Annotated in this window: 48 protein-coding genes and 2 pseudogenes; 35 read left to right on the top strand and 15 right to left on the bottom strand. The window is 70.9% G+C overall.

Features of this window, described 5'->3' with window-relative positions:
* Nucleotides 1–58: 58 nt before the first annotated feature.
* Both IE325_RS19655 and IE325_RS19660 read right to left on the bottom strand, forming a co-directional pair.
* Nucleotides 59–442, bottom strand: coding sequence for a hypothetical protein (locus tag IE325_RS19655; RefSeq protein WP_190071267.1), 384 nt, complete (start codon nt 440–442; stop codon nt 59–61).
* A 100-nt stretch (nt 443–542) separates the two neighbouring features.
* Complete coding sequence (locus tag IE325_RS19660) at nt 543–3,833, bottom strand: ALF repeat-containing protein (protein WP_190071268.1); 3,291 nt, start codon at nt 3,831–3,833, stop codon at nt 543–545.
* 361 nt (nt 3,834–4,194) lie between these two features.
* On the opposite strand from IE325_RS19660, the gene IE325_RS19665 reads away from it, so the two are divergent.
* The 4 genes from IE325_RS19665 to IE325_RS19680 all read left to right on the top strand — a co-directional run bounded on the left by IE325_RS19665 (nt 4,195) and on the right by IE325_RS19680 (nt 11,315).
* The gene (locus tag IE325_RS19665) at nt 4,195–4,686 is read left to right on the top strand and encodes a hypothetical protein (RefSeq protein ID WP_190071269.1); all 492 of its coding nucleotides are present in this window, start codon (nt 4,195–4,197) and stop codon (nt 4,684–4,686) included.
* Between the two features lie 83 nt (nt 4,687–4,769).
* The gene (locus tag IE325_RS19670; RefSeq protein WP_190071270.1) at nt 4,770–6,977 is read left to right on the top strand and encodes a trypsin-like serine protease; all 2,208 of its coding nucleotides are present in this window, start codon (nt 4,770–4,772) and stop codon (nt 6,975–6,977) included.
* A 154-nt stretch (nt 6,978–7,131) separates the two neighbouring features.
* The gene (locus tag IE325_RS19675; RefSeq protein WP_190071271.1) at nt 7,132–10,245 is read left to right on the top strand and encodes a sacsin N-terminal ATP-binding-like domain-containing protein; all 3,114 of its coding nucleotides are present in this window, start codon (nt 7,132–7,134) and stop codon (nt 10,243–10,245) included.
* Between the two features lie 176 nt (nt 10,246–10,421).
* Nucleotides 10,422–11,315 (top strand): hypothetical protein, encoded by an 894-nt coding sequence (locus tag IE325_RS19680; protein ID WP_190071272.1) that lies wholly within the window; start codon nt 10,422–10,424, stop codon nt 11,313–11,315.
* A gap of 8 nt (nt 11,316–11,323) precedes the next feature.
* Here IE325_RS19680 and IE325_RS19685 read toward each other — a convergent pair whose 3' ends face one another.
* Both IE325_RS19685 and IE325_RS19690 read right to left on the bottom strand, forming a co-directional pair.
* A complete protein-coding gene (locus tag IE325_RS19685) occupies nt 11,324–13,720 on the bottom strand; it encodes a cation-translocating P-type ATPase (RefSeq protein ID WP_190071273.1) in 2,397 nt (798 codons plus the stop codon).
* 98 nt (nt 13,721–13,818) lie between these two features.
* Nucleotides 13,819–14,112, bottom strand: a complete 294-nt coding sequence (locus IE325_RS19690; protein ID WP_190071274.1) for a DUF2530 domain-containing protein — start codon at nt 14,110–14,112, stop codon at nt 13,819–13,821.
* A gap of 138 nt (nt 14,113–14,250) precedes the next feature.
* Between IE325_RS19690 and IE325_RS19695 the strand changes: the two genes are divergently transcribed.
* The gene (locus IE325_RS19695; RefSeq protein WP_190071275.1) at nt 14,251–15,651 is read left to right on the top strand and encodes an NCS2 family permease; all 1,401 of its coding nucleotides are present in this window, start codon (nt 14,251–14,253) and stop codon (nt 15,649–15,651) included.
* On the opposite strand, the gene IE325_RS19700 is transcribed toward IE325_RS19695, so the two are convergent.
* A complete protein-coding gene (locus IE325_RS19700) occupies nt 15,644–15,826 on the bottom strand; it encodes a ribbon-helix-helix protein, CopG family (RefSeq protein ID WP_030048376.1) in 183 nt (60 codons plus the stop codon). The genes IE325_RS19695 and IE325_RS19700 overlap by 8 nt on opposite strands.
* A 129-nt stretch (nt 15,827–15,955) precedes the next feature.
* Here IE325_RS19700 and IE325_RS19705 point away from each other — a divergent pair, with 129 nt between their 5' ends.
* Complete coding sequence (locus IE325_RS19705; RefSeq protein WP_048581218.1) at nt 15,956–16,393, top strand: MarR family winged helix-turn-helix transcriptional regulator; 438 nt, start codon at nt 15,956–15,958, stop codon at nt 16,391–16,393.
* 103 nt (nt 16,394–16,496) lie between these two features.
* On the top strand, nt 16,497–17,774 hold the full coding sequence (locus IE325_RS19710; RefSeq protein WP_190071277.1) for an MFS transporter: 1,278 nt from the start codon (nt 16,497–16,499) through the stop codon (nt 17,772–17,774).
* On the opposite strand, the gene IE325_RS19715 is transcribed toward IE325_RS19710, so the two are convergent.
* A complete protein-coding gene (locus tag IE325_RS19715) occupies nt 17,775–18,365 on the bottom strand; it encodes a Uma2 family endonuclease (RefSeq protein WP_190071278.1) in 591 nt (196 codons plus the stop codon). It abuts the gene before it with no gap.
* A 109-nt stretch (nt 18,366–18,474) separates the two neighbouring features.
* Nucleotides 18,475–18,993: a GNAT family N-acetyltransferase gene (locus tag IE325_RS19720; RefSeq protein ID WP_190071279.1), complete on the bottom strand. Its 519-nt coding sequence runs from the start codon at nt 18,991–18,993 to the stop codon at nt 18,475–18,477.
* Nucleotides 18,994–19,018: 25 nt separating this feature from the next.
* Between IE325_RS19720 and thpR the strand changes: the two genes are divergently transcribed.
* Complete coding sequence (gene thpR, locus IE325_RS19725) at nt 19,019–19,591, top strand: RNA 2',3'-cyclic phosphodiesterase (RefSeq protein ID WP_190071280.1); 573 nt, start codon at nt 19,019–19,021, stop codon at nt 19,589–19,591.
* Nucleotides 19,592–19,779: 188 nt separating this feature from the next.
* Here thpR and IE325_RS19730 read toward each other — a convergent pair whose 3' ends face one another.
* Nucleotides 19,780–20,772, bottom strand: coding sequence for an aldo/keto reductase (locus IE325_RS19730; protein WP_190071281.1), 993 nt, complete (start codon nt 20,770–20,772; stop codon nt 19,780–19,782).
* 75 nt (nt 20,773–20,847) lie between these two features.
* Nucleotides 20,848–21,858, bottom strand: a complete 1,011-nt coding sequence (locus IE325_RS19735; RefSeq protein WP_190071282.1) for a GlxA family transcriptional regulator — start codon at nt 21,856–21,858, stop codon at nt 20,848–20,850.
* A 176-nt stretch (nt 21,859–22,034) separates the two neighbouring features.
* On the opposite strand from IE325_RS19735, the gene IE325_RS19740 reads away from it, so the two are divergent.
* The 4 genes and pseudogenes from IE325_RS19740 to IE325_RS19755 form a co-directional block, all read left to right on the top strand.
* The gene (locus IE325_RS19740) at nt 22,035–22,613 is read left to right on the top strand and encodes a cysteine hydrolase family protein (protein ID WP_190071283.1); all 579 of its coding nucleotides are present in this window, start codon (nt 22,035–22,037) and stop codon (nt 22,611–22,613) included.
* Nucleotides 22,614–22,683: 70 nt separating this feature from the next.
* Nucleotides 22,684–23,325, top strand: a complete 642-nt coding sequence (locus IE325_RS19745) for an isochorismatase family protein (RefSeq protein ID WP_229911910.1) — start codon at nt 22,684–22,686, stop codon at nt 23,323–23,325.
* 214 nt (nt 23,326–23,539) lie between these two features.
* Nucleotides 23,540–24,664, top strand: a complete 1,125-nt coding sequence (locus IE325_RS19750) for a hypothetical protein (RefSeq protein WP_190071284.1) — start codon at nt 23,540–23,542, stop codon at nt 24,662–24,664.
* Between the two features lie 37 nt (nt 24,665–24,701).
* Nucleotides 24,702–25,733: pseudogene (locus IE325_RS19755) on the top strand (MFS transporter); the annotation flags it as partial.
* A 142-nt stretch (nt 25,734–25,875) separates the two neighbouring features.
* Here IE325_RS19755 and IE325_RS19760 read toward each other — a convergent pair.
* Complete coding sequence (locus tag IE325_RS19760) at nt 25,876–26,562, bottom strand: SGNH/GDSL hydrolase family protein (RefSeq protein ID WP_190071285.1); 687 nt, start codon at nt 26,560–26,562, stop codon at nt 25,876–25,878.
* A 104-nt stretch (nt 26,563–26,666) separates the two neighbouring features.
* Here IE325_RS19760 and IE325_RS19765 point away from each other — a divergent pair, with 104 nt between their 5' ends.
* On the top strand, nt 26,667–27,650 hold the full coding sequence (locus IE325_RS19765) for a lactonase family protein (protein WP_190071286.1): 984 nt from the start codon (nt 26,667–26,669) through the stop codon (nt 27,648–27,650).
* Nucleotides 27,651–27,899: 249 nt separating this feature from the next.
* On the opposite strand, the gene IE325_RS19770 is transcribed toward IE325_RS19765, so the two are convergent.
* Nucleotides 27,900–28,682: a TetR/AcrR family transcriptional regulator gene (locus IE325_RS19770; RefSeq protein WP_190071287.1), complete on the bottom strand. Its 783-nt coding sequence runs from the start codon at nt 28,680–28,682 to the stop codon at nt 27,900–27,902.
* Between the two features lie 92 nt (nt 28,683–28,774).
* Here IE325_RS19770 and IE325_RS19775 point away from each other — a divergent pair, with 92 nt between their 5' ends.
* The 7 genes from IE325_RS19775 to IE325_RS19800 all read left to right on the top strand — a co-directional run bounded on the left by IE325_RS19775 (nt 28,775) and on the right by IE325_RS19800 (nt 34,576).
* On the top strand, nt 28,775–29,758 hold the full coding sequence (locus IE325_RS19775) for an ATP-binding cassette domain-containing protein (RefSeq protein WP_190071288.1): 984 nt from the start codon (nt 28,775–28,777) through the stop codon (nt 29,756–29,758).
* On the top strand, nt 29,755–30,582 hold the full coding sequence (locus IE325_RS19780; RefSeq protein WP_190071289.1) for an ABC transporter permease: 828 nt from the start codon (nt 29,755–29,757) through the stop codon (nt 30,580–30,582). The genes IE325_RS19775 and IE325_RS19780 overlap by 4 nt, the downstream gene beginning before the upstream one ends.
* 109 nt (nt 30,583–30,691) lie before the next feature.
* Nucleotides 30,692–32,200, top strand: coding sequence for a cellulase family glycosylhydrolase (locus IE325_RS19785; RefSeq protein ID WP_190071290.1), 1,509 nt, complete (start codon nt 30,692–30,694; stop codon nt 32,198–32,200).
* Between the two features lie 129 nt (nt 32,201–32,329).
* On the top strand, nt 32,330–32,764 hold the full coding sequence (locus IE325_RS46130) for an RpnC/YadD family protein (RefSeq protein ID WP_229911888.1): 435 nt from the start codon (nt 32,330–32,332) through the stop codon (nt 32,762–32,764).
* A gap of 87 nt (nt 32,765–32,851) precedes the next feature.
* Nucleotides 32,852–33,094 carry a hypothetical protein gene (locus tag IE325_RS46135; protein WP_229911889.1) on the top strand — a complete coding sequence of 81 codons (243 nt, stop codon included), beginning with the start codon at nt 32,852–32,854 and terminating at the stop codon, nt 33,092–33,094.
* Nucleotides 33,095–33,186: 92 nt separating this feature from the next.
* Nucleotides 33,187–34,155, top strand: a complete 969-nt coding sequence (locus IE325_RS19795; protein ID WP_229911890.1) for an alpha/beta fold hydrolase — start codon at nt 33,187–33,189, stop codon at nt 34,153–34,155.
* Nucleotides 34,156–34,159: 4 nt separating this feature from the next.
* Nucleotides 34,160–34,576 carry an ankyrin repeat domain-containing protein gene (locus tag IE325_RS19800; protein ID WP_190071291.1) on the top strand — a complete coding sequence of 139 codons (417 nt, stop codon included), beginning with the start codon at nt 34,160–34,162 and terminating at the stop codon, nt 34,574–34,576.
* 113 nt (nt 34,577–34,689) lie between these two features.
* Here IE325_RS19800 and serC read toward each other — a convergent pair whose 3' ends face one another.
* Entirely contained in the window at nt 34,690–35,808 is a 1,119-nt protein-coding gene (gene serC / locus IE325_RS19805; RefSeq protein ID WP_190071292.1) for a phosphoserine transaminase, read from the bottom strand.
* 253 nt (nt 35,809–36,061) lie between these two features.
* Between serC and IE325_RS47055 the strand changes: the two are divergent.
* The 4 genes and pseudogenes from IE325_RS47055 to IE325_RS19820 form a co-directional block, all read left to right on the top strand.
* Nucleotides 36,062–37,368, top strand: a pseudogene (locus tag IE325_RS47055) (FAD-binding oxidoreductase); the annotation flags it as partial.
* 231 nt (nt 37,369–37,599) lie between these two features.
* Complete coding sequence (locus IE325_RS47060) at nt 37,600–38,874, top strand: (Fe-S)-binding protein (protein ID WP_350895357.1); 1,275 nt, start codon at nt 37,600–37,602, stop codon at nt 38,872–38,874.
* A 125-nt stretch (nt 38,875–38,999) separates the two neighbouring features.
* A complete protein-coding gene (locus IE325_RS19815) occupies nt 39,000–40,133 on the top strand; it encodes a lipid II:glycine glycyltransferase FemX (RefSeq protein ID WP_308437669.1) in 1,134 nt (377 codons plus the stop codon).
* Nucleotides 40,134–40,283: 150 nt separating this feature from the next.
* A complete protein-coding gene (locus IE325_RS19820) occupies nt 40,284–41,210 on the top strand; it encodes an EamA family transporter (RefSeq protein WP_190071293.1) in 927 nt (308 codons plus the stop codon).
* Here the strand turns inward: IE325_RS19820 and IE325_RS19825 are convergent.
* Both IE325_RS19825 and IE325_RS19830 read right to left on the bottom strand, forming a co-directional pair.
* Entirely contained in the window at nt 41,200–41,799 is a 600-nt protein-coding gene (locus IE325_RS19825; protein ID WP_190071294.1) for a dihydrofolate reductase family protein, read from the bottom strand. The genes IE325_RS19820 and IE325_RS19825 overlap by 11 nt on opposite strands.
* Before the next feature lie 79 nt (nt 41,800–41,878).
* On the bottom strand, nt 41,879–42,853 hold the full coding sequence (locus IE325_RS19830; RefSeq protein ID WP_229911891.1) for a hypothetical protein: 975 nt from the start codon (nt 42,851–42,853) through the stop codon (nt 41,879–41,881).
* A gap of 261 nt (nt 42,854–43,114) precedes the next feature.
* On the opposite strand from IE325_RS19830, the gene IE325_RS19835 reads away from it, so the two are divergent.
* The 8 genes from IE325_RS19835 to IE325_RS19870 are packed head-to-tail and all read left to right on the top strand — an operon-like array spanning nt 43,115 to nt 53,283.
* A complete protein-coding gene (locus IE325_RS19835) occupies nt 43,115–43,909 on the top strand; it encodes a TIGR03084 family metal-binding protein (RefSeq protein WP_190071295.1) in 795 nt (264 codons plus the stop codon).
* Nucleotides 43,906–45,723, top strand: coding sequence for an acyclic terpene utilization AtuA family protein (locus IE325_RS19840; protein ID WP_190071296.1), 1,818 nt, complete (start codon nt 43,906–43,908; stop codon nt 45,721–45,723). The genes IE325_RS19835 and IE325_RS19840 overlap by 4 nt, the downstream gene beginning before the upstream one ends.
* Complete coding sequence (locus IE325_RS19845; protein ID WP_190071297.1) at nt 45,720–47,318, top strand: acyl-CoA carboxylase subunit beta; 1,599 nt, start codon at nt 45,720–45,722, stop codon at nt 47,316–47,318. The genes IE325_RS19840 and IE325_RS19845 overlap by 4 nt, the downstream gene beginning before the upstream one ends.
* Nucleotides 47,319–47,323: 5 nt before the next feature.
* Nucleotides 47,324–49,168 (top strand): acetyl/propionyl/methylcrotonyl-CoA carboxylase subunit alpha, encoded by a 1,845-nt coding sequence (locus IE325_RS19850; protein ID WP_190071298.1) that lies wholly within the window; start codon nt 47,324–47,326, stop codon nt 49,166–49,168.
* Nucleotides 49,169–49,224: 56 nt separating this feature from the next.
* Nucleotides 49,225–50,364 (top strand): acyl-CoA dehydrogenase family protein, encoded by a 1,140-nt coding sequence (locus IE325_RS19855; RefSeq protein WP_190071299.1) that lies wholly within the window; start codon nt 49,225–49,227, stop codon nt 50,362–50,364.
* Between the two features lie 17 nt (nt 50,365–50,381).
* Complete coding sequence (locus IE325_RS19860) at nt 50,382–51,950, top strand: 4-coumarate--CoA ligase family protein (RefSeq protein WP_190071300.1); 1,569 nt, start codon at nt 50,382–50,384, stop codon at nt 51,948–51,950.
* Entirely contained in the window at nt 51,947–52,681 is a 735-nt protein-coding gene (locus IE325_RS19865; RefSeq protein ID WP_190071301.1) for an enoyl-CoA hydratase family protein, read from the top strand. The genes IE325_RS19860 and IE325_RS19865 overlap by 4 nt, the downstream gene beginning before the upstream one ends.
* Entirely contained in the window at nt 52,669–53,283 is a 615-nt protein-coding gene (locus tag IE325_RS19870; protein WP_190071302.1) for a TetR/AcrR family transcriptional regulator, read from the top strand. Before IE325_RS19865 ends, IE325_RS19870 begins: the two co-directional genes overlap by 13 nt.
* Nucleotides 53,284–53,298: 15 nt before the next feature.
* Here IE325_RS19870 and pdxH read toward each other — a convergent pair whose 3' ends face one another.
* Nucleotides 53,299–53,988 carry a pyridoxamine 5'-phosphate oxidase gene (gene pdxH / locus IE325_RS19875; protein ID WP_190071303.1) on the bottom strand — a complete coding sequence of 230 codons (690 nt, stop codon included), beginning with the start codon at nt 53,986–53,988 and terminating at the stop codon, nt 53,299–53,301.
* Between the two features lie 323 nt (nt 53,989–54,311).
* On the opposite strand from pdxH, the gene IE325_RS19880 reads away from it, so the two are divergent.
* The 3 genes from IE325_RS19880 to IE325_RS19890 all read left to right on the top strand — a co-directional run bounded on the left by IE325_RS19880 (nt 54,312) and on the right by IE325_RS19890 (nt 57,655).
* Nucleotides 54,312–55,412: a citrate synthase 2 gene (locus tag IE325_RS19880; protein WP_190071304.1), complete on the top strand. Its 1,101-nt coding sequence runs from the start codon at nt 54,312–54,314 to the stop codon at nt 55,410–55,412.
* A gap of 183 nt (nt 55,413–55,595) precedes the next feature.
* Nucleotides 55,596–56,915 (top strand): serine/threonine-protein kinase, encoded by a 1,320-nt coding sequence (locus IE325_RS19885; protein WP_190071644.1) that lies wholly within the window; start codon nt 55,596–55,598, stop codon nt 56,913–56,915.
* A 329-nt stretch (nt 56,916–57,244) separates the two neighbouring features.
* Entirely contained in the window at nt 57,245–57,655 is a 411-nt protein-coding gene (locus tag IE325_RS19890) for a RidA family protein (protein ID WP_190071305.1), read from the top strand.
* Nucleotides 57,656–57,671 lie beyond the last annotated feature (16 nt).

The following is a 57,671-nucleotide window of genomic DNA, read 5'->3' on the forward strand; positions in this document are numbered from 1 at the left end:
CCAGAAGACCGCGATCACACGCCCTGACCTGCCCGAACACAGCCTTGTGCAACACCCTTTAGAGCACGTACAGGATCGCCGGGATCAGGCACACCGGCAGGGTGACGATGAACTGGAGAACCCAGGGGGTGTCCGGGCCTTCGTTGTCCGGCTTGCCGGGGTTCTCCGCGCGCCAGGTCATGAAGGTGCGCATGGCCTTCCAGTGGCCCACCACGCAGAGGGCGCAGGCGATGAGAACGGCGCTGTAGACGGGGAGCCACTCGGTGACCGACTTGTCGTAGACGCCGGCGAAGCCCAGAAGGACCAGGAACGTGAACGCGGGGCCACTGGAGACGAAGATCTTCTGGCGCCGGTTGACCATGCCAGGGACCATCGCGGCGATGAAGGCGGCCGCGCTGAGCGCTGCGAAGAGCCACCACAGTGGTGAGGTTTTGTCCGGCATCTTTGCCCTTTCTGTGGCTTTCTATCGTAGGTGTGGTGCCGGGTGGGGCCGGGCGGCGGGAGTCCTGGACCCCGCCGTCCGGCCCTGGGCACCGAGCGGCTCAGCCGAAGAAGTCGATGATCCCGGAGACACCGGCGTGGATGCCTCCGAGCGCCGCGGCGGCGTAATGGCTGGTGACCTGGGACGCGGCCAGGGCGCCGATGGAACCGAGGCCCATGCCGAGCACCGCGCCGGCGGCTTCCTGGACGAACTTGTCGCTGCCGAAGCCGTATGCCTTGCCCGTGTAGATGAGGCCGGCGGCCGTGAACACCAATGATGCTCCGGCGAGCGCCGCCGAAAGGGGCTGGAGGCCCGGGACGAACGCCGTAGCGGCGGCACTCAGACCGAGGGCCATGGAGATCGTGCCCAGCGCATCGGCCGTCTGCGCGGCGCTCTGGTCGTTCGCGGGCTCCTCGTAGGCGACGGTGACCATGTCGTTGCCGACGTTGTTGGCCGGATCGATGCCGTTGGCCTTGTTGTAGCGGGCCTCCGCCGCCGCCTTGGCGGCCTCGGCGGCGATCTCCTCCTGGCGCTTGCGCTCGACGACCTTCTTCGCGTCGTTCGCCGCCTGCTTCGCCTCCGCCGCGGACTTGCCCGCGGCGATCGCGTCGGCGTACGCCTGGTCGGAGGCGGCCTGTGCGCTCATGGCCGAGTCCACCGCGGACTTGGCCGAGGTGGCGGCCTGGTTCGCCTTGTAATTGGCCTGGCGGCTCGCGGTGCGGGCGGCCGAGGCCGCCTTCGCGGCGGTGGCGGCCGAGGCCTCGGCGTCGGCGGCGGACTTGTCGGCGGCCGTGGCGGAGGCTGTCGCCTTGTCGGACCAGTTCTGAGCGGTCGTCGCCGACGTCTGCGCCTCGTTCGACCACTTCACGGCGTCCTCGGCGTCCTGGCGGGCCTCGGCCGCGGCCTTGGCGGCCTCCGCCGCGTTCTTGTACGCGGTGGCAACGACACGGCCCGCCGCGGCGATCTGCGTGTCGATGGACGCCACATGGGTGGCCGTGTCCTGGTCGGCCTGCTGCGCCTCGTAACGGGCGTAGCTGACGAACTTGTGGAGCATCCACTCCGGGCCCTCCAGCGCGGCCTGGGCCGCGGCCTCGACGTTGGGGCCCGCGGTGGCGAGGGCGGCGACGGTGGTCTGCCGGTCGTCCTCGGTCTTCGCGGTGGAGTAGCCGGAGATCAGGTACTTGTGCAATGCCTCGACACTGCCGTCGTTCAGCGCCGCGTTGGCGGCGGCGGTGACGGCCTTGCCCGCGCCGCTCATCGTCTTGAATACGGCCATGCGGTAGTCGTCGGCCTGCACGTCCTTGGCGTCCTTGAGCAGGAAGTCGCTCACAGCCTTCGGGTCGGTGCTCTCCAGCACCTTCTGCGCCGCCTCCGAGACGACGACCCGGTTGAGGCGGGCCAGGGTGAGGACCTTCTCGCGGTCGTCGAGCCCGGCGGCCTCGGCGTACCCGGTCTCCACCCAGTCGACGACGTCCTGGTTGCCGCCGGTCAGCGCCTGCTGCGCGGCCTGTCGGGTCCAGATCGAGTGGTCGTCCATCAGGTTGACCGCGGCCTTGCGGCCGAGCGCGGCCGCCGCGGCGGTGTCGCTCTCGGCGGCCGCCTGCGCGAGCAGGTCCTTGGTCTCCTGGCTGGTCGCCGCCTGCACCGCCTGGGTCTTGCGCATGTCCGTCTGGGAGCGGTCCTCGACGGTCTCGGCGTACTGGGCCACCTCGATGGCCAGTGCCCGGTCCTCCGCCACCTGCGCGGCCTCGGTGTCGCGGGCGAGCTGGGCGACCGTCTGGGCCTGCGTGAGCGCGCTGTTCGCGTCCGTCGCGGCGGTGATGGCCGCGTTCGCGTTGGCGGTGGCCTTGTTGGCCCAGTCCACGGCCTCGCCCGCGGCGTCGGCGGCGGCGTTGGCGGCGTCGCCCGCGGCCTTCGCGTGGTCGGCGGCGCTGTTGGCTGCCGTGTGGGCCTCGTTCGCGGCCTGGGCGGCCTTGCCGGCCAGCGTGCCGGCCCGGTTGGCGGCGGCCGTCGCGGTGTCGGCGGCGGACCGGGCGAGGTTCGCCGCGTCGCGGGCCCGCTGGGCCTGCGCCTGGGAGACCCCCGAGGCCTCGGCGGCGTCGGCGGCGGCGTCGGCCGAGGCGGCCGCGTTCTGGCCGGCCCGCGCGGCGGCGGCGCTGGACTCCTGCGCCTTGCTGCTCGCGGTGGCGGCCGACTTGGCCGCGGTCGCGGCACTGCGGGCCTTCTCGGCCGTTTCCAGGGCGGCCTTCGCGGCGTCCCGGGCGGCGGTCGCCTGCCCGCTGTCCTTGGACGCGGCGGAAGCGGCGTTCCAGGCGCGCACGGAGGCCGAGGAGGCAGCTGCCGCGGCGGCCGCGGCGGCCTGGGCGGCGTCGGCGGCGGTCCGGGCGGCGGTGATCGCCGTGCGCGAGGCGGTGACCGCCGTACGGGCGGCGTCGGCGGCACCCTCGGCGGCGTCCGCCGCGCGACCGGCGGCACGCGAGGCCTTGACCGCGTCGGACTGCGCGGCCTTGGACTCCTCGGCCGCCTTCAGCGCGGCCTTCTTGGCCTCGGCCGAAGCCGCCTCGGCCCGGTCGGATGCCTCCTTCGCGGCGACGGTGGCGGTGGCGGCGCGCTTGCCCGCGTTCTCTGCCTGCCGCACGAGCTGGTCGATCGTCAGCGACTCCTGGTCGCGGGCCCGCGCCAGGTGCTGGCCCTTCTCCAGGAACACGGTCACATCGGCCGGGGTGCCGTCGAGCGCGCGGTTGATCGCCGTGGTGAGGTTCGGGCCCGCGCCGACGAGCATGGCGGTGGCCTCGGCGCGCTCGTCCTCCTGCCGGGCCGTGTACTGGCCGGAGTCGAGGAAGGTCTGCAGGGCCTCGGGGGTCCCGGTGTCGAGGGCCTTGTTCGCCTCCCGGACCACGGCCGTGCCGCCGGTGCCGAGGACGGTCAGCACCGCGGTCCTGCGGTCGTCGGCGAGGGGGCCCTTGTACCCCTCGGTGATGAACGCGTGGACGTCCGCGTCGGTGCCGGAGAGGGCCTCCTGGGCCTTGGCCCGCACACCGGGTCCCGCGTAGTTGAGGACGGTGAGGGCTGCGGCGCGTTCGTCCTCGGCGCGGGCACGGGCGAACCCCGTGTCGAGGAAGGACTGCAGGGCGTCGTCGGTGCCGGCCAGCGCGGTCTCCGCCTCGGCGCGCACCGCGCGACCGCCGAGCTGCCAGGCGTCGAGGACCTGGGTGCGGGCGTTGTCGGGCAGACCGATCTCGGCCGCCGCTGCGGACTCGCCCCAGGCCGTACCCACCACGGCCGCAGAAAGGGTCAGGGCCAGGGCGGATATGGATCTTCCGCGCCCTCGCCGCCGTTTGAGCATGTTCATTACTAAGAGGCTCCAGGGAATTCAAAGGGCCGTACGACCCTCAATCGCCGGAGCAGGATCACACACGTTGCGGACGTGAATTGGACGGGGGGTTGGGCGTTATCAATTCTAAACTTTTCGTAAACCGATCTTTAATAGAATCCCATACAACCTTCACAGACTATGGCGGACATCACCTCCTGAGCTGCACGTATGTCCCATTTCTTGGCATTCATCCGATGGACTGGGAGTGGAATCTAAGCTTCCATATGTCGGCCGCAGGTGACGCTTTCTGCGTTTCTCCGGCAAATTCTTCCGGGGGTATTTCGAGCCCCGGCTTTTCCTGTATCCCCCGGACAGGAATCTACGAACTAGGACAGTGATGAAGGTACGTAGCGCGCTCGTGCGCAATCTGGGGATCGCCACGGCCGTGGGCGCTCTGGCATGGCTCGCGTCGGCCCAGGGTGGCGCCAACAGCGAGGCCGTCGCCGGCGAGGCCCCGGGCTACACCGTCGAGGACTTCGACTACCCGCAGGCTGACAAGATCCTCGCCGAGCAGGGCATCACCCTCAAGCGCGGCGACGGCCACATCGTCCTCGCCGACTGCGCGAGCCAGACCGGCCTCCTGGAGGTCTGGGCCCGCAGCAAGGACAAGATCTGCTTCCGTGTGACCGGCGACAGCGGTTACCTGACGATGGAGATCCCCTCCGTCTACGGCGTCAAGGGCAACGACTACGCGACCCAGGTCGACATGACCGTCGGCGCCGAGGAGAAGAGCTTCGACGTCGCCGAGAACGCCTGGACCGCGGTCGGCGAGAGCGCGGACGAACAGGGCCGTGAATTCATGCTCGTGGAGATCAGGTCCGCCAAGTAGCGCCCGGCCGCCGCTCCTCACCCGCCGTGCTGCGCCCCGGCGACTCCCGGCCGTGCAGCTCCCTCACCACAGAAACCAAGGTCATGCGTCACACCAGACCCCTTCGCCTCGCCGCGCTCGCCGCGGCCCTGGTCGCGGGCCCGATCGCCCTGTGCGCCGCGCCCGCCACCGCCGTCACCGGGGGCGAGTCCACCGACACCACGTACGGCTACACCGCCCGCCTGGACATCGGCGACGGCACCCGTGGCTGCTCCGGCACCCTCGTGGACGCCGAGTGGCTGCTCACCGCGGCCGGATGCTTCGTCGACGACCCTGCCGTGAGCCTCGACGTGCCCGCCGGGGCACCGAAGCTGAAGACCACCGCCGTCATCGGCCGCGCCGACCTGACCGGCACGCAGGGCGTGGAACGCACGGTCGTGGAGCTGGTCCCGCGCACCGACCGCGACCTGGTCCTGGCCCGCCTCAACCGCCCGGTCACCACCGTCGCGCCCATCGCCCTCGCCACCTCCGCGCCCACCGCCGGCGAACAGCTGACCTTCGCCGGCTACGGCCGTACCAAGGACGAGTGGGCGCCCCTGAAGCTGCACACCGGCGCCTACACCGTGGACTCGGCCGCCGCGACCACGGCCACCGTCACCGGCAAGGACGGCGTCGCCGCGTGCATGGGCGACTCCGGCGGCCCCGTGGTCCGCGTGACCAACGGCACGGCCACCCTCGCCGCCATCAACAGCCGTTCCTTCCAAGGGGGTTGCTTCGGCGTCGACGCCGCCGAGACGCGCACCGGCGGAATCACCACCCGGGTCGACGACCTCGCCGCCTGGGTGAACTCCAAGACCGGCGCCACCGGCATCACCGACTTCAACGGCGACGGCGTCCAGGACATCGCGATCACCGACCCCGAGGCCACCGTGGGCGGCGACGCCAAGGCGGGCCTGGTCCGCATCGTGTACGGCGGGGGCAAGGGCACCGCCGAGATCAACCAGGACCTCGACTGGGTGCCCGGCGGCGCCGAGCCGAGCGACGGGTTCGGGTCGACCATCGACACCGTCGACTACAACGAGGACGGCTACACCGACCTCGTCGTCGGCACCCCCGGCGACGACGTCGGCACCGCCGCCGACGCGGGCATGGCCGACGTCCTCTACGGCGCCGCCGGCGGCCTCGGCACCGGGGTCCAGAAGGGCACCCACTTCGAGCAGGGCACCGGCTCGGGCGCCATCGGCGCGTCCGCCGCCGAGGCCGGCGACCGCATGGGCCACGCGGTCGCGGCAGGCCGCACCGCCGCGGGCGAGCCGTACCTGGTCATCGGCGTCCCCGGCGAGGCACTCGGCACCCTCACCAAGGCCGGCATGGCCTTCTATCTGCGCGGCAGCACCAACATCTCCGTCCACCAGGACAAGACCGACGTCCCCGGCACCGCCGAGGCCAACGACGGCTTCGGTACGTCCGTCGCCGCCAACGCCAACCACATCGCGATCGGCGCGCCCAACGAGGACATCGGCGGCGACGCGGCCTCCGGCAACCTCGCGGTGTTCTCGCACACCCTGCACGCCGACGGTCACCCCAAGCCGCTGTTCGGCCTCGACCAGGACCTCGACACCGTGTCCGGTGCCGCCGAGGCGGGCGACGAGTTCGGCAGGTCGCTGTCGCTCACCGAGTACCGCCCGTCGGGTGCCACCGCCGCCACCGACTCGATCCTCGCGATCGGCTCGCCCGGCGAGGACCTCACCATCGACGGCGCCGCCAAGGCCGACGCCGGCCGGGTCGTCCTCTTCCGTGTCACCGCCGCGGGCACCGGTTCCGAACTGCCCGAGCTCATCCAGGGCAACGGCACCGACGACGTCTCCGGCACCTCCGAGGCCGGCGACCGCATGGGCGAGACCGTCACCGCGGTCAACACCGCCCCGCGCGCGCTGAGCACCACGGCCACGATGAAGCTCGCGGTCGGCGTCCCCGGTGAGGCCATCGGTACGGCCACGAAGGCAGGCGCGGTCCACACCTTCTCCCTCCTCGGCACGCCCGGCGCGAACGACCGCTGGATCGAGGCGGGCGACGGCGACGGCATCCCCGGCACCCCGGCCGCGAACCAGCAGATCGGCAGCAGCGTCCACTTCACCGGCACCAACCTGTACGTGGGCCTGCCCGACGGCCCCTCCACGTACGGCACCCTGTACGCCCTGCCGCTGTCCAACGTGACGGCGGGCGGCACGGTCGCCCCGGTGACGACGTACCAGCCCGGCACCGGCGGCCTCCCGGCCGCGGGTACGGCCTTCGGGCGGGCGGCGCGGTAGTCCCGGGCGGTCCTGTGACCGGCCGCCGGTATCCGTAGTCCAGGCCCGGGCCGCCGGGCGGTGAGGTGAACACTCGCCGCCCGGCGGCCCTCGCCGAGTCACGGTTCCTCTCGCGCGCGGTACCTTCATCGTCACGCCGACGAGGAGAGTGATCGTGAGCAAGTTCGTGCGGCCCGCGGCCGAGGGCGCCGACCCGTTCGGTACGGCCCGTCTGCGTCGCGGCGTGCTGGACGCCTGGGCGACCAGTCCGGCCCGGTTCCGGGAGGACGCCAACGCCGAGGAGGACCTCGTCCTCGGCGGCTACCGGGACCGGCTCGTCGTCGAGCTCGCTCAGAACGCCGCCGACGCCGCCGCCCGGGCGGGGGTCGCCGGACGCCTTCGGCTCACCCTCCGTGAGGGTGTTCTCGTCGCCGCCAACACCGGGGCTCCCCTCGACGCCGCCGGTGTCGAGTCGCTGTCCACGCTGCGGGCCTCCGCCAAGCGGGACACGGCCTCCGTAGGGCGTTTCGGCGTCGGGTTCGCCGCCGTTCTCTCCGTCACCGACGAGCCCGCCGTCGTCGGACGGCACGGCGGGGTCCGCTGGGCGCTCGCCGAGGCCCGGGAGCTGGCCCAGGAGGTCGCGCGGCACAGCCCGGGGCTGGGCGACGAGATCCGGCGCCGGGACGGGCATGTGCCCCTGCTGCGGCTGCCGTTCGCCGCCGAGGGCTCCGCCCCCGACCCGTACGACACCGCCGTCATCCTCCCGCTCCGCGACACCGCCGCCGCCGATCTCGCCGAGCGCCTGCTGAACGCCGTCGACGACGCCCTGCTGCTGGCACTGCCCGGCCTGGAAGAAGTCGTCATCGAGGTCGGGGAGGGCGAGCCGCGCACCCTGCGGCGCCGCACCGACGGTCCCTTCACCATCGTCGAGGACTCCCGCGACGGCGTCACCCACTGGCGTACGTCCGTCGCCCACGGCCCCCTCACCCCCGAACTCCTCGCCGACCGCCCGGTCGAGGAGCGGCTGCGCCCCCACTGGTCGCTCACCTGGGCCGTGCCCGTCGACGCCGCCGACAGCACCCCCGCCCGCCCCCGCACCGCCCCCGTCGTCCACGCGCCCACGCCCAGCGACGAGGCCCTCGGCGTCCCCGCCCTGCTCATCGCCTCCTTCCCCCTCGACACCACCCGCCGCCACGCCGCCCCCGGCCCGCTCACCGACTTCCTGGTGCAGCGCGCGGCCGACGCCTACGCCGAACTCCTCGCCGACTGGCGCCCGGTGGGCGAGGGCATCATCGGGCTGGTACCCGGGCCGCTCGGCAAGGGCGAGCTGGACGGGGCCCTGCGGCAGGCCATCCTGGAGCGGCTGCCGCGCACCTCCTTCCTGCCGCCCGCCGCCGAGCACGACCCGGAGCTCCCCGAGGCCCTCAGACCCCGTGACGCCGAGGTCGTCGAGGGCGCCGGTGCCGACACCGTGCGCGTGCTCGCCGAGGTGCTGCCCACCCTCCTGCCCGCAGGGCTCGAACGGCGCGTGGAGCTGCGGACGTTGGGCGTCGCCCGGGTCCCGCTCACCGACGCCGTCGACCGCCTCGCCGGCCTTGAGAAGGAGCCAGGCTGGTGGCGGCGGCTCTACGACAGCCTCGCCGGGGTCGACCCGGACCGGCTGTCAGGGCTGCCCGTGCCGCTGGCCGACGGACGCACCACCATCGGCCCCCGCCAGATCCTGCTCCCCGCCCCCGACTCCGCCCGCATCGACCCGGAGATCCTGGCCCGCCTCGGCCTCAAGGTCGCCCACCCGGACGCCGCGCACCCCCTCCTGGAGAAGCTCGGCGCCCTCCCGGCCACACCCCGCGCGGTCCTCACCACGCCCCAGGTGCGCGCCGCCGTCGCCGCGTCGCTGGACGACGACGGCGGGGTGAACTGGGAGGAGGACACCCCGGATGCGGAGGAGCTGGCGGAGACGGTTCTCGCGCTCGTGCGGGACGCGGGCCTTGAGCCCGGTGACGAGCCGTGGCTCGGGGCCCTCGCGCTGCCCGACGAGGACGGGGAGCCCGCCCCCGCCGGTGAGCTGGTCCTCCCCGGCAGTCCCTTCGCACAGGTCATGCGGGACGACGAACTCGCCACCGTGGACGCCGAGTTGGCCGAGAGGTGGGGCGAGCAGCCCCTCGCCGCCTGTGGCGTCCTCGCCAACTTCGCCCTCGTCCGCGCCACGGACGTCGTCCTCGACCCGGACGAACTGGAGCCCCGCGAGGGCGACTTCGCCGAGCCCGACGACGCCGGTCTGCTGGACGCCGTCGACGTCTGGTGCGAGGACATCCTCGACCGCTTCCCGGACACGCCGGTACCGCCGGTCGCCACCGAGCTGATCGCCGTACGCGATCTGGACCTGGTCGACGACGACAAGTGGCCCCAGGCCCTCGCCCTGCTCGCCCAGCCGCCGCTGCGCGACGCCCTCACCCAGCAGGTACGGATCCTGCTGCCCGACGGCACCCATGAAGTCGTACGGCCGTACACGGCATGGTGGCTGCGGGGCAACCCGGTGCTGGACGGCCGCCGCCCGGCGGGCTTGCTCGCGGCCGGCGGCGACCCGCTCCTCCGCGGCCTGTACGACGAGGCCGACGCCACCGGCTTCGACGACGAACAGGTCCTGCGGGCGCTGGGCGTGCGCACCTCGGTCGCCGCGCTGCTCGACGAGCCGGGCGGCGCGGCGGAACTGCTCGACCGCCTCGCCGATCCGGAGCGGGACGTCACCGCCGCCCAACTCCACGCCCTCTACGGCGCGTTGGCCGACCTTGACCCCGAGCAGGTGACCCTGCCGGACGAGCTGCGGGCCGTCGTCGACGGGCGGGTGGAGGTCGTGGACGCTGGGGACGCGGTGGTCGTGGACTCGCCGGATCTGCTGCCGTTCACGGAGGGGGTGCCGCTCCTTCCCGTACGGCCGTCGCGGGCCGCCGAACTGGCCGAACTGTTCCAGGTGCGGCGGCTGAGCGAGTCCGTCACCGGGGAGGTGACGAGCGAGGGCACCGAGCACGACGTACCGGAGTCGGTACGGGTGCTGCTGGGGGCACAGACGCCCGGGTCGTACGTCGAGCACGAGGAACTCGTCGTCGACGGCATCGAGCTCGACTGGCGGCTGACCGACGACGGGGTGCTCCACGCGTCGACCCTGGAAGGCGTGGCCGCGGGCCTGGCCTGGGCGGCGGGGCAGTGGCCGCGCCGCTTCGAGGTCGCCGCGCTGCTGGAGGATCCGTCACGGACCGCGGAACTGGCACGCGACCGCTGGTTCGACTGAGCGGTCGCGGGCGGCGGCGGGCGGTGGCGTGACGAAGGTCACGCAATTTCCTCAGGGGTCACACAACCGGCAACGCCCGCCTCATATCTGATCACTTGAGCCATCAGGCTTCACGATCAGATAACCCGGGCCCCGACATGACCAACGGGGCCCCCTTTCCGTACCCAGGGGAACGCATGCGCATCAGAGCCACCGTGGCCGCCGTCTCCGGCGCCCTGGCCGTCTCCGCCGTCGCCGTCCCGGCCGCGCAGGCCGACGACTCCGCCGCCTCCTACCGCGCGGCCGTCGCCAAGGTCCGCGCGGCCGACTCCACCAGGGCCCCGGGCAAGCCGTACGACCTGAACGTCTCCTTCTCCGACGTCAAGATCGCCAAGACGGTGAAGGTCGGGACGACGCAGCATGTCGCCACGACGGTGACGTACAAGCTGACCCATGGCGCGGACGTCAATATCGCTGCCGCCGACTTCGTCACCGAGGTCTTCATCTACCGGGGTTCCTACCCGGGGTGGGACAACAAGCTCCAGGGCGACAAGCCCGCCAAGTGCACCGCGACCTCGCCGACCACCGCCAACTGCAAGGGCACGATCGACGTCTACCCGGGCGCGCACGAGCTCCGCAACACGGACGCCGGCACCTGGCGGGCCGCCGCCGAGGCCACCGCGTTCAACGGGCAGAACCCCGCGGGCGAGGTCTTCGACATCACCAAGGTCGGCTACGCCGCCAAGAGCGGCATCGGCACCACCCTGATGCAGCGCACCTCGAAGCTCACGGTCGACGCCACACCGGAACCGGTGAAGAAGGGCAAGCCGATCACCATCACTGGCAAGCTGTCCCGCGCCAACTGGGACCGCGGCACCTACAACGGCTATGTCCAGCAGCCCGTGAACCTGCAGTTCCGCAAGAACGGCAGCAACACCTACACCACGGTCAAGACCGTCAAGACGAACGAGACGGGCAACCTGAAGACGACGGTGACGGCAGCGCAGGACGGCTATTTCCGGTTCACGTTCGCGGGCACGACGACGACTCCGGCGGCGACGGCCGCGGGCGACTTCGTAGACGTCCGTTAAGGCGAGGCCTACGCCGGGAACCGGCGGTCGACCCACCTCCACGCGAACTCCAGGCCGACCGCCGCCCCCGCCGAGATGCCCACCGCGATCCAGGGCATCGTCACCCCGACCAGCCGCAGTGCGAAGAACTCCTGCAGCCACGGCACCACCAGCACCAGCAGGAAGCCGAAGCCCATGGCGGCGACCAGGGCCACGCGCCACCAGGTGTACGGCCGGGCGATGATCGCCAGGACCCACATCGAGATCAGGAACAGGGTCAGGGTGGCCACGCTCGTCTCGGCGTCCAGGGAGCCCTCGCCCGTGTAGTAGTGCCGGGCGATCAGATAGGTCCCGAAGGTCGCCACCGCGGCGATGAAACCGCCCGGGATCGCGTACCGCATGACCCGCCGCACGAAATGCGGCCGCGCACGTTCCTTGTTGGGCGCGAGGGCGAGGAAGAAGGCGGGGACGCCGATGGTGAGGGTGGAGAGCAACGTCAGGTGGCGCGGCAGGAACGGGTACTCCACCTGCCAGAACACCACCATCAGGGCGAGCAGTACCGAGTAGACCGTCTTGACCAGGAACAGCGTCGCCACGCGCGTGATGTTGCCGATGACGCGCCGCCCCTCGGCCACCACCGACGGCAGCGTCGCGAAGCTGTTGTTCAGCAGCACGATCTGCGCCACCGCCCGCGTCGCCTCCGACCCCGAGCCCATCGCCACTCCGATGTCGGCGTCCTTCAGCGCGAGGACGTCGTTCACCCCGTCCCCGGTCATCGCGACGGTGTGCCCGTGGGACTGGAGCGCGCCCACCATGTCCCGCTTCTGCTGCGGGGTGACCCGCCCGAACACCGTGCCGTCGTCGAGGGCGGTCGCCATCCCGTCCTTGTCGGCGGGCAGCCGGCGCGCGTCGACCGTCGTACCCGTCAGACCGAGCTTGGTCGCCACCGCGCCGACCGACACCGCGTTGTCCCCGGAGATCACCTTGGCCCGGACGTTCTGGTCCGCGAAGTAGCGCAGGGTGTCGGCGGCGTCGGGCCGCAGGCGTTGTTCGAGTACGACGAGGGCGGCGGGCCGGGCGTCCTCGGCCACGTCGGGATCGTCGAGGTCCTGGGAGGCGCGGGCGAGGAGCAGGACGCGCAGTCCCTGTTCGTTGAGACGATCGGTTTCGGCCAGGGCCGGGTCGTCGGCGCCCAGCAGCACATCGGGGGCGCCCAGCAGCCAGGTGCTCGCCTCGCCGTCGCCCTCGCTGAAGGTGGCGCCGCTGTATTTGCGGGCGGAGGAAAAGGGCAGCGACTCGGTGCAGCGCCAGTCCTCGGCGTCGGGGTAGGAATCGATGATGGCCTGAAGGGAGGCGTTCGGGCGGGGGTCGGACTCGCCGAGGGCGCCGAGGACCTTGCGTATGTACTCCTCGTCGCCGCCGTTCAGGGGCCGTAGCTCGGTGACGTCCATGCCGCCCTCGGTGAGGGTGCCGGTCTTGTCCAGGCAGACGGTGTCGACGCGGGCCAGGCCCTCGATCGCGGGGAGTTCCTGGACGAGGCACTGCTGGCGGCCGAGCCGGATGACGCCGATCGCGAAGGCGACGGAGGTGAGGAGGACCAGGCCCTCGGGGACCATCGGCACGATGCCGCCGACGGTCCGGGCGATGGAGTCGTCGAGGTCCTTGTTCTTCACGAACAGCTGGGTGACGATCAGGCCGATCGCGGCCGGGACCATCATCCACGTCACGTACTTGAGGATGGTGGAGATGCCGGAGCGCAGCTCGGAGTGGACGAGGGTGAAGCGGGACGCCTCCTCCGCGAGCTGGGCGGCGTAGGCCTCACGGCCGACCTTGGTGGCCTGGAAGGCGCCGCCGCCCGCGACCACGAAGCTGCCGGAGAGGACGGGATCGCCGGGGCGTTTGACGACCGGGTCGGCTTCGCCGGTGAGCAGCGACTCGTCGATCTCCAGCCCGTCGGCCTCGACGCACGCCCCGTCCACGACGACCTTGTCGCCCGGCCCGATCTCGATCAGGTCGTCCAGCACGATCTCGGACGTGCCGACCTCGCCGGCGACTCCATCCCGCCGTACCGTCGGCCGGGCCTCACCGATCACCGCGAGCGAGTCGAGGGTCTTCTTCGCCCGCCACTCCTGGACGATCCCGATCCCGGTGTTGGCGATGATCACGAAGCCGAACAGGCTGTCCTGGATCGGCGCGACGAACAGCATGATCAGCCAGAGCACGCCGATGATCGCGTTGAACCGGGTGAACACATTGGCCCGGACGATCTCGCCCATCGACCGGCTGCTGCGCACCGGAATGTCATTGACCTGCCCGAGCGCGACCCGCTCGGCCACCTCGGCGGCGGTCAGTCCGCCCTTCGCCACCGGGGGATGCAGGGTGTTGTTGTCGACCTCGGTTTCCGTGCCCGCGTCGGCATGCGTCATGCAATCGACGGTACGTGCGGATTTACGCCTTCACCCGCCGAGTGGGCGGAAGTTCCGACTTGGGGAGGAGGGGTGTCGTACCGGGGTCGTACGGCTGCCTATTCGGCGGTGGCTTCGGCAGCGGATTCGGCGGCGGCTTGGGCGGCGGCGCGCTTGATCGCCGCGTCGCGCTTACGGACGTACCAGATGCCGATCAGCCCGAGCCCGCCGCCGGCCAGACAGGTCCACACCCACCAGGTGTGCCCGTGGTCGTCGAACCAGCCGTAGAACGGCAGCTGGACGAGGAAGAGGACGAACCAGATGACCGTGCCGCCGACGATGGTCGGGACCACGGGCCCTTCCAGGGGCTCGGGCGCCTCGTGCTTGACGGGTCCCGTGAAGAATGCGGCCATGGGGGACAGCTTACGAGGAGACCGGATGTGTGAGGATCCGGCTCGGTCTACGCGCGGAGATGGCTGTTCGAGGCTCTATATGTTCATACTGAAACGGTTTATGTCTGACCACTTCTCTTCGTAGGAACAACCAAGCGCATGCCCGCATACGGCGCCCTCGACCGCTACTTCAAGATCTCCGAACGCGGCAGCACCCTGCCCCGTGAGATCCGTGGCGGTTTCGCCACCTTCTTCGCGATGGCGTACATCATCGTGCTGAACCCGATCATCCTCGGCAGCGCGAAGGACATGTACGGCCACCAGCTGGACAACGGCCAGCTGGTCACCGCGACGGCCCTGACGGCGGCGTTCACCACGCTGCTGATGGGCGTCATCGGCAATGTGCCGATCGCGCTCGCCGCCGGACTCGGCGTCAACTCGGTCGTCGCGCTCCAGCTCGCGCCCCGGATGTCCTGGCCGGACGCGATGGGCATGGTGGTCCTCGCCGGCTTCGTGGTCATGCTCCTGGTCGCCACCGGGCTACGTGAGCGCGTCATGAACGCCGTGCCGTACAGCCTGCGCAAGGCGATCTCCATCGGTATCGGCCTGTTCATCATGCTGATCGGACTCGTCGACTCCGGCTTCGTCTCCCGTATCCCGGATGTCGCCCAGACGACCGTGCCCCTTCAACTGGGCGGCGACGGTCACCTCAACGGCTGGCCGGTGCTCGTCTTCGTCCTGGGCACGCTGCTCACCCTCGCCCTGATCGTCCGCAAGGTCTCCGGCGCGATCCTGATCTCGATCGTCGCGATGACCGTGCTCGCGCTCGTCATCGAGGCGGTCACGAAGGTGCCGTCCTGGGGACTGACGACCCCGAAGTGGCCCGGCAACCCGGTCGCCAGCCCGGACTTCGGTCTGATCGGTGAGTTCAGCCTGTTCGGCGGCTTCGACAAGGTCGGCGCGCTGACCGGCACCCTCTTCGTCTTCACGGTCCTGCTCTCCTGCTTCTTCGACGCCATGGGCACGATCATGGGCGTCAGCGACGAGGCGAAGCTGACCGACGGTGAGGGGCAGATGCCGGGCATCAACAAGGTGCTGTTCGTGGACGGCCTCGCGGTCGCCACGGGCGGCGCCAGCTCCTCCTCGGCGACCACGGCGTTCGTGGAGTCCACGGCGGGCGTCGGCGAGGGCGCCCGTACGGGTTTCGCGAATGTCGTCACCGGCGGCCTCTTCGGCATCGCGCTGTTCCTCACCCCGGTCGCCACCATGGTCCCGTCGCAGGCGGCGACCCCGGCGCTGCTCGCGGTCGGCTTCCTGATCATGGCGAACTCCGTCAAGGAGATCGACTGGGCCGACTACACGGTCGCGATCCCGGCGTTCGTGACGATGCTGATGATGCCGTTCACCTACTCCATCACCAACGGCATCGGCATGGGCTTCATCACCTTCGCGGTGCTGCGCCTGGCCGCCGGGCGGGGGCGGGAGGTGCCGGTGGCGATGTACGTCGTGGCGGCGGTCTTCGGCTTCTACTACCTGATGCCGGCGCTGGGACTCACGTAAGGCCGTAGAACTTCTCGGTCTCCTCGACCGCGGACTGGAACCGCTCGTCGAAGTCATCGCGGATGAGCGTCCGGACGACATAGTCCTGGACGCTCATTCCTCTTTTCGCCGCATGCTCCTTGAGTCGTTCGAGCAGCTCGTGGTCTATCCGCAGGCTGAGCACGCTGGTCCCCATGCACATGAGGGTCGCGGCACATGCGGGTGCGGTGTGTCACGTTCCGCCACGAGATCACCCGGATGAGTGACATCGAAGGACGGTGAACCCGGTGGTCTTTAGTCAGGGTAATGAGTTACGCTAAAGAACATGTCGGACCTTACCCATGGCGACGACGCTGCCGCCGTGAACTCTCTGCGCTCCGCCGTGATGCGACTGTCGCGCCGGCTCAAGCACCAGCGGGTCGACGAGTCGCTGAGCCCCACCGAGATGTCGGTGCTGGGCACCCTCTCCCTCTGCGGGAAGGCCACTCCCGGTGAGCTCGCCCGCAAGGAGCATGTCCAGCCGCCGTCGATGACCCGCATCGTCGCCCTGCTGGAGGCCAAGGGACTGGTCCGCCTGGAGCCGCATCCGGAGGACCGGCGCCAGAAGGTCGTCACGAAGACCGAGCAGGCCGAGGCGATGCTCGAGGAGAGCCGCCGTAAGCGCAACGCCTTCCTGGCCACCCTGGTCGAGGGCCTCGACGAGGACGAGTGGGCGAAGATCCGCGCCGCCGCCCCCGTGCTGGAGAAGCTCGCACACCTGTAAGCCATTTTCGCGAGGAGGCGAACCCCCATTGAGTACGGGACCCGGAGCAACCTCCGCACCCGCACCGATAACCCCTTCTACTCCCGGACCCGGCAAGTCCTCGATGTTCAGCTCGCTGAAGGTCCGGAACTACCGTCTCTTCTTCCTCGGCCAGGTCGTCTCCAACACCGGCACCTGGATGCAGCGCATCGCCCAGGACTGGCTGGTGCTCAGCCTCACCGGCTCCGCCACCGCCGTCGGCATCACGACGGCCCTGCAGTTCCTGCCGATGCTGCTCTTCGGTCTCTACGGCGGTGTCCTCGTCGACCGCCTGCCCAAGCGCCGCACGCTGCTCGTCACCCAGACCGCGATGGCCCTCACGGGTCTCGCGCTGGCCTTCCTCACGCTCACCGGTGACGTCCAGGTCTGGCATGTCTACCTGGCCGCCTTCGCGGTCGGCCTCGCGACCGTCGTCGACAACCCGGCCCGGCAGTCCTTCGTCTCCGAGATGGTCGGCCCGGAGCAGTTGCAGAACGCGGTCAGCCTGAACTCCGCGAACTTCCAGTCGGCCCGGCTGATCGGGCCCGCCGTGGCCGGCCTGATGATCACCGGTGTCGGCACGGGGTGGGCGTTCCTCGCCAACGGGCTGTCCTTCGTCGCTCCGCTGGCCGGACTGCTGCTGATGCGTTCGCGTGAGCTGCATGTCGTGCAGCGGGCGCCGCGCGGGAAGGGGCAGATGCGGGAGGGGTTGCGGTATGTCGCCGGGCGCCCCGAACTGATCTGGACCATCGTCCTCGCCGGGTTCGTCAGCACCTTCGGCTTCAACTTCCCGGTGTATCTGTCGGCCTTCGCCGACGACGTCTTCCACGCGGGCGCCGGGTCCTACAGCCTCTTCAACACCCTGATGGCGGTCGGCTCGCTGGCGGGTGCGCTGCTCGCCGCTCGGCGCGGTACGGCCCGGATGCGGGCGCTGATCGGGGGAGCGCTGGCCTTCGGGGCGATGGAGATCGTGGCGGCGTTCGCGCCCTCGCTCTGGCTGTTCGCGCTGCTCATGGCGCCGATAGGCATGTTCGGGATGACGGTCAACGTCACCGCCAACAGCAGCATCCAGATGTCCACCGACCCGAGCATGCGGGGCCGGGTCATGGCCCTGTACATGATGGTCTTCATGGGCGGGGCCCCACTGGGTGCCCCGATCGCTGGCTGGGTCACGGACGCGTACGGCGTGCGGGCCGGGTTGGCGGTGGGCGGTGCGATCACTGCGACCGCGGCTGTCGTCATCGCCCTGGTGCTGGCCCGGGTGGGCGGACTGCGGCTGTCCGTGGGGTGGAACCAGGGGCGTCCGCGGGCTCGGTTCGTTCCTCGGGAGGGGCGGGAGGAGGAGCTGGCTGCGGCTGCGTAGTCAGTCGCGGGGGAACCTGTCGGTCTTGAGGGTGAGGCCGAGGAGGGTGTTAGTCATGTCGACGTCTGCGCCGTAAGTGATCGACGCGTCGCTCATGTAATCGCCGTCCTTGGGCTGGGTGAACAGGTGGCACTTGGCCGTGTACGGGTCGACGATGAGGTAGACGGGGACTTCGGCGAGGGCGTACGCGGCCTTCTTGGGGCCGTAGTCGTTCTTGGCCGTGTCTTTGGAGATGACCTCGGCGATGAACTCGACATCCTCGTTACGCCAGTGGCCCTCGGCGTCCATCTCGGCGCCGTCGCGTAGCTTCGCCACGTCTGGGGCGAGTCCGTTCTTGCGCCCGGGGAAGTCGATGCGGACGTCGGAGAGCACTTCCGCATCCCTGCCGAAGGTGTCCTCGATCGCCCACATGATCGCTTTAATGGTTTTCCAGTGGACGCTCCGCTGCGGCGACATGTAGACGGTCCCCTCGACGATCTCGACCTTGTATCCCTCGGGGACGGGCAGCTTCTCAAGCCGCTCGAACATCTCGTCGAGCCAGGACGTGTCGTCGCTCTGGGCCATCGCGATCCTGTCTTCAAGGACGGTCATCGTGGCGCTCCTCCCCGGCTGCCCCACGGACGAGTGCAACCGCGCAGTACAACGATACGCACGGTGACGCGTCACGTGTGGTCATGGTCACTCCGCAGCTGCGAGCCGGCTACACCCGCCGTGCCAACACCTGCCCCGGCCAGCCGTCCTTCCCCGCATACGTCTCGGTCCGGACGAAGCCGTTGCCCTCGTAGTAGCGGACCAGCTTGCCGTCGCCGCCTGCGTAACAGTCCACCCGCAGCAGCGAGACGCCGGCCCGCCGGGTCACGTCGGCGGCGTGGGTCAGGAGGGCGCTGCCCGTGCCGTGGCCCTTGAAGCGGCGGTCGGAGGCGAGCCAGTGGATGTAGCGCTCGGGTTCGCCGGGCGGGGGGAGGTGGGAGAGGTAGGCGCCGGGGGCGTCGGTGAGGGTGAGGGTGGCGGCCGGGGTGCCGTCGGCCTCGGCGATGAAGACCTCGCCCTCGTCCATACAGCGGGTGACCGACTCCACGGTCCTGGGGCTCTGCGACAGCGGCGCCGTCCCCCACTGCCCCGTCCGCCCCTGCCCGACCAGCCACTCCACGCAGCTGTCGAGCATGCCGAGTATCGCGGGGATGTCGTCGCGCCGGCCGTCCCTGATCGTGATCGTCATCGGCTCATGGTGTCACGCTGGACCCATGAGACTCTTCGCCGCCGTGCTGCCGCCCGAGGATGTGACGCGCGAACTGGCCACCGAGGTCGCCGAGTTGAGGAAGCTGCCCGGTGCGGAGGGGCTGCGCTGGACCGGCCGCCCGGGGTGGCACTTCACGCTCGCCTTCTACGGGGAGGTCGATGAGGACGTCGTAGGGGATCTGTCGGCGCGGTTGGAGCGAGCCGCGCGGCGTACCGCCCCCTTCCCGCTGGCGTTGCGCGGGGGCGGGCAGTTCGGGCACGGGCGGGCGTTGTGGGCGGGGGCCGAGGGGGATCTGGCGGCGCTGCGGTTGCTCGCCGACCGGAGTGAGGCGGCGGCGCGGAAGGCCGGGGTGGCGATGGGGGAGCACCGGCGGTACAAGGCCCATCTGACGGTGGCCAGGAGTCGGGTCGCGGTGGATGCGCGGCCGTATGTGGCGGTGCTCGATGAGTTCGGCAGCCGTACGTGGACGGTGGGGGAGCTGGTGCTGGTGCGCAGCCACCTGCCTGTGTCCGGGGTGGCGGGGGAGCAGCCCCGTTATGAGGCGGTCGGGCGGTGGGCGCTCGGGGGCGCCGGTTAGGCTCGGTTCCGTGGACCCGAAAACCCGGAACCGGATCATGGCCGGTGCGCTTGTGTTGATGTTTGTGCTGGTCGCGGTGGCGGCTGCGCTCGGTAGGTAGGCGGTTGCGCAGGGCGGGGAACTGCGGGCCGGTGGGGGCTTGTCGCGCCCACGCGGCGGAGCCGCATGTCGAGACAAGCCCCGCGCCCCTACCAGGCGAACGCCTCCGGCGACGGCCCAGGACCCGGGAAGATCTCGTCCAGCCCCGCCAGCAGCTCCTCGCTCAGCTCCAGCTCGGCCGCCCGCAGGGCCGACTCCAGTTGCCCCGTCGTGCGCGGGCCGACGATCGGGCCGGTCACGCCGGGGCGGGTGAGTAGCCAGGCCAGGGCTGTCTCGCCGGGCTCCAGGCCGTGCTTGTCGAGGAGGTCCTCGTAGGCCTGGATCTTGGTGCGTACGGCCGGGTCGGCCAGCGAGTCGGCGGCTCGGCCGGAGCTGCGGCGGCCGCCCTCGACCTCCTTCTTGATGACGCCGCCGAGGAGACCGCCGTGCAGCGGGGACCAGGGGATGACGCCGAGGCCGTACTCCTGCGCGGCGGGGATGACCTCCATCTCGGCGCGGCGCTCGTAGAGGTTGTACAGGCACTGTTCGCTGACCAGGCCGATGGTGCCGGCGCGGCGGGCGGCGATCTCGTTGGCCTGGGCGATCTTGTAGCCGGGGAAGTTGGAGGACCCGACGTAGAGGATCTTGCCCTGCTGGACCAGCACGTCGATGGCCTGCCAGATCTCCTCGAAGGGAGTGGCGCGGTCGATGTGGTGGAACTGGTAGATGTCGATGTGGTCGGTCTGGAGGCGCTTGAGCGACGCGTCCACCGCCCGGCGGATGTTCACCGCCGAGAGCTTGTCGTGGTTGGGCCACGCCTCGCCGTCGGCGGCCATGTTGCCGTACACCTTGGTGGCGAGGACGACCTTCTCGCGCCGCTCGCCGCCCTTGGCGAACCAGTTGCCGATGATGCTCTCGGTACGGCCCTTGTTCTCGCCCCAGCCGTACACGTTCGCCGTGTCGAAGTAGTTGATGCCGGCGTCCAGCGCCGCGTCCATGATCGCGTGACTGTCCGCCTCGTCCGTCTGCGGACCGAAGTTCATGGTGCCGAGGACGAGTCGGCTGACCTTGAGTCCCGTGCGTCCGAGCTGCGTGTACTCCATGGAGTGCACGCTAGCCGGGTGGAGTGCGCTCCAAGCAAGGCATCTTGATGTTCATCTCAGCCCCGGCGTTGATGTTCACCTCAGCCCCCGCGCCCTCGCCCGGTACTCGCTCGGCGTCGTCCCCACGCGGCGGTGGAACGCCCTGATCAGGGTGTCGACCGTGCCGAAGCCGCACGCGGAGGCGATCCGTTCCAGGGTGTCGTCGGTGGTCTCCAGCAGATGGCCCGCCCGCTCCACCCGCGCCGACTCGATATAGGCGTGCGGTGTCGTGCCGAGCTCGGTCTTGAAGACGCGGGTGAGCTGCCGGTCGCTGACATGCGCGTACGCGGCGAGGTCCGCGACCGTGAGGCGCTCGTCGAGGTGGTTCAGGATGTACAGCCGGAGGTCGTCGCTGCGCCGCGTCGTGGACACCCGCTCCAGCGGCACGCTGAACTGGGACTGCCCGCCGGGCCGCTTGAGGTACATCACCAGCTGGCGGGCGACGCGCTGTGCGACCTGCTCCCCGAAGTCGTCCGCGACCAGGGCGAGGGAGAGGTCGAGGCATGCGCTGATCCCCGCGCCGGTCCACACCTCGCCGTCCTCGCGGATGAAGATCGGATCCGGGTCGACCCGCACCGCCGGATGGTCGTCGGCCAGTCGCCGCGCGGTGGACCAGTGCGTCGTGGCGCGCTTGCCGTCGAGGAGCCCCGCGGCGGCGAGGATGTGTGCGCCGACGCACACCGAGGCCACCCGCCGGGCGCGGGCGGCCAGCGACTTCACCCAGGTCACCGTGGCGGGGTCGGTGACGGGGTGGATACGGTCCTCGGCGTCCACCTCGACCGAGCCCGGCACCAGCAGCGTGTCGATCGCACGCTCGCGCACCTCCTCGAACGTGGCGTCGGGCAGGATCCGCACCCCGGCCGCCGTGGTCACCGGTGCCGTCGTCCCGGCGGCCAGGACGACCTCGTAGCCGACCCGCTCCGTCGTCTCGCGCGGGACGAGCGAGAACACCTCCGGCGGGCCGGTGACGTCGAGGAGGTCGACGCCCTCGAACAGCACGATCACGATGAGCCGGTTCACGTAACCCCCTGTTTCGCGCGCCGACATCGGTGTCGGTTTCTGCGCATAGCGCGTCATTGCCGACGCACCGGTTCCGGCCATAGCGTCGCATGTGTGTTCAACAAGCCGTTGAACGAGCCGTTGAAAAGGCCTTTGGGCAAGCTGCTGAACATGCCGTTGAACACATCTCGACCCATTCAACTCCCGGAACCTGGAGGAGATCTGTGACCAGCAAGACGCTGCGCGAACTCGGCGGTGCCGACACCACCCCCGCGGCCCTCGCGTCCTCGACGCTCGTCCTCGTCGACTACCAGAACACCTACACCCGCGGTGCGATGGAACTCGACGGCTGGCAGCCCGCCCTCGCGGCCGCGTCGGACCTGCTCTCCCGCGCCCGCGCGGCCGGAGCCGCGGTCATCCACGTCCAGCACGACGGCGGCGAGGGCTCGCCCTACGACATCCGTGCCGAGATCGGCGCGATCCACCCCTCCGTGGCGCCGGCCGAGGGCGAGCCCGTGGTCGTGAAGCAGGCCCCGGACTCCTTCCACGGCACCGACCTCGGCAAGCTCGTCGACGAGGCCGGGAACGAGACCGTGATCGTCGCCGGGTTCATGACCCACATGTGCATCGCCTATACGACGGCTTCCGCGGCCCTGCGCGGCAACAAGCCCACCGTCCCGGCGGACACCTGCGCCACCCGCTCGATCGTGGACGTCTCCGCCGACGAACTGCACCGCAGCGCGCTGGCCGCCATCGCCGACGCGTACGGCGTGGTCGTCGCCTCCGGCAGTGAGCTGGCCTGACGTGGCCCAACAGGGTTCCCGGCGCGGGTTCCTGAAGGCCGGTGGCGCGGCCGTCGTCGGCGGTGCCGCGGTGTTCGGGGCGACCCGCCTCGGTGACACCCCGGCGCGGGCGGCGGACGCGTCCGGCACGACCACCCTGCGGGGGCTCAACGGCCTGCCCGACGAACCGGCTTCACTCGGCTCGGCCACGCTGATCATGGTCGACTACCAGAACACGTACACCCGGGGGGTGATGGAACTCGACGGCTGGCGGCCCGCCCTGGAGGCGGCGGCCGAGCTGCTGGACGCGGCCCGTGAGGCGGGCGGAAACGTCATCCACATCGTCAACGACGGCGGGGCGGACACCCCGTACGACATCCGTCGGCCGATCGGCCGGATCCACGACCGGGTCAGGCCCGCCAAGGGCGAGCCGACCGTGGTGAAGAAGGCCCCCAACGCCTTCGTGAACACCGAGCTGGGCGGGCTCGTCGACCGGGCGGGGCGCAAGGACCTCGTCATCGCCGGGTTCATGACGCACATGTGCGTGACGTTCACGGCCGAGGGCGCGTTCCTGCGCGGGAACCGGCCCACCGTGGTCGCGGACGCCTGCGCCACCCGGCCGCTGCCGTCGGTCGGCGGCGGGCTGTCCGCCCGGCAGATCCACCACGGCGCGCTGGCGACGATCGCCGATCTGTACGGCGTGGTCGTCCCCACCCACACCGCGCTGAGCTAGCGCGCGTCCGCCCTCTCCCTCTCCGGCCTGCCTCCGGCCCCACGCCGCCGGAGAGGGAAACACGCGGAACCCGGGAAACACCTGCTCACCTTCCACATCTCGCATTGCTCCCCGCGTCCCGGCCCCTCGTGGCTCCCGGCGGGTCAGTTCCCCCCACGCCACCGCTCCCCACGGCGGGAACACCTGACGACCGATTCGTTACGGAGAGCAAGTCATGGCAACACGGCGGACCTTCATCGGCGGCGCGGGCATCGGCGCCGCGACCTTCCTCGGCTATGCGGTAGCCCCGGCCGACCCCCTGAACACGGCGCCCGCCGCGGAGGCGGTGAGTACCGAGAGCGCCGCCCGGGACTCCATCCGCGCGGTGAACGCGGCCATGCGCACCAACTACGCGGCGCTCAAAGCCGACCTGATCAACAACCTCGGGCCCGTCATCGTCGTGCAGAACGACGCGAAGGGCGGCACCTTCACCCTCGTCCACGACGGCAAGCGGTATGTCGAGCACCCGGTGGCCGAGGAGTTCGAGCTGGCGAAGTCCATCGCCCATGTGCCGCTGGGGATCTACTCCACGATCGCGGAGTACCTCTCGGACAAGGTCCCCAACGTCCCCAACGGCGACCGGATCGACGCCCATGACCTCGACATGGTGGCGATGAAGGGCCCCGGCACCGACGCCTGGACGACACCGTTGCAGGCCTTCGCCGACAAGCTCACCACCGCGAAGAACGACCTCCCCGCGGCGAAACTGCCGCAGGCCCTGCAGAACGCCTGCGCGAAGATCCTCGACGAGGCGCTGACCTTCATCGCCGACTCCATCCGCGCCCGTGCCTTCGACATCGCCTCGTTCCAGGACTTCGCGGCCCGCGTCTACCCGGCGATCCGGGTGAACATGACGTACGCCGCCGACGCGCAGATCTCCGGCGTGCAGCGCCTCTGCAAGAAGTGGCGGGCGCAGATCGGCGAGGCGGCCTGGGCCGACCTGTACACGGTGGTGCTTTCGATCTGGACGACGTCGGTGCTCAATCAGGCGGAGATCATCATCAGGCCGATGATGAACCAGAAGAAGGTCGACACCCATCTGATCGACATCCCCACCGCGCAGCTGCCGACCGATCCGATCGGGGTGGCCCTGGACAACCTGGCGCGGATCGTCCAGGACAACATCGCCGCCGAGCTGGTCTTCGTCTCCGACACCAAGGTCGCCGACGCCCTCAAGGGCAAGGAGGACCTGCTGTCCGACGAGATCCTCAAGCAACTCGGCACGCCCGTCGCGTCCGGGGTCGCGTTCCGTACCGCGGGCCGGGCCAAGTGCCCGGTCGACCACAGCGTGAGCGTCTGACCGCGTCACGCGCTGCGGGAACAACGGGGGAACACACGTGACCACCAGGCTGTGGTTCGTCGTCGGCCTGATTCTGCTCGCCATCAACCTGCGCGCGGCGATCACCGGGATGCCGCCGCTCATCGGGGACGTACAAGAGGCACTCGCGCTGAACGGCGCCCAGGTCGGCGTGCTCGCGACGTTACCCGTGCTGTGCCTGGGCGGCTTCGCCTGGCTCGCACCCCGTCTGGCCCGTCGGTTCGGCACCCAGGCCGCCGTATGCGTCGCCGTCGTGGCCGTGGCCCTCGGCACCGCCGTGCGCGCGGTGCCGTGGCCGGCGGCGCTCTTCGCCGGAACGGTGCTCGCCGGCGCCGGGATCGCGGTCGGGAACGTGCTGATGCCCGCCGTCATCAAGGACCACTTCGGCGGGCGGATCGGCCTGTTCACCGGCCTCGCCATGACCCTGATGGCCGTCTCGGGCGCGGTCGCCGCCGCGGTCGCGGTACCGCTGAGCACCGTCACCGGCCGCGAGTTCGCGCTCGCGGTGTGGGCGCTGCCCGCCGTGCTGGCCGCGGCGGTGTGGGGACTGCTGGCCGCACCGGGAGCGGACGGCAGGCACCGCGGGACGCCGCCCGCGGCGAAGGAGCCGGCGGGTGGCGGATCGCTGCTGCGCTGCCCGCTCGCCTGGTGGGTGTCGGCGTTCCTCGGACTGGTGTCGCTGATGTTCTACGTGCTGGTGGCGTGGCTGCCCGAGATCATGCGCGCGCACGGCCGCACCCCGGGCCAGGCCGGTCTGATGATGTCGGTGATGCTGACCATCGGCATCCCGCCCGCCTTCCTCGTCCCCTTGGCCGCCGCCCGGATGCGCGGCCAACGGCTCCTGGTGCTGGCCGTGATCGCGGCGAAGTCGCTCTCCCTGGCCGGGCTGCTGCTGGCTCCCGAGCTCGGCTGGGTGTGGGTGTGCCTGCTGGGCGCGGCGACGGGAAGCGCCTTCCCGTTGGCCATCACCCTCCTCGGACTGCGCACGGACGGCCCCCGGACCGCCGCCGACCTCTCGGGCATGGCCCAGACCACCGGCTATCTCCTGGCCGGCCTGGGCCCGCTGGCCATGGGAATGCTGCACGACGCCACCGACGGCTGGCGGATGCCCCTCACCGTCCTGCTCGCCCTGCTGGTGCCAGAGACCATCGCGGGGCTCGTGGCCGCCCGCCCCGGCCACGTCCGGGCGCGGGTCAGGCGTAGGCGCATTCGTCGTACGGCTCGCCCAGATCCCAAGCCTGATGCATCGCCTCCGCGAACGCCTCCGCGATCCTGTGCTCACCGCTCGCGTTCGGGTGGGTGCCGTCGTAGGTGTCGAGATGGATGTCGTACGACGGTGGCGGCGACGCCAGCAGCAGTGGCGAGCGGGGCTCGTCCAGGTCGGCGACCGTCTTCGCGAGCAGCTCGTTGAAGCGGGCGACCTCGGCGGCGAAGGGGGCGTCCGACTCGGCGCGCACGTTGGGGATGACGGGCAGGACGACCATCCGGACGCGCGGGTTCGCGGTCCGGGCCTCGGCGACGAACTCCCGTGCGTTGTCCGCCGTCTGCTCGGCGTCCGTGTAGAAGCCCAGGTCGATCAGGCCCAGCGACACCAGCAGCACATCCGCCCGGCACGACCGCACCGCCTCGCCGATCAGCGGCGCCATGTGCAGCCAGCCCTCGCCCCAGCCGGCCAGATGCGCACGGGGGAAGCCCGGGTCGGCGTACTCGTACGACGTGGCCGTGTCGGTGGCCTTGTCGTACAGCGCCTCGCGCGGGCCGACGAGGGCGAAGGGGCCGCCGTACGTCTCGCGCAGGTGCTGCCACAGGCGGTAGCGCCATGTGTGTTCGCCGGCGCTGCCGATGGTCTGGGAGTCGCCGACGGGCATGAACCTGAGCATCCGCTCATGATGGACGATCTCTACCGATCGGTAGGACCGGCCGGGGTGTGAAGCGCACCACGCCCGCCCGCCCGAACGGTCGGGGCGGATGGCAGGCTTGGGCCATGCGCCGACCGCTCGCTGTACTCGCCGGGATCCTGCTCATGGGCATGTCCGCCCTGCCCGCCTCCGCCGCCGACGACGGCGACGAGGGCTTCACGATCAAGGACCCGCGCATCACGGAGTCCAGCGGCCTCGCCGCCTCCCGCCAGCACCCCGGCATCTACTGGACGCACAACGACCAGGACGAGGCGGGCGCCAACCTCTACGCCGTGGACAGCAGGACCGGCGAGACGGTCGCGACGATCACCCTGACCGGCGTGGGCACGCCGCGCGACGTAGAGGCGATTTCGATGGGCCCGAACAACGAACTCTGGGTCGGCGACATCGGCGACAACGACGGAGTGCAGTGGCCGTACGTCTGGCTCTACCGCCTCCCCGAGCCCAAGACCCTCAAGGACCAGAAGATCCGGGCCACGCAGTACGTGGTCAAGTACTCCGACGGCACCCGCGACGCCGAGTCGATGATCGTCCACCCCAAGACCGGCCGGGTCTACATCATCGACAAGCAGGAGGAGGGCGGCCACCTGTACGAGGGCCCGGCCGAGCTCTCCTCCTCGTCTGCGAACGTCTTCAAGCCGACGGTCCCGGTCGACCTGTGGGCCACCGACGCGGCGTTCTCCCCCGACGGCAAGACCCTCGCCGTCCGCGGCTACCTGGGCGGCATCGCCTACGACTGGAACGGCGGCAAGCTCAAACGCCTGGAGCGCATCAGCGTCCCCCTCGGCACCCAGGGCGAGTCCGCCACCTACACCCCCGACGGCACCAAGCTCCTGCTCGGCAGCGAGGGCGCGAACAGCGCGGTGGTCGCCAAGGACGCCCCCGGCGGCGCCGCCTCCTCCTCCGACTCCTCGTCCGGCAACGGCAGTTCCTCCGCCTCGGACGACGGCTCCGGCCTTCCCGAGGGCGAGCTCAAGGTCGGTGCGGTCGCGGTGGTCGTGGTGTGTGTGTTGCTGTTCGGGGTGGGGCGGTTGCGGCGGCGGGGGTGACCACTAGGGTGAACGGCCTCGGACAGCACCGGCCGGCCGGAGGCTGATCGCGGGGGAGGCAGTGACGGAAACCATTCAGGTCGCCCCGTCATCGGCACTGCGCGTGAACCCGGTTCCACGACGCGGCCTTTGACGCAATCCGTGGCCTGAGGGCATCGACAGCGGTGTGTACGTCGCCAGGGACCTGGTGTCCGGCGCGGTCGGCTATGTGCCGAAGATCCGGACACCTCCGCGCTCTGACGAAGCGCGCTACGACTGCTCCTCCGCGCGTCGCGCGACGATGACCTCCAGGCCGTCCAGGATCCGTTGCAACCCGTACTCGAAGTGGTCGAATTCGGGGCCCCAGGTGTTCTCGTCGAGGGAGGCGAGAAGGGGGTAGCGGCCGGAAAGCATGATCTTCTCCAGCATCGGGGCCTGGGCCGTCCAGAACTCCAGGTCCGTCAGCCCGGTGCGGCGCTCCGCCTCCCGCTGGTAGAGCTGGGTGCGCGCGGCGCCCACCACATAGCCGTCGATCATGATGATCGCGGAGACCAGCTCTACATCGGGCAGCCCCATCGGGCGGATCCGCGACAGCACCTTCTCCATGCCGTCCAGGGCGCTCGGGCCGAGGATCGGGCGGGACTGGTTGACCTGGAGCAGCCAGGGGTGGCGGCGGTAGAGATCGAGGGTCGCGCGGCCCATCGCCTCCAGCGCCGAACGCCAGCCGTCGTCGCCGAGGTCGGCCGGGTTCTCGGAGGGGCGCTGGACGCGGTCCAGCATCAGGTCGAGCAGCTCGGCCTTGCCGGGGAGATAGCGGTACAGCGACATGGTGCCGGTGCCCAGTTCGGCGGCGACCCGGCGCATGGAGACCGACTCCAGCCCTTCGGCGTCCGCGACCCGGACGGCCGCTTCCACGATCTGGTCCAGGGTGAGCGTCGGCTTGGGCCCGCGGCTCGGGCGTCGGCCGGTGTCCCACAGCAGCTCCAACGTGCGGACGATATCGCCGCTGCCGCTGGTCTCCGTACCGCTGGTGCCGCCCTTGCCGCTCGTCATGCGTTTCAGCTTAAGTCCTCGCGAAAAAACTGGGTACGCCGTACTCGAAATCGGGTACGCTGTACTCAGTTCACGAGAGGGGGACCCAACCCATGGGTGAAGACGGATACGCGGTGCGGGCCGAGGGACTGGAGAAGCGCTACGGCGAGAAGCGCGCGCTCGACGGTTTCGACCTGGCCGTCCGCGAGGGCACGGTGCACGGCCTCCTGGGGCCGAACGGCGCGGGCAAGACCACCGCCGTACGCATCCTGTCCACGCTGATCAGGCTGGACGGCGGCCGGGCGACGGTGGCGGGCCTGGACGTGGCCCGGCAGGGGCGCGAGGTGCGCGCCCGGATCGGACTCACCGGGCAGTACGCCGCGGTGGACGAGGTGCTCACCGGCCGGCAGAACCTGGAGATGTTCGGCCGGCTCTTCCACCTCGGCGGCAGGCGGGCGAAGTTGCGCGCCATCGAGCTGCTGGAGCAGTTCGACCTGGCCGACGCCGCCGACAAGGGCGTGGGCAAGTACAGCGGTGGTATGCGGCGCCGCCTCGACCTGGCCGCGTCGATGATCCTCGCCCCGGCCGTCCTCTTCCTCGACGAGCCGACGACGGGACTCGACCCGCGCAGCCGCGGCGAAGTCTGGGAATCGGTGAGGGAGTTGGTCGCGGGCGGCACGACCGTACTGCTGACCACGCAGTATCTGGAGGAGGCCGACAAGCTGGCCTCGCACATCACCGTCATCGACCAGGGCCGGTCCATCGCCGACGACACCCCGGACGGACTGAAGAACCTCGTCGGCGGCGACCGTATCGAGGTCGTGGTCGCCGAGCGGTCCGACCTCCCGCAGGTGGCGAAGGTCGTGGCCCGGGTCTCGGACGGCGAACCCGAGACGGACGAGGGCGAGTCCCGGGTGCACGCGCCCGTCATCGACCGGGTGTCCGCCCTGACGGAGGTGGCCCGCACGCTCCAGGACGAGGGCGTCCAGGTCGAGGACATCGGGCTGCGCAGGCCCAGCCTCGACGACGTCTTCCTCCGGCTGACCGGACACCGCACCGAGAAGACCGAGTCCGCCGAGAAGGAGGCCGTCGCATGACCGCCGTAGACCTGACCGTCCCGGCCGAGCGCGGCCGCCTGTACTGGGCCCTGGCCGACGTCTGGAACGTCGTCCGCCGAGGCCTGACCCACTACCAGCGCCAACCGGTCAACATCGCCTGGCAGCTGGGCTTCCCGATCCTCTCCGTCCTGCTCTACGGCTATGTCTTCGGCAGCGCCATGAAGGTCCCCGGCGGCGGGGACTACAAGGACTTCCTGATGCCGGGCATGTTCGTGATGACGATGGCGTTCGGCTTCATCAACACCGCGACGCTCGTCGTCTACGACTCGACGAAGGGCGTCATCGACCGCTTCCGCTCGATGCCGATGGCGTCGTCCGCGGTCGTGGCCGGGCGTGGGATAACCGATCTGCTCGCCGCCTGCGCCGAGTTGGCGATCATGATGCTGACGGCGTTCGCGATGGGCTGGCGCCCCGACGGCGGGCTCGGCTTCCTCGGCGCCTTCGGACTCCTGCTGTGGCTGCGGTTCGCGCTGATCTGGATCGGGGTGTGGCTCGGCCTCCTTGTGCCCAACCCGGAGGCGGCGGGCGGTCTGTTCGCGGTCGCCTTCCCGCTCACGATGATCTCCAGCATCTTCGTCGCGCCCCAGCTGATGCCGGACTGGCTGGGCTGGGTGGCCGCCTGGAACCCGATCTCCTCCACGGCCGCGGCGGCCCGCGAGCTGTTCGGGGTGCCCGCCGGGGCCGTGGCCGGGGACTCCTGGGTGGAGCAGCACGCGATGCTGATGGCGCTCGTATGGCCGGTGATCCTGACGGTGATCTTCCTGCCGCTGGCGGTGCGGAGGTTCCAGAAGCTGAGCCGGTGACGCCGGATGGCTTGACGTGTCCAAGTGACCTGACTTCCATGGGAGGTGAGGGCGGTGGGAGCGCTCCCACTCGGTTCCGGGCCCGCGCCTCCCGAGGAGGAAGCAGGACATGTTCCGCAGCTTGCGAAGAGGGTTGTGTGCGGTGGTGGCGGCGCTGCTGTTACCGCTGGGGGCCTCCGCCGCACAAGCGGCCGAAGCCGAAGCCGGCGCCGGGTACTGGCACACCAGTGGCCGGCAGATCCTGGACGAGGCCGGACAGCCGGTCCGTATCGCCGGGATCAACTGGTTCGGCTTCGAGACCGGCAACCATGTCGTCCACGGCCTGTGGACCCGCGACTACAAGAGCATGCTCGACCAGATGCGTTCGCTGGGCTACAACACCCTCCGCCTCCCCTTCAGCGACGACATCCTCAAACCCGGCACCATGCCCGACAGCATCAACTTCGCCGACGGCAAGAACTCCGATCTGCAAGGGCTGACGTCCTTGCAGGTGCTGGACCGGATCGTGGCGTACGCGGGCCAGGCCGGGCTGAAGATCGTCCTCGACCGGCACCGGCCGGACGCGGGCGGCCAGTCGGCGCTCTGGTACACGGCGTCGGTACCGGAGTCCACCTGGATCGCCAACCTCAAGTCGCTGGCGGCACGCTACGCGGGCGACCCGACCGTCATCGGCATCGACCTGCACAACGAGCCGCACGACCCCGCCTGTTGGGGCTGCGGCGACACGACCCGCGACTGGCGCCTGGCCGCCCAGCGGGCCGGGAACGCGGTTCTGTCCGTCAACCCCCAGCTGCTGATCATGGTCGAGGGCGTCCAGTCGTACGGCGGTGTGAGCGGCTGGTGGGGCGGCAATCTCATGGGCGTCGCCCAGTACCCGGTCCAGTTGGACGTCCCGGGCCGCCTGGTCTACTCGGCCCACGACTACGCGACCAGCGTCGCCCAGCAGCCCTGGTTCACCGACCCGTCCTTCCCCGACAACATGCCCGGCGTCTGGGACCGCTACTGGGGCTACATCTTCAAGCAGAACATCGCCCCCGTCTGGATCGGCGAGTTCGGTACGACGCTCCAGTCGACGGTGGACCAGAAGTGGCTGTCGGCGCTGGTGACGTATCTGCGCTCGACGTCTGCGTACGGCGCGGACTCGTTCCACTGGACGTTCTGGTCCTGGAACCCCAACTCCGGTGACACCGGCGGCATCCTCAAGGACGACTGGACGACGGTGGACACGGTGAAGGACGGCTACCTGTCCAGCATCAAGGCCCCGGGCTTCCCGGGCGGAGGCGGCGGCGACCCGGACCCCGACCCCGGCGAAGACCCGACGACCTGCACCGCCACCTACACCGTCACCAGCGACTGGGGCGGCGGCTTCAACGCCGAGGTGAAGGTGACCAACACCGGCACCACCCCCCTCAACTCCTGGAAGACGACCTGGACCTGGCCCGGCCCCCAGCAGATCACCTCCATGTGGAACGCGTCCCACACCCAGACCGGCACGACAGTGACCGCGTCCAACGCCACGCACAACGGGGCGGTCGGGGCGGGAGGTTCGGTGAGCTTTGGGTTCGGGGGTGCGCCTGGGGGTGGGGGTGTGCCTGCGGTGGCCTGTGCGGCGATGTGAAGGGGAGCGCCCGGTGGGTTCATCGGGCGCTTTCTCATGGCATAGGCCAGCGGAATGTTCACTCGTACGGCTGAGCCTGCCTCGAACGCCTGCGCGTAATGTGTTCGCCACCCGATTACGTTGCGCCACATGGTCAGTTCACCCCATGAAGCGCTGCATCGGATCTTCCGTGCGGACCCCGGACTTTTCGCCCGGCTTCTGCCGCGGGCGGGCATCGGCTTTCCCGAGCACACCGCGATCGAGCCCCTGGACACTGATCTCACCGAGATCAGACCACTCGAGCGCCGGGTGGACAGTCTGTTCCGGGTGCACGCGGCCGGCGAGGAAGGCGGCTTCCTGCTCGCCGTCGAGTCGCAGGGCAAGCCGGACCCGGACAAGCACAACAGCTGGACGTACTACTTGGCCCACATGTACGCCAAGTACCGGCTGCCGCCGTTCCTTAGGTGGTGTGCAAGGACAAGGCAACCGCGTCGTGGGCATCGGAACCGATCCGTATCGGCCGAGGCTTCCACACGAGCATGGTCGTCTTCCCGCTGGTCCTGGGACCTGGGGTCCTACCCGTGATCACCCAGCCGGAGGAAGCGGCCCAGGACCTGGGCGTCGCCGTCTTCTCCGCGCTGGCGCGCCGCCCGTGACTACTGGAGGCATCTGATGGCCACTTACTCCCCGAACTTTCCGGGCAGCAACACGATCGTCGAAGAGTCGTGGAACAAGGGGCGCGCCGAGAGCAAGGCCGAAGACATCCTGCGCATTCTCGGTGTACGCGGAATCGAGGTCTCCGACTCCGTCCGGGAGCGGGTCACGTCCTGCACGGACCTCGGCGTGTTGGGTACCTGGCTCGACCGGTCCCTGAGTGTGACGGACGCTGAGGGGTTGTTCGTCGGGGAGCAGTAGGGCGTGAAGGGTGCGCGGCGCTCGGATGTGTCCAGTGCTGAGAGCGTCGTGCGCCCGCGATCGTGTGTACCGTACAGGCGTATCCTCGCCCCATGGTCGAGCACCGCATGATCGATGTGAACGGGATCCGGCTGCATATAGCGGAAGAGGGCGAGGGTCCGCTCGTCGTGCTGTTGCACGGCTTCCCGGAGTCCTGGCACTCCTGGCGTCATCAGTTCGGCCCGTTGGCGGAGGCCGGGTTCCGGGTGGTTGCGCCGGATCAGCGGGGGTACGGCCGTAGTGATCATCCGGAGAGCGTGGACGCGTACAGCATCCTTCGTCTCGTCGGGGACGTGATCGGGCTCATTCACGCCCTGGGCGAGACGCAGGCGTTCGTCGTCGGGCATGACTGGGGCGCGCCCGTGGCCTGGCACACCGCGCTGCTGCGGCCCGATGTGGTGCGCGGAGTGGTGGGGCTGAGCGTGCCGCCGCCGTTCCGTGGGGAGCGGCCGCCGCTCGTCGCCATGCAGGAGCGGTTCGGGGGGCGGTTCTACTGGAACTACTTCGACCGGCCCGGGGTCGCCGACGCCGAGTTCGCCCTGGACACCCGCACCGCCCTACGCAAGCTGTTCTACTCCGCCTCCGGTGACGCCCCGGACGCCGGACGCCCCGACCAGGCCCTGGTGGCCGACCCGGAGCGGGGCTGGCTCGCGGACATGACCGACCCGGACGTGCTGCCGGACTGGCTCACCGAGGAGGACCTCGACGAGCTCACCGGGAGCTACGCCAAGGGCTTCACCGGAGCCCTGAACTGGTACCGCAACCTCGACCGCAACTGGGAGTTGACCGCCCCCTGGCACGGCGCGGTCGTCAGCCCGCCCGCCCTGTACATGTACGGCGACCGCGACCTGGTCCCGGCCTTCCCCGGCACACCCGAACTCATCGCCCAGCTCCCCCAGTTGATGCCCGACCTCCGCCGCGAGCCGATCCTCCTGCCCGGCTGCGGCCACTGGACCCAGCAGGAGCGGCCCGCCGAAGTGAACTCCGCGCTGGTCGACTTCCTCACCGAGCTGCGACGCTGACGGCGTGAACCGACGACGGCAGAAGAAACTCACCCAGCGGCTGGTGCTCGCCGCGAGCCTTGGTGAAGTCGCCGAGGTACGAGGCTTGTTGCGCTCCGGTGCGCAGGTCACTCCAGCCAACAGGGAAGGCACTACGCCGCTTTACGCCGCGTCCGTGCACGGTGCGGCCGATGTCGTGGGTCTCCTGCTGGAGGCCGGCGCGGGTCCCGACATCGAGAGCGGATACGGCACCGAGGGCACCCCGCTGTGCGCGGCGGCCTGCTGGGGGCACACCGAGACGGTGCGGGTGCTGCTGGAGCACGGCGCCGATCCGGCCCTGCGGGAGGACGACGGAACCGGGAACTCGCCCATGGACTGGGCGCTCGCCGGTCCTCACCCCGATGTGGCCGGGCTGCTGCGGGACGCGGGTGCGGGCGGCTGAGTGGTCTGACGGCACATGGCTGACGGCACACGTCGCACGAAAAGGGGCGCCCCGTACGGCAACGTACAACTGCCGTACGAGGCGCCCCTTCAGCCCTCTGCTGACCTACCGCGTCAGAGCTTCTCGATCACATAGTCGACGCACTTCGTCAGCGCCTCGATGTCCGCCGGGTCGATCGCCGGGAACATCGCCACGCGCAGCTGGTTGCGGCCGAGCTTGCGGTAGGGCTCGGTGTCGACGATGCCGTTGGCGCGCAGGACCTTGGCGACGGCGGCCGCGTCGACCTCGTCCGTGAAGTCGATCGTGCCGATGACCGCCGAGCGCTTCGCGGGGTCGGTGACGAAGGGGTTGGCGTACTTGATGTCCTCGGCCCAGCCGTAGAGCGTGCGCGCGGAGGTGGCCGTGCGGCGGACCGCCCAGTCCAGGCCGCCCTGGCCGTTGATCCACTCCAGCTGCTGGTTCAGGAGGAAGAGGGTGGACAGGGCCGGGGTGTTGTACGTCTGGTTCTTGCGGGAGTTGTCGATCGCCGTGGGGAGGCTGAAGAACTCCGGGATGTGGCGGCCGGACGCGTGGATGCGCTCGGCGCGCTCGATCGCCGCCGGGGAGAAGACGCCGATCCACAGGCCGCCGTCGGAGGCGAAGGACTTCTGCGGGGCGAAGTAGTAGACGTCGGTCTCGGAGACGTCGACCGGGAGGCCGCCGGCGCCCGACGTCGCGTCGACCAGGACCAGCGATCCGGAGTCGGCGCCCGGCACGCGCTTGATCGGCATGGCCACGCCGGTCGAGGTCTCGTTGTGGGTGAAGGCGTACACGTCGACGCCGGCCTCGGCGACCGGCTCCGGGTGCGTGCCCGGGTCGGTGGAGATGACGTCCGGGTCGGCCAGCCAGGGGGCCAGCTTCGCGGCCTTCGCGAACTTCGAGCTGAACTCGCCGAAGGTGAGGTGCTGCGACCTGTTCTCGATCAGGCCGTGCGTCGCGATGTCCCAGAACGCCGTCGAGCCGCCGTTGCCGAGGACGACCTCATAGCCCTCGGGGAGCTGGAACAGCTCGCTGATGCCCTCGCGCACCTGGCCGACCAGGTTCTTGACCGGGGCCTGGCGGTGGGAGGTGCCGAGGAGGGAGGTTCCGGTGGCGGCCAGCGCGTCCAGCGCTTCCGTCCGCACCTTGGAGGGGCCCGCGCCGAAACGTCCGTCGGCGGGCTTGATGTCAGCGGGAATCTGGATCTCAGCCACGACAGGGAGGTTAGCCGGTGGAGGAAACCTGGGTGAAACCTCGTCCGTCGGATGAGACGGCGTTTTGCCTTTCGAGTCGCCCTTCGAGTCGCCCTTCGAGTCGCCCTTCGAGTTGTCCTTGGAGTTGTCCTTCGAGAAGAGGCAGCCCCGGGCGGGCTGATTGAGTGGACGCATGTCGGAACTTGAGACGGAGCTGCGCAAGGCCGTCCGGGGCGAGGTCGCTTTCGACGTCACCTCTCGGGCGCTGACGACGATGGACGCGTCCAACTATCGACGCGTCCCCCTGGGTGTGGTCGCACCACATGGTGCCGACGACATCGCCGCAGTGCTGGAGGTGTGTCGGGACCATATGGTGCCGGTGGTGGCACGGGGCGGCGGCACATCGATCGCCGGGCAGGCCACCGGTACCGGCATCGTCCTGGACTTCACCCGCCATATGAACCGGCTCGTCTCGCTGGACCCGGACACCCGCACCGCCGTCGTCCAGCCCGGCCTCGTCCTGGACCGCCTCCAGGACGCCGCCGCCCCGCACGGGCTCCGCTTCGGCCCCGACCCCTCCACCCACAGCCGCTGCACGCTCGGCGGAATGATCGGCAACAACTCCTGCGGCTCGCATTCGGTGGCGTGGGGGACCACCGCCGACAGCGTGCGGGAACTGGACGTCATCAGCGGACGCGGGGAGCGGCTGCGGCTCGGGCAGGGGTGGGCCGGTGCGCCGGAGGGGCTGCGGGAACTGGTCGACGGGGAGCTGGCGCGGCTGCGGACCGGATTCCCCGAGCTGCCGCGCCGTATCTCCGGGTACGCCCTCGACGCCCTGCTGCCGGAGAAGGGCGCCGACGTCGCCCGTTCCTTCTGCGGCAGCGAGGGCACCCTCGGCATCCTCACCGAGGCGGTCGTACGCCTCGTCGAGGCGCCACGCGCGCGTGCGCTCGCCGTGCTGGGGTACGGCGACGAGAGCGCGGCCGCGGAGGCGGCTGCCGGGCTGCTGCCGTACGGGCCGCTGACCGTGGAGGGCATGGCGGCCGACCTGGTGTCCTCGGCGGACGTGCTGCCCCGGGGCGGAGCCTGGCTGTTCGTGGAGACGGGCGGGGAGTCGGAGAGCGAGGCACGCGCGCGTGCGGAGGCGATCGTGCGGGGCGCCGCCGACGACGTCGTCGGGTCGATGGTCGTCACCGACCCGGGCGGGCAGCGGGCCCTGTGGCGCATCCGGGAGGACGCCAGCGGTACGGCGACCCGGATGCCGGACGGCAGCGAGGCCTGGCCCGGCTGGGAGGACTGCGCGGTGCCCCCGCAGCGGCTCGGGGCGTATCTGCGGGACTTCCGGGCGCTGCTGACCGCGCACGGGCTGCGCGGGACGCCGTACGGGCACTTCGGGGACGGCTGCATCCACGTCCGTATCGACTTCGACCTGCTGACGGAGCCGGGCGTCGCCCGTTTCCGGCGCTTCTCGGAGGAGCTCGCCGAGGTCGTCGTGGCGCACGGGGGGCGCTGTCCGGGGAGCACGGGGACGGGCAGGCGCGGACCGAGCTGCTGCCGAAGATGTACGGGGACGAGATGGTCGCTCTCTTCGAGCGGGCCAAGGGGGTGTGGGACCCGGACGACCTGCTCAACCCGGGGATGCTGGTACGCCCGGCCCCGCTCGACACCAACCTCCGCTTCTCGGTCCTGCCCCGGCAGCCCGTGGACGTCGCCTTCGGCTACCCGGCCGACGGCGGGGACTTCTCGGCCGCCGTACGGCGCTGTGTCGGGGTCGCCAAGTGCCGTACGACATCGACGACCGGCCCCGCCGTCATGTGCCCGTCGTTCCGGGCGACCGGCGAGGAGGAGCACTCCACGCGCGGGCGTGCCCGGCTGCTGCACGAGATGCTCGCCGGGGAACTGGTGACCGACGGATGGCGTTCGACCGAGGTGCGTGACGCGCTGGACCTGTGCCTCGCCTGCAAGGGCTGCCGGTCCGACTGTCCGGTCGAGGTCGACATGGCCACGTACAAGGCGGAGTTCCTGCACCACCACTACGAGGGACGGCGCCGCCCGGCCGCGCACCACAGCATGGGCCGGCTGCCCGAGTGGCTGCGGCTCGTGGCACGCACGCGTACCGCGTCGTCGGTCAACGCCCTTGCCGCTGTACGGCCCCTTGCGTGGGTCGCGAAACGGCTCGGCGGGATCGCCCCCGAGCGCGACATCCCACGGCTGGCTACGCGGACGTTCAGCCGGTGGTGGGAGCGCCGGGAGAGGGCGGTCGCCGGGGACGGTGAGCTGGTCATCCTGTGGCCGGACACCTTCACCGAGCACCTCTCGCCGTCCGTGGGGCGGGCGGCCGTACACGTGCTGGAGGCGGCCGGGCTGCGGGTGGCGCTGCCGCCGACGCTGCGTATGCGCCGGTCGGCGGGCGGCGAGGGAGTGGCTGTCGCCATGGATCCGAAGTCCGTCCTGCGCGGCCGGGAACGCGTCTGCTGCGGGCTGACATACGTCTCCACCGGCCAGCTCGACCGCGCCCGCGCGGTGCTACGGCGCACGCTCGACCTCATGGAGCCGGTGCTGGAGACGGCCGCGCCGGTCGTCGTGCTCGAACCGAGCTGCGCGGCGGCCCTGCGCTCCGACCTGCCGGAACTGCTGCATGACGACCCCCGGGCCCAGCGCCTCGCCGACCGCGTCCTGACCTTCGCCGAAGCACTGGAACGACACGCTCCGCACTGGACGCCGCCCCACGTGGACCGTCCGGTGGTCGGGCAGACGCACTGTCATCAGCACGCGGTACTGGGCGACACGGCCGACCGCCGACTGCGCGAGGCCGCGGGCCTGTCCGGCGACCTGAGCGGCGGCTGCTGCGGCCTCGCGGGCAACTTCGGCTTCGAGAAGGGGCACTTCGAGGTGTCGGTGGCCTGCGCGGAGGAGCAGTTGCTGCCGGCGGTGCGGGGAGCGGGGGAGGGGGCGGTGGTGCTGGCGGACGGTTTCTCCTGCCGGACGCAGCTGGAGCAGTTGGCGGGGGTGCGGGGGTGGCATTTGGCGGAGGTGTTGGCGGGTGGGCTTGGGGCGGAGGATGGGCTCGGGTCGGCGGACGAATGACCGGGGTCCTGGCCAGCCTCACGGCCACCGGGGTGAGGCTCCACCCCCGGTGCCTCCCGGTGCGCTTCGGCCGCGTGGCGGCTTCGTAGGCTGGCCGGACCTGCCACCCGCAAGGAGTCCCGCCCGTGACCCAGCCGCCCCTGCGTCTTCAGTCCCTCACCCGCGAGCAGCATCTCGCCTTCGTCGCGGCCCGGCCGTCCGCCAGCCATATGCAGCTCCCTTCCTGGGGTGAGGTGAAGCCGGACTGGACGGCGGAGAGCCTGGGCTGGTTCGACGGGGAGGGGCAGTTGGTGGGGGCGGCGCTCGTGCTCTACCGTCCGCTGCCGAGGCTGAAGCGGTACCTGGCGTATCTCCCGGAGGGGCCGGTCATCGACTGGCACGCCCCCGACCTCGCCGAACGCTGGCTCGCGCCGATGCTCGCGCACCTCAAGGCCAAGGGCGCCTTCTCCGTGAAGATGGGCCCGCCCGTGGTCACCCGCCGCTGGAGCCCGGACGCGGTGAAGGCGGCCATCGCCGACCCGGCCGCCCGGCGGCTGCGGGACGCGGAGCCCACGTCGTACGAACCCGGCGCCCAGGACATCGCCGAACGGCTGCGGCGCTCCGGCTGGCGGCAGACCGAGCCCGGCGGCGAGGACGGCTTCGCGGCCGGACAGCCGCGCTACGTCTGCCAGGTGCCGTTCGCCGGACGGACCCTGGACGACATCCAGCGCGGCCTCAACCAGCAGTGGCGGCGCAACATCAAGAAGGCCGAGAAGGCGGGCGTCAAGGTCGTGCAGGGCGGTTACGACGACCTGCCCGTCTTCTACGACCTCTACGCCGAGACCGCCGAGCGCGACCGCTTCATCCCGCGCCCGCTGCCGTACTTCCAGCGCATGTGGACCGCGCTCACCGCCGAGCACCCCGACCGGATGCGGCTCTATCTCGCCCACCACGACGGCGACACCCTGGCCGCCGCCACCATGCTGACCGTGGGCGAACATGTCTGGTACTCCTATGGCGCCTCCACCAGCCGTAAGCGCGAGGTGCAGCCCAACAACGCCATGCAGTGGCGGATGATGTGCGACGCGCACACACTGGGCGCCGCCGTCTACGACTTCCGCGGCATCACCGACACCCTCGAGGAGTCCAACCACCTGCTGGGCCTGCTGCGGTTCAAGGTGGGCGCCGGCGGTGAGGCCGTCGAGTACCTGGGGGAGTGGGACTTCCCGCTGAACCGGATGCTGCACAAGGCGCTGGATCTGTACATGGCGCGCCGATAGTCCTCCCTTAGGAACAGGTCCTAGGAATACGTCCCCGTCCACACTCTGGGACAGTGGCATAACGGGTTCACACACCTGACGTAGTCCACTACTCTGGACTCGAAAGTGCAGCACGCTGAACGAACCCCGCGCCGAACCCCAGGAACGCCCGTGACCACCACGTCCTCACAGACCCACGCCGTGCCCGATTCGACGGTCGGCGCCCCGGGCGGCCGGTGGGGCTCGCTCGGTCCCGTCGGCCTGGTGCTCGCCGGAGGCATCTCGGTGCAGTTCGGCGGCGCCCTCGCCGTGAGCCTGATGCCGCGGGCCGGTGCCCTCGGAGTGGTGGCGCTGCGGCTGCTGGTGGCCGCGGTCGTGCTGCTGGTGGTCTGCCGGCCCCGGCTGCGCGGCCACTCCCGCACCGACTGGGGCACGGTGATCGTCTTCGGTGTCACCATGGCCGCGATGAACGGCCTCTTCTACCAGTCGGTCGCCCGCATCCCGCTGGGCCCCGCGGTCACCCTGGAGGTCCTCGGCCCGCTCGCCCTCTCCGTCCTGTCGTCCCGGCGCGCGATCAATTTCGTCTGGGCCGGATTCGCGCTCGCGGGGGTCTTCCTCCTCGGCGCCGGAGGCTTCGACAGCCTCGACCCCATAGGTGTCGCCTTTGCCCTGGCGGCCGGCGCCATGTGGGCGGCCTACATAGTCTTCAGCGCCCGTACGGGCCGACGCTTCCCCCAGGCCGACGGGCTCGCGCTCGCCATGGCGGTGGGGGCCGTACTGTTCCTGCCCCTGGGCATCGTCGAGTCGGGTACGAAGCTCATCAACCCCGTGACCATTGCCCTGGGTGCGGCCGTGGCGATCCTCTCCTCGGTCCTCCCCTACACGCTTGAACTCCTCGCCCTGCGCCGCCTGCCCGCGGCGACCTTCGCCATCCTGATGAGCCTGGAACCGGCGGTCGCCGCTACAGCCGGTTTCCTCGTCCTGGACCAGGCGCTCTCCGCGCTGCAGGCCCTCGCCATCGCTCTGGTCATCGTGGCGAGCATGGGGGCGGTGCGGACCCAGGTGGGGCGGGGGCGGGCGAAGGCCGTCACCGGTTGAGGCGGGCAGCGCTCCGGGGCGCGGCCTGGCGCACCACGCGGTGGCGGAGGTACACGACCCGCGAGTTGAAGGTGCGGGTCTCGACGAGTTCGAGATCGACCCGGCGCTCATGCCGCGGGAAGTACGGGATGCCGCCGCCGACCAGCACCGGGTAGACCATCGTGCGGTACTCGTCGATCAGCCCCGCTGCGGCCGCCTCGGCGGCGAGAGTCGCACCGCCGATCGCGATCTCGCCCTCCCCGGGCTCGGCCCGCAGCCGCTCGATCTCCTCCGCCACGCCGCCGGAGGCCAGGCGGGCATTGCCCCGCACCTCCGACAGCGTGGTGGAGAACACCACCTTCGGGAGCGGCTTCCAGAGCGCGGTCCATTCGAGTTCGGCCTTGCCGAGCGCCGGATCCTGGTCGGCGGTCTCCCAGTACAGCATCGTCTCGTACAGCCGCCGTCCCATCAGATGGACGTCGACGTCCCGAATGTCGTCGATCCAGAAGCGGAACACATCCGCGTCGGGCACCGTCCAGCCGAAGTCGCCGTCCGGTCCGACGATATAGCCGTCGAGTGAGACGCTCATCGAGTACGTCACGCTGCGCATCAGGAGTCCTCCTCGGTGCGGGGGGTCGACTGTAAGACCGTCGGACGCCGGAGAACTCATCGCGACTCGCGGGACCGGTTCAGCGCATCAGCAGATCCCGGACGACCAGCCCGTGCCTGGTGCGCAGACGGCGCAGTTCCCACAGGCCCACCGCGGTCACGGAGGCCGGGGCGCCGAGCACGAGCAGGAGCCGGACCGGTACCGGCACGCCCGCGTAGGCGTCCGTGAACAGGTCGACCAGGGCCATCTCCCACACCAGCGTCATGGCGAGCAGCGGCGGCATCGTCTCGTGGATGTCGGCGGTGCGGAAGACATGCGTGAGCGCCAGGCCGATGCCCCAGGCGATGAACGGCAGCAGCCATACGAAGATGATCACGAAGACGAGGGCCGTGACGACGGTCATCGCCGGGTTGGTCGCGAAACGGCCCTCGGCGAAGCCGGTGAGCACGATCAGCGGGAACACGGCCACCGAGGCGATCAGCGCCACGATCGCGCCGAAACACTTGGCCGCCCGGCGCAGCAGCTCCCGCCGGGCCGTGTCCGGCACCAGGGCGAGCAGGACGCCCACGGCGACCGGGAACGTCACGGACAGCATCAGGACACTGATCCAGGACTGGTCGGCGCGTGCCTGGGCGGCGTCACCGATCGAGTTCGCGATCTTGTATGTGGTCGACATCCACACCGCCGCGGCCACACCCACCCAGGTGCGGATCTTCTGCGTGCGGGCCACCACGGGGTCCTCGACGATGCCCGGCCTCGACGGCTTGAACACCCTGCGCGCGACGTGGATGGGGCTGATGCGGCGCAACAGCCGCGCGAGGGGCCCGGGATCCGGCTGCGGCATCGGGTACGGCGGCTGGGGGTGGGGCGGATACGGCTGCGGCGGGTAGGGCTGCGGCGGGTACGGCTGGGGTGTGTATGGGTGCGGGACCTGGGGCGGGTGGCCAGCGCCCGGCGGTGCGGGCTGGGGCGGGTACGGTCCGGGCTGCGGCGGATACGGCTGCCGGGTGTTCGGGTCGTAAGGCGGTTGCCCGCCCGGGTTCCAGTTGCTCATCGTCCTGTGTCCCCCGATGTGTGAGCAGTGAGCGTGCGCGTGCGTGCGTGTGCGTATGCGTGTTGCCGATGCGGCAGGGCGCGACGGCTGAGTGTATTGATCGCACACCACTCCGGAACCCTTCCCCCGGCGCTCCTCGGTGAACAGTTCCCGATTAATGCAAGCACGCTTGCTTGTTTTTTCCCGCGGTGCCATGCTCCTCCCCGAGCCGCACCACCCCGCACCAGCCCGCACACCGCCGTGCCCCGAGGGGAGCGCACCGTGTCCGATCCGACGCCCGTGTTCGACGATCTGCGCGAGGAGAGCGAGGAACTCGACCGGCTGGTGGCCGAGTTGAGCCCCGAGCAGTGGGCGCTCGCCACCCCGGCGCCCGGCTGGAGCGTCGCCCACCAGATCGCGCACCTCGCCTGGACGGACCACTCGGCGCTGCTGGCGGTGACCGACGTGGACGCCTTCCACACACTGGTGGAGAAGGCGCTGGTGACACCGGGGTCCTTCGTCGACGTGGGGGCCGAGGAGGGGGCCCGGCGGCCGCCCGCCGAATTGCTGGCGGATTGGCGGGCGGGCAGGGCCGCTCTCGACACCGCGTTGCGCGAGGCCCCGCCCGGAGCCAAGGTCCCCTGGTACGGCCCGCCCATGTCCACCGCCTCCATGGCCACGGCCCGACTTATGGAGACCTGGGCCCACGGTCTGGATGTCGCTGACGCACTCGGTGTGGTGCGCGCACCCACCGACCGGCTCAGACATGTGGTGTGGATCGGTGTGCGGACACGGGACTTCGCATTCGGGGTACATGGGCTCCCGGCACCGCTCGACGACTTCCGTCTGGAACTCGTAGCGCCTTCCGGAGAGTTGTGGACCTACGGCCCCGAGGACGCGACGCAGCGGGTCACCGGCCCGGCGTTCGACTTCTGCCTCCTGGTCACCCAGCGCGCCCACCGCTCCGACCTGGCGCTGCACGCCGAGGGCCCCGACGCCGACCGCTGGTTCGACATCGCCCAGGTCTTCGCGGGCCCACCCGGCGAGGGCCGCGCGCCGAAGGCAGCGGCGCGGTGACGCCCACACCCCGGCCGTCACCGGAACCCGCGCCCCGCACGCTGCGGATCGGCAACGCCTCCGGCTTCTACGGCGACCGCTTCGACGCGATGCGCGAGATGCTCACCGGCGGTGAACTGGACGTCCTCACCGGCGACTACCTCGCCGAGCTCACCATGCTGATCCTCGGCCGCGACCGCCTGAAGGACCCCGGCGCCGGATACGCCCGCACCTTCCTGCGCCAGCTGGAGGAATGCCTCGGGCTCGCCCAGGAGCGGGGCGTGCGGATCGTCAGCAACGCGGGCGGCCTCAACCCGGCCGGACTGGCCGACGCCGTGCGGGCGTTGGCCGACCGGCTCGGCATCCCCGTCCGGGTCGCCCATGTCGAGGGCGACGACCTCACGGCCGCCCACCCGGGCAGCCTCGCCGCCCACGCCTACCTCGGCGGGTTCGGCATCGCGGCCTGTCTGCGCGAGGGCGCCGATGTCGTCGTCACCGGGCGGGTGACGGACGCTGCCCTGGTCACCGGGCCCGCCGCCGCCCACTTCGGATGGGGGCCCGGCGACCATGACCGGCTCGCGGGTGCTGTGGTCGCCGGACATGTGCTGGAGTGCGGGGCACAGGCGACCGGCGGCAACTACGCCTTCTTCCACGAGGAGGGCCGCTCCCTCGACGTACTCCGCCGCCCCGGCTTCCCGCTCGCCGAGCTCCACGAGGACGGCACCTGCGTCATCACCAAACACCCCGGCACCGGCGGCTTTGTCGACGTCGGCACGGTCACGGCCCAGCTGCTGTACGAGACGGCGGGCGCCCGGTACGCGGGACCCGACGTCACCGCCCGCCTGGACACCGTACGGCTCACCCAGGACGGCCCCGACCGCGTCCGGATCGAGGGCGTACGGGGAGAGGCCCCGCCCCCGACCCTCAAGGTCGGCGTCAACCGCCTCGGCGGCTTCCGGGGCGAGGTCGCCTTCGTGCTCACCGGCCTCGACATCGAGGCCAAGGCCGGCCTCGTACGGGAGCAGATGACGGACGCGCTCGCCAAGTCACCGCCCGCCGAGGTGCGTTGGGACCTGGTGCGCACCGACCGGCCCGACGCGCCGAGCGAGGAGACGGCGAGCGCGCTGCTGCGGCTGGTCGTGCGCGACAAGGACCAGGAGACCGTCGGGCGGGCCCTGGGCGGGGCCGCGGTGGAGCTGGCGCTCGCCAGTTACCCCGGCTTCCATGTGCTGGCGCCACCCGGAAAGGGCTCGCCCTATGGGGTCTTCGAGGATGTGTACGTCCCCCATGGCGCCGTCGACCATATGGCCGTCCTCCATGACGGACGCCGGATCCCCGTGCCTCCGGCCCATGTGTCCTCGGGCCATGTGGCGCCGGCCCATGTGCCCACAGCCCATATGGCTCCGACCCCTGCGTCCCCGGCCCACGTGTCCCCGGCCCACATCACCGCCGTACTCGACGAGGTCCCCGAGCCGCCGCTGCCGGAGCCGTTGCCCGCAGGCCCCGCCCGGCGTGCCCCCCTCGGTCGTGTCGCCGGTGCCCGTAGTGGGGACAAGGGCGGGAACGCCAATGTCGGTGTCTGGGTGCGTACGGACGACGCCTGGCGGTGGCTCGCGCATGAGCTGACCGCCGAGCGGTTCCGGCAGCTGATCCCCGAGAGCCGTGAACTGAAGGTCACCCGGCACCTCCTGCCCCGCCTCCGTGCCCTCAACTTCGTCGTCGAGGGCATCCTCGGCGAGGGCGTCGCCGCTCAGCACCGCTTCGACCCGCAGGCCAAGGCCCTCGGCGAATGGCTGCGCAGCCGCCACCTCGACATCCCGGAGATCCTCCTGTGACCGTCCTCGCCTCCGCCCTGGACCCGAAGAGCCCCGAATACGAGGTCAATCGCGAGGCCATGCTCGGCAAGCTCGCCGACCTCGACGCCGAGCACGCCAAGGCCCTCGCCGGGGGCGGCCCCAAGTACGTCGAGCGGCATCGGGGGCGCGGCAAGCTGCTCGCCCGGGAGCGCGTAGAGCTGCTCCTCGACCCGGACACGCCGTTCCTGGAGCTGTCCCCGCTGGCCGCCTGGGGCAGCGACTACGCGGTCGGCGCGTCCCTGGTCACCGGGATCGGGGTCGTGGAGGGCGTGGAGTGCCTGATCACGGCCAACGACCCGACCGTGCGCGGCGGGGCGAGCAATCCCTGGTCGCTGAAGAAGGCCCTGCGCGCCAACGACATCGCGCTCGCCAACCGGCTGCCCTGTATCAACCTCGTCGAGTCCGGCGGCGCCGATCTCCCCTCCCAGAAGGAGATCTTCATCCCCGGGGGCGCCATCTTCCGGGATCTGACACGGCTGTCCGCGGCTGGCATCCCGACCATCGCGGTCGTCTTCGGCAATTCGACGGCCGGTGGCGCGTACGTCCCGGGCATGTCCGACCACGTGATCATGGTCAAGGAGCGCGCCAAGGTGTTCCTCGGCGGCCCGCCCCTGGTGAAGATGGCCACCGGCGAGGAGAGCGACGACGAGTCGCTGGGCGGCGCCGGGATGCACGCGCGCGTGTCGGGTCTCGCCGACTACTTCGCCGTGGACGAACCGGACGCCCTGCGGCAGGCGCGGCGCGTGGTCGCCCGCCTCAACCACCGCAAGGCGTACGGCGACCCGGGCCCGGCCGAGCCGCCCAAGTACGACGCCGACGAGCTGCTCGGCATCGTGCCGGGCGATCTGCGCACCCCCTTCGACCCGCGCGAGGTCGTCGCCCGGATCGTCGACGGCTCCGACTTCGACGAGTTCAAGCCGATGTACGGGACCAGCCTGGTGACGGGCTGGGCGGCGCTGCACGGCTATCCGGTGGGCGTGCTGGCGAACGCCCAGGGGGTCCTGTTCAGCGAGGAGTCCCAGAAGGCGGCCCAGTTCATCCAGCTGGCCAACCAGCGCGACATCCCTCTGCTGTTCCTGCACAACACCACCGGCTACATGGTGGGCAGCCAGTACGAGCAGGGCGGCATCATCAAGCACGGCGCGATGATGATCAACGCGGTCAGCAACAGCCGCGTGCCCCATCTCTCCGTCCTCATGGGCGCGTCCTACGGCGCGGGCCACTACGGCATGTGCGGCCGCGCCTACGACCCCCGCTTCCTGTTCGCCTGGCCCAGCGCCAAGTCGGCCGTCATGGGCCCCCAGCAGCTCGCCGGTGTCCTGTCGATCGTGGCCCGGCAGTCGGCGGCGGCGAAGGGACAGCCGTACGACGAGGAGGGGGACGCGGCGCTGCGCGCCATGGTGGAGCAGCAGATCGAGTCGGAGTCGCTGCCCATGTTCCTGTCCGGGCGGCTGTACGACGACGGCGTCATAGATCCCCGCGACACCCGCACGGTCCTCGGTATGTGCCTGTCCGCCATCCACACGGCGCCCTATGAGGGTGCGCGCGGTGGCTTCGGCGTCTTCCGGATGTGAGGCTGATGATTTCGACTCTGCTGGTCGCCAACCGGGGCGAGATCGCCTGCCGGATCTTCCGCACCTGCGGTGAGTTGGGAATCCGGACGGTCGCCGTGTACTCGGACGCCGACGCGAACGCCCTCCACACGCGTGTGGCCGACGCCGCCGTACGGCTGCCTGGAGCGGCGCCCGCCGACACCTACCTGGACGCCGGGCTGATCGTGAAGGCGGCGGTGGCGGCCGGCGCGGACGCCGTGCACCCCGGCTACGGCTTCCTCTCGGAGAACGCCGACTTCGCGCGCGCCGTCCTCGACGCCGGGCTCGTCTGGGTCGGGCCGCCCCCGGAGGCCATCGAGGCGATGGCGTCCAAGACCCGCGCGAAGGAGCTGATGGGTCTCGCCTCCCTGGGCGAGGTCACCGAGGCCGATCTCCCGGTGCTGGTCAAGGCGGCCGCGGGCGGCGGAGGGCGCGGGATGCGCATCGTGCGCCGGATGGACGAGCTGGACGCCGCCCTGGAGAGCGCGCGCGCCGAAGCCGCCAGTGCCTTCGGGGACGGCGAGGTGTTCGTCGAGCCGTACATCGAGAACGGCCGCCATGTCGAGGTGCAGATCCTCGCCGACACCCACGGCACGGTCCGGGCCCTCGGCACCCGCGACTGCTCCCTGCAACGCCGCCACCAGAAGGTCATCGAGGAGTCCCCGGCCCCCGGACTCTCCGAGCGGCTCACCGCCGAACTCCACACGCTGGCCGTACGCGCCGCCCGAGCCGTCGACTACGTGGGCGCAGGCACCGTCGAGTTCCTGGTCGCCGGCGACAAGGCGCACTTCCTGGAGATGAACACCCGCCTCCAGGTCGAACACCCCGTGACGGAAGCCGTGTTCGGCATCGACCTGGTCGCGGAACAACTCCGCGTCGCCGAAGGCCACGCCCTCGCCGACGAGGCGCCACACGCGCGTGGCCATGCCGTCGAGGCCCGCCTCTACGCCGAGGACCCGGCCCACGACTGGGCCCCGCAGACCGGCACCCTGCACCGGTTCGCCGTACCCGAGGGCGTCCGGCTCGACACCGGCTTCACCGACGGCGACGAGATCGGCGTCCACTACGACCCGATGCTCGCCAAGCTCGTCGCCCACGCACCCACCCGCGCGGCCGCCATCCGCAAGCTCGCCGGCGCCCTGGAACGGGCCACGCTCCACGGCCCGCCCACCAACCGGGACCTCCTCGTACGCTCCCTGCGCCACGAGGAGTTCGCCGCCGCCCGCATGGACACGGGCTTCTACGACCGCCACCTCACCGACCTGACCGAACCCGCACCGGACCCGTACGCCCCCCTGGCCGCGGCCCTCGCCGACGCCCACGGCCGCTCCCGCTTCGGCGGCTGGCGCAACGTGCCGTCACAGCCCCAGGTCAAGCGGTACGCGAGGGCGGGCGAGGAGACCGAGGTCCGCTATCGGTACACCCGCGCGGGAGGCCTGGAGGCCGACGGGGTGCGCGTCCTGCACGCCGACGCGGGTCGTGTCGTACTCGAAGTGGACGGCGTACGAAGGAACTTCGAGGTCGCGAGGTACGGCGACGAGATCCACGTGAACACCACCCGCCTGACCGCACTGCCCCGCTTCCCGGACCCGACGACCCAGCACGCCCCGGGGTCCCTGCTCGCGCCGATGCCGGGGACGGTCGTACGGGTCGCCGAGGGACTGGCCGTAGGAGCGGCTGTGCGGGCCGGAGAGCCGCTGCTGTGGCTGGAGGCGATGAAGATGGAGCACAAGGTCACAGCGCCGGGCACAGGCACGCTGACGGCTCTGCACGCCGCCCCTGGCCAACAGGTGACGGTCGGCGCATTGCTGGCGGTAGTGCAAGAGGCCTAGGTCCGCCGGGAACCGCGCGACCAGCCACAACGAACCCGCACCCGGAAGGGGTCCCCATGCCACCCACTCTCGAATCCGAGGAACACAAGGCCCTCCGAGCAGCCGTATCCGCCCTCGGCACCCGCCACGGCCGAACCTACGACCGAGAAGCCCTCTGGTCTGAGGCGGCCAAGCTCGGCTACCTCGGCGTCAATCTCCCCGAGGAGTACGGAGGCGGAGGCGGCGGCATAGCCGAACTCTCCATCGTCCTCGAAGAACTCGGCGCCGCGGGCTGCCCGTTGCTGATGATGGTCGTGTCACCGGCGATCTGCGGCACGGTGATCGCCCGCTTCGGCACCGAGGAACAGAAACGCGAGTGGCTGCCCGGCCTCGCCGACGGCACCCGCACCATGGCCTTCGGCATCACCGAGCCCGACGCCGGCTCCAACAGCCACCGCATCACCACCACGGCCCGCCGCGACCCGGACACCGGGGACTGGCTGCTCACCGGTCGCAAGGTCTTCATCTCCGGCGTCGACATAGCCGACGCCACCCTCATCGTCGGCCGCACCGCGGACGCCCGCACCGGCAGCCTCAAGCCCTGCCTGTTCATCGTCCCGCGTGACGCGGAGGGCTTCCACCGCCGCCAGATCGACATGGAACTCGCCGCCGCCGAGAAGCAGTTCGAGCTGACCCTCGACGACGTACGGCTGCCCGCCGACGCGCTCGTCGGGGACGAGGACGCGGGGCTGCTCCAGCTCTTCGCCGGGCTCAACCCGGAGCGCGTCATGACGGCCGCCTTCGCGATCGGCATGGGACGGTACGCCCTCGCGCGTGCCGTCGAGTACGCGCGCGAGCGCACCGTCTGGAAGGCCCCCATCGGCGCCCACCAGGCCATCGCGCACCCCCTCGCCCAGGCGCACATCGACCTGGAGCTGGCCCGCCTGATGATGCAGAAGGCGGCCTACCTGTACGACGCGGGGGACGACGTCGGCGCAGGTGAGGCCGCCAACATGGCGAAGTACGCGGCCGGGGAGGCCTGCGTGAAGGCCGTCGACCAGGCCGTGCACACCCTCGGCGGCAATGGATTCACCCGTGAATTCGGGCTCGCCTCGTTGATAACCGCCGCGCGCGTGTCTCGTATTGCTCCGGTGAGCAGGGAGATGATTCTCAACTACGTCTCCCACCAGACCCTGGGCCTGCCCAAGTCGTACTAGGCCGTCTTGGAGGAACCGTGTTCCGAAGCGCATACGCAGACGTCCCGGCCGTAGAACTCCCCATCCACGAGGCCGTACTGGGCCGGGCCGCCGAGTTCGGTGAGGTGCCCGCGCTCATCGACGGCACGGACGGCATCACCCTCACCTACGAGCAGCTCGACCGGTTCCACCGGCGAGTCGCCGCCGGTCTGGCCGAGGCGGGTGTCCGCAAGGGCGATGTGCTCGCCCTGCACAGCCCGAACACGGTCGCCTTCCCGACGGCGTTCTACGCGGCCTCGCGCGCGGGTGCCTCCGTCACCACCGTGCATCCGCTCGCCACGCCCGAGGAGTTCGCCAAGCAGCTCAAGGACTCGGCGGCCCGCTGGATCGTCACCGTGTCGCCGCTGCTGGAGAGCGCACGCCGGGCCGCCGAACTCGCGGGCGGCGTCCAGGAGATCTTCGTCTGCGACAGTGCGCCGGGCCACCGCTCGCTCATCGACATGCTGGCGTCCGCGGCCCCCGAACCACAGGTCGACATCGACCCCGTGGCGGACGTGGCGGCGCTGCCGTACTCCTCCGGCACCACGGGAATCCCCAAGGGCGTGATGCTCACCCACCGCCAGATCGCCACCAACCTCGCCCAGCTCGAACCCGCGATATCGGCCGGGCCCGGCGACCGGATCCTCGCCGTGCTGCCCTTCTTCCACATCTACGGCCTCACGGCCCTGATGAACGCGCCCCTCAGGGTGGGCGCCACGGTCGTCGTCCTGCCCCGCTTCGACCTGGAGACCTTCCTCGCGGCCATCCAGAACCACCGCATCACCGGCCTGTACGTCGCCCCGCCGATCGTCCTGGCCCTCGCCAAGCACCCGCTGGTGGCGCAGTACGACCTGTCGTCCCTGAAGTACATCATCAGCGCCGCCGCACCCCTGGACGCTCATCTCGCCGCCGCCTGCTCGCAGCGCCTGGGCCTGCCGCCGGTCGGGCAGGCGTACGGCATGACGGAACTGTCGCCCGGCACCCATGTCGTCCCGCTCGCCGCCATGCGGGACGCGCCCGCCGGCACCGTCGGCCGGCTCATCGCCGGCACCGAGATGCGGGTCGTCTCCCTGGACGACCCCGACAAGGACCTGGGTGTCGGCGAGTCCGGCGAGATCCTCATCCGCGGGCCCCAGGTCATGAAGGGCTACCTCGGCCGCCCCGATGCCACCGCCGCGATGATCGACGCCGACGGGTGGCTGCACACCGGCGACGTGGGTCATGTCGACGCCGGCGGCTGGCTGTTCGTCGTGGACCGCGTCAAGGAGCTCATCAAGTACAAGGGGTTCCAGGTGGCCCCCGCCGAGCTGGAGGCACTTCTGCTCACCCATCCCGGTATCGCCGACGCGGCTGTGATCGGCGTCTACAACGACGAGGGAAACGAGGTGCCGCACGCACATGTGGTCCGCCAACCCTCCGCCACCGACCTCACCGAAGGAGAGGTCATGATGTACGTCGCCGAACGCGTCGCCCCCTACAAGCGCGTCCGCCGGGTCACCTTCATCGACGGGGTGCCCAGGGCCGCCTCGGGCAAGATCCTGCGACGGGAACTCCGGGAGCGCGCATGACGTTGATCGGTCGTACCCGCGCGCGCGGCGTGGAATCCCTCAGTCTGGACTCCCCGGACACTCGCAACGCACTCTCGGCGGCACTCGTCGGCGAGCTGACCGACGCGCTGAAGGACTGCGCCAAGGACACCGGCGTACGCGCGATCGTCCTCACCCACACCGGCAACACCTTCTGCGCGGGCGCGGACCTGCGCGACCCTCCGCCCCCGGAGGCGCTGGTGGCGCTGCTCCGTCAGATCGTCGAACTGCCCAGACCGGTCGTCGCCCGCGTCACCGGCCACGTCCGCGCGGGCGGCCTCGGTCTCCTGGCGGCCTGCGACATCGCGGCCGCGTCCCACGAGGCCACCTTCGCCTTCACGGAGGTCCGCATCGGCGTGGCCCCCGCGGTGATCAGCCTCCCGATCCTGCCCCGCACCGACCCGCGCGCCCTGGCCCGCTACTACCTCACCGGCGAACGCTTCACCGCGCCGGAAGCCGCCCGCGTCGGCCTGCTCACGACGCACGCCGACGACGTGGACGAGGCGCTGGCCCCCATCCTGGACGGCCTGCGCAGATCCGCCCCCGAGGCCCTGGCGGAGACGAAGGCGCTGCTCACGGCTAAGGTGCTGGAAACCTTCGACCGGGACGCGGCCGACCTGACCGCGCTCTCGGCCCGGCTGTTCTCCTCCGCGCAGGCCCGCGAGGGGATGACGGCCTTCCTGGAGAGACGGGATCCGGAATGGGTGGTGTGAGCACAGTCGGCGACCGCGTGGACCGCGTGCCCAAACAGGACCGCAGCCGCGCGACCAGGCAACGGCTCCTGGAGGCCGCCGTGGCCTGCCTCGCCGAGCACGGCTGGGCCGGCTCCACGGTCTCCGTGGTCGCCGAGCGCGCCGGTGTCTCCCGAGGCGCCGCCCAGCATCACTTCCCGACCCGCGAGGACCTCTTCACGGCGGCGGTCGAGTACGTCGCCGAGGAACGCTCGACGGCCCTGCGCGCCCTGTTCGCCGAGGACACGGCGGCCGACCGCCGCGCCGTCGTGTCCGCCCTGGTGGACCTCTTCACTGGCCCCCTCTTCCGGGCGGCCCTGCATCTGTGGGTCGCCGCGTCGAACGAGGAACAGCTGCGCTCCCGCGTCACCGAGCTGGAGGCCCGCGTGGGCCGCGAGACCCACCGCATCGCGGTCGACCTGCTCGGCGCGGACGAGTCCCGCCCGGGCGTACGGGAAACGGTCCAGGGCCTCCTCGACATGGCCCGCGGCCTGGGCCTGGCCAACCTCCTCACGGACGACGCGGGGCGCCGGGAGCGAGTGGTGGCGCAGTGGGCGGGACTGCTGGACGACGCCCTCGGCTGAGCGCCTGGAGCACCCTCAGGGACTGAGCCGCTCCACCCGCCATCCCCCGTCCTGCTCCACCACGTACCGCAACCGGTCGTGCAGCCGGTTCTCCCGGCCCTGCCAGAACTCCACCGTCTGCGGGGCCACGCGGAAGCCGCCCCAGTTCGGGGGCACCGGGACCTGCTCGCCCTCGGGGTAGCGGGCGGCGAGTTCGGCGTACGCGGCGTCGAGGTCCGCTCGGGAGAGGACGACCGAGGACTGGGCGCTGGCCCAGGCGCCGAGCTGGGAGCCGTGCGGGCGGGTGCGGAAGTAGGCGGCCGTCTCGTCGCGCCCGGTGCGGCGGGCCACGCCCGTGACGATGACCTGGCGGGCCATCGGATGCCAGGGGAAGAGCAGGGAGACGTACGGGTTCTCGGCGAGGTCGTGGGCCTTGCGGGAGTCGTAGTTGGTGTAGAAGACGAAGCCCTGCTCGTCGAACTGCTTCAGCAGCACCGTGCGGGAGCTGGGCCGGCCCTCGGCGTCCGCGGTGGAGACGATCATCGCGTTCGGCTCGAAGAGGTGCGCCTCCGACGCGGCCTGCTTGAACCAGCGCGCGAACTGGGCCACCGGCGTGGCTGCCAGATCGGTCTCGGTGAGCCCCTCGGCCCGGTAGTGCTTGCGCATCGCGGCGGGGTCGGGGGCGGGCTCTGCGGGATCGAAAGGGACGGCGTCTCGGTCGGTCACGCGGTCATCTTGCCGTATCCGCACGGGCGTCGTCCGGCACGGTGCCGTCGTCGCGCATGGCACTCAGTGCCGCAGGGGCTGCCAAAAAGTGGCACTGAGGGTTATCGTTCTGATGCCGTTCCGGTTGGGTGACCGCCAGCCGCACGGGGCATCACAGGGGTACGCCCCCGGACTGCGAGTCCGCCGAGGCCCGGAATCCCGTACGTCCGGAATCCGAGTCCGTGACCGTGGATCCACCGGTGCATGCCCAGATCTCCGCCGTTCGACATGTGGTCGTCCCACCCACAACCCCATTCGTCGCACACATCATGAGGAGCCGCCTGATGTCCGATTTCGTACCCGGGCTCGAGGGAGTCGTCGCGTTCGAGACGGAGATCGCCGAACCGGACAAGGAGGGCGGCGCCCTTCGGTACCGGGGCGTCGACATCGAGGACCTGGTCGGCCATGTCTCGTTCGGCAATGTCTGGGGGCTGCTCGTCGACGGTGCCTTCCGGCCCGGACTGCCGCCCGCCGAGCCGTTCCCGATCCCCGTGCACTCCGGCGACATCCGCGTGGACGTGCAGTCCGCGCTCGCCATGCTGGCCCCCGTGTGGGGCCTGAAGCCGCTGCTGGACATCGACGAGGAGCAGGCGCGGGCCGACCTGGCCCGAGCCGCCGTCATGGCTCTCTCCTACGTCGCCCAGTCCGCGCGCGGCCAGGGCCTGCCCATGGTGCCGCAGCGCGAGATCGACAAGGCCCAGTCCGTCGTCGAACGCTTCATGATCCGCTGGCGCGGCGAGCCCGACCCCAAGCACGTGGCCGCCGTGGACGCCTACTGGACGTCCGCCGCCGAGCACGGCATGAACGCCTCCACCTTCACCGCCCGCGTCATCGCCTCCACCGGCGCCGATGTGGCCGCGGCGCTCTCCGGAGCCGTAGGAGCAATGTCCGGCCCGCTGCACGGCGGCGCGCCCTCCCGTGTGCTGCACATGATCGAGGAGATCGAGCGCACCGGCGACGCGAGCGCCTATGTGAAGCAGACCCTCGACAAGGGCGAGCGCCTCATGGGCTTCGGCCACCGCGTCTACCGCGCCGAGGACCCCCGCGCGCGCGTCCTGCGCCGCACCGCCCGAGAGCTCGGAGCACCCCGCTTCGAGGTCGCCGAGGCCCTGGAGAAGGCGGCCCTGGAAGAGCTCCACAGCCGGCGCCCGGACCGTGTCCTGGCCACGAACGTGGAGTTCTGGGCCGCCATCGTCCTGGACTTCGCGCAGGTCCCGGCGCACATGTTCACGTCCATGTTCACCTGTGCCCGTACGGCGGGCTGGTCGGCGCACATCCTGGAGCAGAAGCGCACCGGCCGCCTCGTGCGCCCCTCCGCCCGCTACATCGGCCCGGGCCCGCGCGACCCGCGCCAGGTCGAGGGCTACGCCGACATCGCGCACTGAGCGCCACGCGCGCGTACCCCTTGGCCGGCGCGAGGGGTACGCGGCGACGGCGCACGGAACGTGACTGATCCACTCCGCCAGTATGCTGTTGCGGCTGCGGCACTCCCTCCATCACCCGTTCCCACGCGGTGAGTTACGCCTGCGGCGATCGAGACGTCCGACGGCATGGGGGATGGGGAACAGGTGCTGATAGCGGGCCGCTACCGGCTGAGCGAGTCGATCGGGCGCGGTGGCATGGGGGAGGTCTGGCGGGCCTACGACGAGACGCTCGGCCGGCATGTCGCCGTCAAGCTCCTGCTGCCCCAGGACACCGACCCCACCGCCACCTCCCGGTTCCGCCTGGAGGCGCAGACCGCCGCCCGGATCGACCATCCGAACGTGGTCGGCGTACGGGACTTCGGCGAGCACGACAACCAGCTCTACCTGGTCATGGAACTCGTCGAGGGCGACAGCCTCGCCCGGCTGCTGGCCCACTCCGGCGCACAGCCCGCCGAGCGCGTGGCCCTCATGGCGGCCCACGCCGCCGCCGGGCTCGCCGCCGCCCACCGGCAGGGCATCGTCCACCGCGACATCAAACCGGGCAACCTGATGCTGGACGCCGACGGCACCCTCAAGATCGGTGACTTCGGCATCGCGCGCTTCATGGACGACCCCGGCGCCGCGCTCACCGCCACCGGGCAGATCGTCGGCACCAGCCTCTACCTCGCCCCCGAGCGCGCCCTCGGCCGGCCGGCGGGCCCGCCCTCCGACGTCTACTCGCTGGGCTGCGTGCTCTACCAGCTGCTCACCGGCCGCCCGCCCTTCAACGCCGACACGGCCGTCGCGATCCTCCACCAGCATCTCGACGCCGCCCCCGTACCGCCCCGCGAACTCGGCGTCGCCGGCCTGCCGCCCGCCTTCGAGAGCTACCTCCTCAGCCTGCTGGCCAAGGAGCCCGAGGACCGGCCCGCCGCCCAGCAGGCCGCCGACTGGTTCGCCGGCGGCGCCTGGCGGGGGCGTCCCCAGCCGCTCCCCGAGGCGTCCGCGCCGGCCGCCCCCGCGGGTCGTCGGAGCCGGGTGGGCGAGACCAGCAACCCGACGACCTACATGCTGCCCTCGGCCCAGGCGTCCCCACCGGGCCGCGGCGCACCCGGCCGGGCACACTCCCGCTCCAGACCCCGCGCCCGCTCCGGCACCCGGCGCGCGCTGATCACGGTCGCCGCGGCGGCGCTCTTCATCGCCGCGATGCTCCTCGGCATGCTGTGGTTCTCACCGGACACCACCACGGCGGAACACCCGAAGACCGACGCCCCGCCGAGCCCGACCACCTCCGCGTCCCCCTTGGACTCAAGCCCCTCACCTCTCACCACACCGACCCTGGCGACGGAGACGGAGACGACGGCCGGTCGCGAGGAGCGCCGGGAGGAGGAGAAGCGAGCGCAGAAGCAGCGCGAGCAGGAGCGGCAGCGCGCCGCCCAGCAGGGCGACGACGGCGATGACGACGACGGCGGCGAGGACGACTGAGGGCCGGGCTCAGGGCCCCGGAACGCAGACGACCCGCGAGCTCGGGTCCCTCCGCCGAAGCGGGGGAGCCGGCCGGACGTACCGGCGAACTCGCGGGTCGGGTGACTGCTGGGATTGGGCCGGCTGCACGCGTCTGTCACGTGCTGGTCCGGCACCGCACTGGGTGGGGTGACGGGCCGCTAGCCCGCAGCCACCTCACGCGTCCGGTATGCATACATCTGCCGAACCACCTCCCTTCTCGTGTGCACCACACATTAGGAAGCCGTCCGGCCCCGATCAACCGCTTTTTTTCGTGGACCTGTCCGCGCCGCTCGCCTAGCGTTCCGAACATGACAAAGCAGCAGGTGGCGAGGCGCGCCATTCTCAGCGGTTCGACCTTCGAGGAGCAGATCGGGTACGCGCGTGCCGTGGTCGACGGGGACTGGGTGCATGTCTCGGGCACGACCGGGTTCGACTACACGACGATGACCATCTCCGAGGACGTGGTGGAGCAGGCCGAGCAGTGTCTGCGGAACGTGGGGGCCGCGCTGGAGGAGGCGGGGTGTTCGTTCGCCGACGTGCTGCGGGTGCGGTATCTGCTGCCCGCGCGGGAGGACTTCGAGCCGTGCTGGCCGGTGCTGCGGCGTTACTTCGGGGAGGTGCGGCCGGCGGCGACGATGATGATGTGCGAGCTCGTGGATCCTCGTATGAAGATCGAGATCGAGGTGTACGCGCGCAGGGGAAGTGGGTCTCGTGTCTGATCTTCGGATTGCCCCG

It is taken from the genome of Streptomyces lanatus (assembly GCF_014655715.1).
Classification (GTDB): domain Bacteria; phylum Actinomycetota; class Actinomycetes; order Streptomycetales; family Streptomycetaceae; genus Streptomyces; species Streptomyces lanatus.

Bases quoted from the DNA above. Each gene is read 5' to 3' on its own strand.
- thpR (WP_190071280.1), top strand. From the start codon at position 19,019: ATGAGACTCTTCGCCGCCGTGCTGCCGCCCGAGGATGTGACGCGCGAA.
- IE325_RS19690 (WP_190071274.1), bottom strand. From the start codon at position 14,112: ATGGCCGCATTCTTCACGGGACCCGTCAAGCACGAGGCGCCCGAGCCC.
- IE325_RS19765 (WP_190071286.1), top strand. From the start codon at position 26,667: ATGCGCCGACCGCTCGCTGTACTCGCCGGGATCCTGCTCATGGGCATG.
- IE325_RS19850 (WP_190071298.1), top strand. From the start codon at position 47,324: ATGATTTCGACTCTGCTGGTCGCCAACCGGGGCGAGATCGCCTGCCGG.
- IE325_RS19865 (WP_190071301.1), top strand. From the start codon at position 51,947: ATGACGTTGATCGGTCGTACCCGCGCGCGCGGCGTGGAATCCCTCAGT.
- IE325_RS19720 (WP_190071279.1), bottom strand. From the start codon at position 18,993: ATGACGATCACGATCAGGGACGGCCGGCGCGACGACATCCCCGCGATA.
- IE325_RS19655 (WP_190071267.1), bottom strand. From the start codon at position 442: ATGCCGGACAAAACCTCACCACTGTGGTGGCTCTTCGCAGCGCTCAGC.
- IE325_RS19855 (WP_190071299.1), top strand. From the start codon at position 49,225: ATGCCACCCACTCTCGAATCCGAGGAACACAAGGCCCTCCGAGCAGCC.
- IE325_RS19660 (WP_190071268.1), bottom strand. From the start codon at position 3,833: ATGAACATGCTCAAACGGCGGCGAGGGCGCGGAAGATCCATATCCGCC.
- IE325_RS19700 (WP_030048376.1), bottom strand. From the start codon at position 15,826: ATGGGGACCAGCGTGCTCAGCCTGCGGATAGACCACGAGCTGCTCGAA.
- IE325_RS19710 (WP_190071277.1), top strand. From the start codon at position 16,497: ATGTTCAGCTCGCTGAAGGTCCGGAACTACCGTCTCTTCTTCCTCGGC.
- IE325_RS47060 (WP_350895357.1), top strand. From the start codon at position 37,600: ATGTGCCCGTCGTTCCGGGCGACCGGCGAGGAGGAGCACTCCACGCGC.
- IE325_RS19825 (WP_190071294.1), bottom strand. From the start codon at position 41,799: ATGCGCAGCGTGACGTACTCGATGAGCGTCTCACTCGACGGCTATATC.
- IE325_RS19750 (WP_190071284.1), top strand. From the start codon at position 23,540: ATGGCAACACGGCGGACCTTCATCGGCGGCGCGGGCATCGGCGCCGCG.
- IE325_RS19770 (WP_190071287.1), bottom strand. From the start codon at position 28,682: ATGACGAGCGGCAAGGGCGGCACCAGCGGTACGGAGACCAGCGGCAGC.
- IE325_RS19735 (WP_190071282.1), bottom strand. From the start codon at position 21,858: ATGTCGGCGCGCGAAACAGGGGGTTACGTGAACCGGCTCATCGTGATC.
- IE325_RS19795 (WP_229911890.1), top strand. From the start codon at position 33,187: ATGGTCGAGCACCGCATGATCGATGTGAACGGGATCCGGCTGCATATA.
- IE325_RS19760 (WP_190071285.1), bottom strand. From the start codon at position 26,562: ATGCTCAGGTTCATGCCCGTCGGCGACTCCCAGACCATCGGCAGCGCC.
- IE325_RS19890 (WP_190071305.1), top strand. From the start codon at position 57,245: ATGACAAAGCAGCAGGTGGCGAGGCGCGCCATTCTCAGCGGTTCGACC.
- IE325_RS19870 (WP_190071302.1), top strand. From the start codon at position 52,669: ATGGGTGGTGTGAGCACAGTCGGCGACCGCGTGGACCGCGTGCCCAAA.
- IE325_RS19680 (WP_190071272.1), top strand. From the start codon at position 10,422: ATGCGCATCAGAGCCACCGTGGCCGCCGTCTCCGGCGCCCTGGCCGTC.
- IE325_RS46130 (WP_229911888.1), top strand. From the start codon at position 32,330: ATGGTCAGTTCACCCCATGAAGCGCTGCATCGGATCTTCCGTGCGGAC.
- IE325_RS19780 (WP_190071289.1), top strand. From the start codon at position 29,755: ATGACCGCCGTAGACCTGACCGTCCCGGCCGAGCGCGGCCGCCTGTAC.
- IE325_RS19705 (WP_048581218.1), top strand. From the start codon at position 15,956: ATGTCGGACCTTACCCATGGCGACGACGCTGCCGCCGTGAACTCTCTG.
- IE325_RS19785 (WP_190071290.1), top strand. From the start codon at position 30,692: ATGTTCCGCAGCTTGCGAAGAGGGTTGTGTGCGGTGGTGGCGGCGCTG.
- IE325_RS19665 (WP_190071269.1), top strand. From the start codon at position 4,195: ATGAAGGTACGTAGCGCGCTCGTGCGCAATCTGGGGATCGCCACGGCC.
- IE325_RS19775 (WP_190071288.1), top strand. From the start codon at position 28,775: ATGGGTGAAGACGGATACGCGGTGCGGGCCGAGGGACTGGAGAAGCGC.
- IE325_RS19715 (WP_190071278.1), bottom strand. From the start codon at position 18,365: ATGACCGTCCTTGAAGACAGGATCGCGATGGCCCAGAGCGACGACACG.
- IE325_RS19670 (WP_190071270.1), top strand. From the start codon at position 4,770: ATGCGTCACACCAGACCCCTTCGCCTCGCCGCGCTCGCCGCGGCCCTG.
- IE325_RS19730 (WP_190071281.1), bottom strand. From the start codon at position 20,772: ATGGAGTACACGCAGCTCGGACGCACGGGACTCAAGGTCAGCCGACTC.
- IE325_RS19830 (WP_229911891.1), bottom strand. From the start codon at position 42,853: ATGAGCAACTGGAACCCGGGCGGGCAACCGCCTTACGACCCGAACACC.
- IE325_RS19880 (WP_190071304.1), top strand. From the start codon at position 54,312: ATGTCCGATTTCGTACCCGGGCTCGAGGGAGTCGTCGCGTTCGAGACG.
- IE325_RS19695 (WP_190071275.1), top strand. From the start codon at position 14,251: ATGCCCGCATACGGCGCCCTCGACCGCTACTTCAAGATCTCCGAACGC.
- IE325_RS19685 (WP_190071273.1), bottom strand. From the start codon at position 13,720: ATGACGCATGCCGACGCGGGCACGGAAACCGAGGTCGACAACAACACC.
- IE325_RS46135 (WP_229911889.1), top strand. From the start codon at position 32,852: ATGGCCACTTACTCCCCGAACTTTCCGGGCAGCAACACGATCGTCGAA.